The 55,910-nt window shown below is 54.1% G+C and carries 58 protein-coding genes, 2 pseudogenes and 1 other annotated feature (2 of these 61 running past the window's edge); of the genes and pseudogenes, 26 read left to right on the top strand and 34 right to left on the bottom strand.

What is annotated here, in order from left to right:
• The 4 genes in view from QCD60_RS19375 to QCD60_RS19360 are tightly spaced (at most 58 nt apart) and all read right to left on the bottom strand, a layout consistent with a single transcriptional unit that may run on beyond the window.
• A protein-coding gene (locus QCD60_RS19375; protein WP_279781185.1) for a LysE family translocator crosses the window boundary here: on the bottom strand, positions 1–162 show its 5' portion. 465 nt of this gene lie to the left of the window's left edge; 162 of the gene's 627 nt are visible here — the first part of the coding sequence; its start codon is at positions 160–162; the stop codon falls past the left edge of the window.
• A gap of 58 nt (positions 163–220) precedes the next feature.
• Complete coding sequence (locus QCD60_RS19370; RefSeq protein WP_279781187.1) at positions 221–1,114, bottom strand: dihydrodipicolinate synthase family protein; 894 nt, start codon at positions 1,112–1,114, stop codon at positions 221–223.
• 58 nt (positions 1,115–1,172) lie between these two features.
• Positions 1,173–1,799 (bottom strand): LysE/ArgO family amino acid transporter, encoded by a 627-nt coding sequence (locus QCD60_RS19365; RefSeq protein ID WP_279781189.1) that lies wholly within the window; start codon positions 1,797–1,799, stop codon positions 1,173–1,175.
• A gap of 1 nt (position 1,800) precedes the next feature.
• The gene (locus QCD60_RS19360) at positions 1,801–2,505 is read right to left on the bottom strand and encodes a B3/4 domain-containing protein (protein WP_279781191.1); all 705 of its coding nucleotides are present in this window, start codon (positions 2,503–2,505) and stop codon (positions 1,801–1,803) included.
• Between the two features lie 42 nt (positions 2,506–2,547).
• Between QCD60_RS19360 and QCD60_RS19355 the strand changes: the two genes are divergently transcribed.
• Positions 2,548–3,150, top strand: a complete 603-nt coding sequence (locus QCD60_RS19355; RefSeq protein ID WP_279781193.1) for a helix-turn-helix transcriptional regulator — start codon at positions 2,548–2,550, stop codon at positions 3,148–3,150.
• Positions 3,151–3,226: 76 nt separating this feature from the next.
• Here QCD60_RS19355 and QCD60_RS19350 read toward each other — a convergent pair.
• A pseudogene (locus QCD60_RS19350) lies at positions 3,227–4,442 on the bottom strand (IS3 family transposase).
• Positions 4,052–4,168, bottom strand: a sequence feature (AL1L pseudoknot). Its footprint overlaps the pseudogene before it by 117 nt.
• 384 nt (positions 4,443–4,826) lie before the next feature.
• Between QCD60_RS19350 and QCD60_RS19345 the strand changes: the two are divergent.
• The 5 genes from QCD60_RS19345 (at position 4,827) to QCD60_RS19325 (ending at position 7,795) form a co-directional block, all read left to right on the top strand.
• Positions 4,827–5,123, top strand: a complete 297-nt coding sequence (locus QCD60_RS19345; protein WP_279781195.1) for a hypothetical protein — start codon at positions 4,827–4,829, stop codon at positions 5,121–5,123.
• A 371-nt stretch (positions 5,124–5,494) separates the two neighbouring features.
• Positions 5,495–5,896 carry an LPD29 domain-containing protein gene (locus QCD60_RS19340; protein ID WP_279781197.1) on the top strand — a complete coding sequence of 134 codons (402 nt, stop codon included), beginning with the start codon at positions 5,495–5,497 and terminating at the stop codon, positions 5,894–5,896.
• A 101-nt stretch (positions 5,897–5,997) separates the two neighbouring features.
• On the top strand, positions 5,998–6,426 hold the full coding sequence (locus QCD60_RS19335; protein ID WP_279781199.1) for an antirestriction protein: 429 nt from the start codon (positions 5,998–6,000) through the stop codon (positions 6,424–6,426).
• Positions 6,427–6,508: 82 nt separating this feature from the next.
• Positions 6,509–7,447 carry an N-6 DNA methylase gene (locus QCD60_RS19330; RefSeq protein ID WP_279781201.1) on the top strand — a complete coding sequence of 313 codons (939 nt, stop codon included), beginning with the start codon at positions 6,509–6,511 and terminating at the stop codon, positions 7,445–7,447.
• A gap of 12 nt (positions 7,448–7,459) precedes the next feature.
• Positions 7,460–7,795 carry a hypothetical protein gene (locus QCD60_RS19325; RefSeq protein ID WP_279781203.1) on the top strand — a complete coding sequence of 112 codons (336 nt, stop codon included), beginning with the start codon at positions 7,460–7,462 and terminating at the stop codon, positions 7,793–7,795.
• A gap of 85 nt (positions 7,796–7,880) precedes the next feature.
• Here QCD60_RS19325 and QCD60_RS19320 read toward each other — a convergent pair whose 3' ends face one another.
• The 3 genes from QCD60_RS19320 to QCD60_RS19310 form a co-directional block, all read right to left on the bottom strand.
• Positions 7,881–8,276 carry a hypothetical protein gene (locus QCD60_RS19320; RefSeq protein WP_279781206.1) on the bottom strand — a complete coding sequence of 132 codons (396 nt, stop codon included), beginning with the start codon at positions 8,274–8,276 and terminating at the stop codon, positions 7,881–7,883.
• On the bottom strand, positions 8,273–8,971 hold the full coding sequence (locus tag QCD60_RS19315; RefSeq protein ID WP_279781207.1) for a polymorphic toxin type 44 domain-containing protein: 699 nt from the start codon (positions 8,969–8,971) through the stop codon (positions 8,273–8,275). The genes QCD60_RS19320 and QCD60_RS19315 overlap by 4 nt, the downstream gene beginning before the upstream one ends.
• 271 nt (positions 8,972–9,242) lie before the next feature.
• Entirely contained in the window at positions 9,243–10,706 is a 1,464-nt protein-coding gene (locus QCD60_RS19310) for a hypothetical protein (protein ID WP_279781209.1), read from the bottom strand.
• Between the two features lie 53 nt (positions 10,707–10,759).
• On the opposite strand from QCD60_RS19310, the gene QCD60_RS19305 reads away from it, so the two are divergent.
• A complete protein-coding gene (locus tag QCD60_RS19305) occupies positions 10,760–11,692 on the top strand; it encodes an IS5 family transposase (RefSeq protein ID WP_279781211.1) in 933 nt (310 codons plus the stop codon).
• Here the strand turns inward: QCD60_RS19305 and QCD60_RS19300 are convergent.
• From QCD60_RS19300 to QCD60_RS19290, 3 genes are all read right to left on the bottom strand, one after another.
• Positions 11,652–12,374, bottom strand: a complete 723-nt coding sequence (locus tag QCD60_RS19300) for an ATP-binding protein (RefSeq protein WP_279781214.1) — start codon at positions 12,372–12,374, stop codon at positions 11,652–11,654. The genes QCD60_RS19305 and QCD60_RS19300 overlap by 41 nt on opposite strands.
• A gap of 64 nt (positions 12,375–12,438) precedes the next feature.
• Complete coding sequence (locus QCD60_RS19295; protein WP_279781216.1) at positions 12,439–13,767, bottom strand: hypothetical protein; 1,329 nt, start codon at positions 13,765–13,767, stop codon at positions 12,439–12,441.
• A 401-nt stretch (positions 13,768–14,168) separates the two neighbouring features.
• Positions 14,169–14,648, bottom strand: a complete 480-nt coding sequence (locus QCD60_RS19290) for a HEPN domain-containing protein (RefSeq protein WP_279787834.1) — start codon at positions 14,646–14,648, stop codon at positions 14,169–14,171.
• Positions 14,649–14,855: 207 nt separating this feature from the next.
• Between QCD60_RS19290 and mobH the strand changes: the two genes are divergently transcribed.
• From mobH to QCD60_RS19275, 3 genes and pseudogenes are all read left to right on the top strand, one after another.
• Entirely contained in the window at positions 14,856–16,664 is a 1,809-nt protein-coding gene (gene mobH / locus QCD60_RS19285) for a MobH family relaxase (protein ID WP_347950218.1), read from the top strand.
• 12 nt (positions 16,665–16,676) lie between these two features.
• Positions 16,677–17,024, top strand: a pseudogene (locus QCD60_RS19280) (DNA-binding domain-containing protein); the annotation flags it as partial.
• A gap of 65 nt (positions 17,025–17,089) precedes the next feature.
• Complete coding sequence (locus QCD60_RS19275) at positions 17,090–18,052, top strand: site-specific integrase (protein ID WP_279787832.1); 963 nt, start codon at positions 17,090–17,092, stop codon at positions 18,050–18,052.
• A 334-nt stretch (positions 18,053–18,386) separates the two neighbouring features.
• Here QCD60_RS19275 and QCD60_RS19270 read toward each other — a convergent pair whose 3' ends face one another.
• The 4 genes from QCD60_RS19270 to QCD60_RS19255 form a co-directional block, all read right to left on the bottom strand.
• Positions 18,387–19,307 carry a BCCT family transporter gene (locus QCD60_RS19270; RefSeq protein WP_279787831.1) on the bottom strand — a complete coding sequence of 307 codons (921 nt, stop codon included), beginning with the start codon at positions 19,305–19,307 and terminating at the stop codon, positions 18,387–18,389.
• A 429-nt stretch (positions 19,308–19,736) separates the two neighbouring features.
• Positions 19,737–20,996, bottom strand: a complete 1,260-nt coding sequence (locus QCD60_RS19265; RefSeq protein ID WP_279787830.1) for a Zn-dependent hydrolase — start codon at positions 20,994–20,996, stop codon at positions 19,737–19,739.
• Between the two features lie 232 nt (positions 20,997–21,228).
• Positions 21,229–22,722, bottom strand: coding sequence for a CoA-acylating methylmalonate-semialdehyde dehydrogenase (locus tag QCD60_RS19260; RefSeq protein WP_279787829.1), 1,494 nt, complete (start codon positions 22,720–22,722; stop codon positions 21,229–21,231).
• A gap of 127 nt (positions 22,723–22,849) precedes the next feature.
• Positions 22,850–24,184 carry an aspartate aminotransferase family protein gene (locus QCD60_RS19255; RefSeq protein ID WP_279787828.1) on the bottom strand — a complete coding sequence of 445 codons (1,335 nt, stop codon included), beginning with the start codon at positions 24,182–24,184 and terminating at the stop codon, positions 22,850–22,852.
• Positions 24,185–24,375: 191 nt separating this feature from the next.
• On the opposite strand from QCD60_RS19255, the gene QCD60_RS19250 reads away from it, so the two are divergent.
• Together QCD60_RS19250 and QCD60_RS19245 are read left to right on the top strand one after the other, a co-directional pair.
• On the top strand, positions 24,376–25,284 hold the full coding sequence (locus QCD60_RS19250; protein WP_279787827.1) for a LysR family transcriptional regulator: 909 nt from the start codon (positions 24,376–24,378) through the stop codon (positions 25,282–25,284).
• 72 nt (positions 25,285–25,356) lie between these two features.
• Positions 25,357–25,974 carry a DUF2185 domain-containing protein gene (locus QCD60_RS19245; protein ID WP_279787826.1) on the top strand — a complete coding sequence of 206 codons (618 nt, stop codon included), beginning with the start codon at positions 25,357–25,359 and terminating at the stop codon, positions 25,972–25,974.
• A 407-nt stretch (positions 25,975–26,381) separates the two neighbouring features.
• Here the strand turns inward: QCD60_RS19245 and QCD60_RS19240 are convergent, their stop codons facing one another.
• Both QCD60_RS19240 and QCD60_RS19235 read right to left on the bottom strand, forming a co-directional pair.
• Complete coding sequence (locus QCD60_RS19240) at positions 26,382–27,683, bottom strand: SLC13 family permease (RefSeq protein ID WP_104155300.1); 1,302 nt, start codon at positions 27,681–27,683, stop codon at positions 26,382–26,384.
• A 67-nt stretch (positions 27,684–27,750) separates the two neighbouring features.
• Positions 27,751–28,614 (bottom strand): amidohydrolase family protein, encoded by an 864-nt coding sequence (locus QCD60_RS19235; protein WP_279787825.1) that lies wholly within the window; start codon positions 28,612–28,614, stop codon positions 27,751–27,753.
• A gap of 174 nt (positions 28,615–28,788) precedes the next feature.
• On the opposite strand from QCD60_RS19235, the gene QCD60_RS19230 reads away from it, so the two are divergent.
• Together QCD60_RS19230 and QCD60_RS19225 are read left to right on the top strand one after the other, a co-directional pair.
• Entirely contained in the window at positions 28,789–29,526 is a 738-nt protein-coding gene (locus QCD60_RS19230; protein WP_279787824.1) for a GntR family transcriptional regulator, read from the top strand.
• A 302-nt stretch (positions 29,527–29,828) separates the two neighbouring features.
• The gene (locus QCD60_RS19225; protein WP_165838569.1) at positions 29,829–29,999 is read left to right on the top strand and encodes a hypothetical protein; all 171 of its coding nucleotides are present in this window, start codon (positions 29,829–29,831) and stop codon (positions 29,997–29,999) included.
• A 15-nt stretch (positions 30,000–30,014) separates the two neighbouring features.
• On the opposite strand, the gene QCD60_RS19220 is transcribed toward QCD60_RS19225, so the two are convergent.
• The gene (locus tag QCD60_RS19220) at positions 30,015–30,728 is read right to left on the bottom strand and encodes a helix-turn-helix transcriptional regulator (protein WP_279787823.1); all 714 of its coding nucleotides are present in this window, start codon (positions 30,726–30,728) and stop codon (positions 30,015–30,017) included.
• A gap of 174 nt (positions 30,729–30,902) precedes the next feature.
• On the opposite strand from QCD60_RS19220, the gene QCD60_RS19215 reads away from it, so the two are divergent.
• From QCD60_RS19215 to QCD60_RS19200, 4 genes are read left to right on the top strand one after another with little or no spacing between them, the layout of a single operon-like run.
• Entirely contained in the window at positions 30,903–31,232 is a 330-nt protein-coding gene (locus QCD60_RS19215; protein ID WP_279787822.1) for an antibiotic biosynthesis monooxygenase, read from the top strand.
• Entirely contained in the window at positions 31,229–31,465 is a 237-nt protein-coding gene (locus QCD60_RS19210; protein WP_279787821.1) for a hypothetical protein, read from the top strand. The genes QCD60_RS19215 and QCD60_RS19210 overlap by 4 nt, the downstream gene beginning before the upstream one ends.
• Positions 31,462–32,625 carry a cytochrome P450 gene (locus QCD60_RS19205; protein ID WP_279787820.1) on the top strand — a complete coding sequence of 388 codons (1,164 nt, stop codon included), beginning with the start codon at positions 31,462–31,464 and terminating at the stop codon, positions 32,623–32,625. Before QCD60_RS19210 ends, QCD60_RS19205 begins: the two co-directional genes overlap by 4 nt.
• Positions 32,609–33,571, top strand: coding sequence for a GyrI-like domain-containing protein (locus QCD60_RS19200; RefSeq protein WP_279787819.1), 963 nt, complete (start codon positions 32,609–32,611; stop codon positions 33,569–33,571). The genes QCD60_RS19205 and QCD60_RS19200 overlap by 17 nt, the downstream gene beginning before the upstream one ends.
• Positions 33,572–33,629: 58 nt before the next feature.
• On the opposite strand, the gene QCD60_RS19195 is transcribed toward QCD60_RS19200, so the two are convergent.
• Positions 33,630–34,112: a YbaK/EbsC family protein gene (locus QCD60_RS19195; protein WP_279787818.1), complete on the bottom strand. Its 483-nt coding sequence runs from the start codon at positions 34,110–34,112 to the stop codon at positions 33,630–33,632.
• Between the two features lie 331 nt (positions 34,113–34,443).
• Between QCD60_RS19195 and QCD60_RS19190 the strand changes: the two genes are divergently transcribed.
• On the top strand, positions 34,444–35,448 hold the full coding sequence (locus QCD60_RS19190; protein ID WP_279787817.1) for a spherulation-specific family 4 protein: 1,005 nt from the start codon (positions 34,444–34,446) through the stop codon (positions 35,446–35,448).
• A gap of 66 nt (positions 35,449–35,514) precedes the next feature.
• On the opposite strand, the gene QCD60_RS19185 is transcribed toward QCD60_RS19190, so the two are convergent.
• On the bottom strand, positions 35,515–36,390 hold the full coding sequence (locus tag QCD60_RS19185; RefSeq protein ID WP_279787816.1) for a DMT family transporter: 876 nt from the start codon (positions 36,388–36,390) through the stop codon (positions 35,515–35,517).
• Positions 36,391–36,424: 34 nt separating this feature from the next.
• On the bottom strand, positions 36,425–36,943 hold the full coding sequence (locus tag QCD60_RS19180; protein WP_279787815.1) for an isochorismatase family protein: 519 nt from the start codon (positions 36,941–36,943) through the stop codon (positions 36,425–36,427).
• Positions 36,944–37,388: 445 nt separating this feature from the next.
• On the opposite strand from QCD60_RS19180, the gene QCD60_RS19175 reads away from it, so the two are divergent.
• Positions 37,389–38,204 carry a DUF4197 domain-containing protein gene (locus QCD60_RS19175; RefSeq protein WP_279787814.1) on the top strand — a complete coding sequence of 272 codons (816 nt, stop codon included), beginning with the start codon at positions 37,389–37,391 and terminating at the stop codon, positions 38,202–38,204.
• A gap of 133 nt (positions 38,205–38,337) precedes the next feature.
• Here the strand turns inward: QCD60_RS19175 and QCD60_RS19170 are convergent, their stop codons facing one another.
• From QCD60_RS19170 to QCD60_RS19150, 5 genes are all read right to left on the bottom strand, one after another.
• Complete coding sequence (locus QCD60_RS19170) at positions 38,338–38,571, bottom strand: hypothetical protein (protein WP_104155314.1); 234 nt, start codon at positions 38,569–38,571, stop codon at positions 38,338–38,340.
• A gap of 130 nt (positions 38,572–38,701) precedes the next feature.
• Positions 38,702–39,559, bottom strand: coding sequence for an ABC transporter permease subunit (locus QCD60_RS19165; protein WP_279787813.1), 858 nt, complete (start codon positions 39,557–39,559; stop codon positions 38,702–38,704).
• Positions 39,556–40,440, bottom strand: coding sequence for an ABC transporter permease subunit (locus tag QCD60_RS19160; protein ID WP_279787812.1), 885 nt, complete (start codon positions 40,438–40,440; stop codon positions 39,556–39,558). The genes QCD60_RS19165 and QCD60_RS19160 overlap by 4 nt, the downstream gene beginning before the upstream one ends.
• Before the next feature lie 297 nt (positions 40,441–40,737).
• On the bottom strand, positions 40,738–41,880 hold the full coding sequence (locus QCD60_RS19155) for an extracellular solute-binding protein (RefSeq protein WP_279787811.1): 1,143 nt from the start codon (positions 41,878–41,880) through the stop codon (positions 40,738–40,740).
• Positions 41,881–41,970: 90 nt separating this feature from the next.
• Positions 41,971–43,167: an ABC transporter ATP-binding protein gene (locus QCD60_RS19150; protein WP_279787810.1), complete on the bottom strand. Its 1,197-nt coding sequence runs from the start codon at positions 43,165–43,167 to the stop codon at positions 41,971–41,973.
• A gap of 260 nt (positions 43,168–43,427) precedes the next feature.
• Between QCD60_RS19150 and QCD60_RS19145 the strand changes: the two genes are divergently transcribed.
• Positions 43,428–43,718, top strand: coding sequence for a metal-sensing transcriptional repressor (locus QCD60_RS19145; RefSeq protein ID WP_279787809.1), 291 nt, complete (start codon positions 43,428–43,430; stop codon positions 43,716–43,718).
• Positions 43,719–43,727: 9 nt separating this feature from the next.
• On the top strand, positions 43,728–44,708 hold the full coding sequence (locus QCD60_RS19140) for a nickel/cobalt efflux transporter (protein ID WP_279787808.1): 981 nt from the start codon (positions 43,728–43,730) through the stop codon (positions 44,706–44,708).
• Positions 44,709–44,942: 234 nt separating this feature from the next.
• On the opposite strand, the gene QCD60_RS19135 is transcribed toward QCD60_RS19140, so the two are convergent.
• Together QCD60_RS19135 and QCD60_RS19130 are read right to left on the bottom strand one after the other, a co-directional pair.
• On the bottom strand, positions 44,943–45,632 hold the full coding sequence (locus QCD60_RS19135) for an LrgB family protein (protein WP_279787807.1): 690 nt from the start codon (positions 45,630–45,632) through the stop codon (positions 44,943–44,945).
• A complete protein-coding gene (locus QCD60_RS19130; RefSeq protein WP_279787806.1) occupies positions 45,625–46,035 on the bottom strand; it encodes a CidA/LrgA family protein in 411 nt (136 codons plus the stop codon). The genes QCD60_RS19135 and QCD60_RS19130 overlap by 8 nt, the downstream gene beginning before the upstream one ends.
• A 129-nt stretch (positions 46,036–46,164) precedes the next feature.
• On the opposite strand from QCD60_RS19130, the gene QCD60_RS19125 reads away from it, so the two are divergent.
• Positions 46,165–47,049 carry a LysR substrate-binding domain-containing protein gene (locus QCD60_RS19125; RefSeq protein ID WP_279787805.1) on the top strand — a complete coding sequence of 295 codons (885 nt, stop codon included), beginning with the start codon at positions 46,165–46,167 and terminating at the stop codon, positions 47,047–47,049.
• Between the two features lie 110 nt (positions 47,050–47,159).
• Positions 47,160–48,290: a chromate efflux transporter gene (chrA, locus tag QCD60_RS19120; protein WP_279787804.1), complete on the top strand. Its 1,131-nt coding sequence runs from the start codon at positions 47,160–47,162 to the stop codon at positions 48,288–48,290.
• A gap of 74 nt (positions 48,291–48,364) precedes the next feature.
• On the opposite strand, the gene QCD60_RS19115 is transcribed toward chrA, so the two are convergent.
• From QCD60_RS19115 to QCD60_RS19100, 4 genes are all read right to left on the bottom strand, one after another.
• On the bottom strand, positions 48,365–49,054 hold the full coding sequence (locus QCD60_RS19115) for a glutathione S-transferase N-terminal domain-containing protein (RefSeq protein WP_279787803.1): 690 nt from the start codon (positions 49,052–49,054) through the stop codon (positions 48,365–48,367).
• Positions 49,055–49,106: 52 nt separating this feature from the next.
• Positions 49,107–49,787, bottom strand: coding sequence for a glutathione S-transferase (locus QCD60_RS19110; RefSeq protein ID WP_279787802.1), 681 nt, complete (start codon positions 49,785–49,787; stop codon positions 49,107–49,109).
• A 74-nt stretch (positions 49,788–49,861) separates the two neighbouring features.
• Positions 49,862–50,473: a TetR/AcrR family transcriptional regulator gene (locus QCD60_RS19105; RefSeq protein WP_279787801.1), complete on the bottom strand. Its 612-nt coding sequence runs from the start codon at positions 50,471–50,473 to the stop codon at positions 49,862–49,864.
• 258 nt (positions 50,474–50,731) lie between these two features.
• Positions 50,732–51,490, bottom strand: a complete 759-nt coding sequence (locus QCD60_RS19100) for a DeoR/GlpR family DNA-binding transcription regulator (RefSeq protein ID WP_279787800.1) — start codon at positions 51,488–51,490, stop codon at positions 50,732–50,734.
• A gap of 191 nt (positions 51,491–51,681) precedes the next feature.
• Between QCD60_RS19100 and QCD60_RS19095 the strand changes: the two genes are divergently transcribed.
• Positions 51,682–52,266, top strand: a complete 585-nt coding sequence (locus tag QCD60_RS19095; protein ID WP_279787799.1) for an NUDIX domain-containing protein — start codon at positions 51,682–51,684, stop codon at positions 52,264–52,266.
• A 340-nt stretch (positions 52,267–52,606) separates the two neighbouring features.
• Here QCD60_RS19095 and QCD60_RS19090 read toward each other — a convergent pair whose 3' ends face one another.
• Together QCD60_RS19090 and QCD60_RS19085 are read right to left on the bottom strand one after the other, a co-directional pair.
• Positions 52,607–53,275 (bottom strand): CoA transferase subunit B, encoded by a 669-nt coding sequence (locus tag QCD60_RS19090; RefSeq protein WP_104155329.1) that lies wholly within the window; start codon positions 53,273–53,275, stop codon positions 52,607–52,609.
• 113 nt (positions 53,276–53,388) lie between these two features.
• Positions 53,389–54,090: a CoA transferase subunit A gene (locus QCD60_RS19085; protein WP_279787798.1), complete on the bottom strand. Its 702-nt coding sequence runs from the start codon at positions 54,088–54,090 to the stop codon at positions 53,389–53,391.
• Positions 54,091–54,736: 646 nt separating this feature from the next.
• On the opposite strand from QCD60_RS19085, the gene QCD60_RS19080 reads away from it, so the two are divergent.
• Positions 54,737–55,910, top strand: partial view of a PAS domain S-box protein gene (locus tag QCD60_RS19080; RefSeq protein ID WP_279787797.1) — the 5' portion only. 1,835 nt of this gene lie beyond the right edge of the window; the window shows 1,174 of its 3,009 coding nt (coding positions 1–1,174); the start codon lies at positions 54,737–54,739; its stop codon lies beyond the right edge, outside the window.

The following is a 55,910-nucleotide window of genomic DNA, read 5'->3' as shown; positions in this document are numbered from 1 at the left end:
AGACCAAAACAGCGAACCAGTGAGCACGCCACAAGCTAGACCTAAGCCGTAAATTCGACCATGACTCATTGATGCACTAGCAATAGCTAATGTCGCAGGCCCAGGACTCGCTATCGCAGCTAATGCTGCCACTAAGATTAGAGGGTAATTAATAGCATCCATTGCAATCATCCTTAACTGTATCTTTGTGAGTTACAAACCAAAAAAAACCACCCTAACATCATGATAATTCTAAACTATTAAGCAATAGTGCTAATTCTTTCCTTTCCTTTCCTTCTAATGCCCTAAGTGGCAACGGCAAACAGGGAGGCTTAACTAAGTTTTGAATCTCAGCCGCAGCAGCTACAACACGAAGACTTCCTCCATTACGATGGAATAGTTCCCACATCGGAGCTAAGCGGTTTGACAGGCGCAACGTTTCTTGAGTATCTCCTTTCTGTGCTGCTGTTGTAAACGATTGAGCTACTTCAGGGTATAAGCCACCAATGACTGAATACCAAACGTCACATCCTGCGTTCAATCCGGTAGCAGCACAAGCATCACCACTAATACCTATGGATACATGATCGGGAATTAAAGCACGGAGGCGGTTTACTCGATCTAAAGCGGCTTGAGGTTCCATCGGCACACCTGGGATTTTTATTGACCTGACATTGGGTAACTGAGCGATACGCCCGTGCAGTTCATCACTGAAATTAAAATGTGTAGTGCCAGGATTATCATAGACGCACAGAGGAACGGATAGATTAGAAGTGACAACTTCATACAACTTATACACTTCATTTTCTTTCAACTGCTGGTATGACATTGGCGCTAATAACACTGCACTTGCTCCTGCCGCTTGAGCGTCTTCGGCATTTAGGAGTACATCTCTTAGGTTTAAAGCACTAATACCAACCATGACAGGTATGTTTTCTGCGTGTTGAACCGCAATCTGCGCGACTCTTTTTCGTTCTTCTCTTGTGAGGTACGCATAGTTACCAGTCGACCCCAATACCCCAATAGAATCCACCTCAGCATTAACCAAGCGCTGAATAAGACCTATAAAAGCTTTTTCATCAACAGAATCATCGTACATTGGTGTTAAGGGAAATGCAGATAGCCCAACAAACATGAAATTCACCTTCTAAAATAGAATTAACTTATTGAAAAAATGGCGTTATAACGACGTTCTATATGTATTGGCTTAGCAGAGGTGTTACCAGCTTTAATGCAATACCAAACATGATGCATGAAATCGCAGAATCTAACATTCGCCATGTTCTTGGCTTACTAAAGAGTGGGATCAACTTGTTAGCCAAATACACCAAGCCATAGAACCATATCCCTGATGCAACCAGCGCCCCGATAACAAACAATAGTTTTTCATCAGGTTCCATTTGAGCAGTCACACCACCAAGGATCACCACCGTATCCAGATAGACATGTGGATTTAAAAAAGTGATAGCCATCGCCATCAAAACGACTTTTAACCAACTCTGGGCAATGTCCGAATTCTCCAACTCTAGGTGACTTGAACCTTTCCACGCTGATTTTGCAGATTGGTAGCCATACCAGAAAAGAAATACTACGCCGCCAAGAGTCAAAAGGTCTTTCCATAATGGTGCTTTATAGAGAAGTGTCCCTATACCAAGTACACCAGTACTGATGAGAAGAATGTCACCAAGAAAACAGACAGTGGCAACGGACAGTGCGTATTGCTTTTTTAATCCGCACTTTAATAGAAACGCATTTTGGCTACCGATTGCGACAATCAAACTTCCAGAAACAACGGCACCCGTTAACAAAGTATTTATCACATCAAACCTCAATGGATTTTGAAGCAAACACCAACGATTGCTCTATCACTGACTCAGGCATGATCACTTGCAAGTGTTTGATCATTTCGTCCCCTGCTTCTCGCAAGCTTTCTAGTGGCATTTCTGGCAAGCTTTCTAGAATAAACCACATGTTACGTGTGTCGGGTTCAATTCGAGTTCTAACACCTTGTCTCCAGTTCCAACGACGACAAGTTACGCCGATATCATCGCGCCAAATAACTTCCCCAACGTCAGGGTTTTCAATTGAAGCCTCACCATTTTTAATGGTGTCAAAAGATTCAGTACCATCTGCAATAGTGAGTGTTGGTGTTCCTTGATAGCTATCCATGTCTTCACCACCAACAGGTATGGCGTATCGAATACTGATGGCATTATAAATGTCTACAATAGGGTCAATACTTGACATTGTTCCATCTTTTAATACTCGTTTTCTAAGCGCTGCGGCAGAGCAAGGCGTTCGATTAGGTTTCGAACCAAATTGACGAAAAACGTCTCCCCACGCATTGATGTGAGACTCAGCCCAACAAAAATCGCTTTCCAAGATAGATGCACAAGCTTCCTTTAAAACGTCCTTTGCATACGTAACGTCTTGAACTTCAGTTCCTTTAACTGTGATACTTAATGCTTTAAATTCAGGCGCAATATTAGAAATGCGACTGTCAATTGACGGTAGTAGTGTAACCATTAGATAATTCCTCTCATGACTCATTTGCTACAAGATACATTTATGACCGAAAAAGTCAATATAATGACCGATAGTGGTTCTAATGCCCAGACTGTCAACCAAGCCGTTGCTGCCAGAATCAAAGAGCACCGCAAACATCTCAAGCTTTCACTCGATGTATTGGCGAAAAAAGCAGGGATCAGTAAAGGGATGCTAGTTGAAATCGAAAAAGGCTCTGCTAATCCAAGTATTGCTATTCTGTGTAAATTATCCGCTGCGCTTGGTATTTCAGTAGCCGATATTGTCAATGTGGCTAGTAACCCAACCATCAATGTCATTTCTAAAGAAGATATTCCAACTCTGTGGGATGGAGAACATGGTGGTAGTGCTAAGTTATTGGTAGGAACGACTGGCCCCAACATGATAGAACTTTGGCGTTGGGTAATGAAACCATCCGAACATTTTGAATCCCCCGGTCATCCACCCGGTACATTTGAACTATTCCATGTTGAGTCTGGAATACTCACTTTGAATATTGATGGTCAAACAGTAGAACTGCTTGAAGGTCAATCTGCTATAGCTAAAACGGATGTTCCTCACTCCTATTCGAATCAAGCTGACTCTGATTTGGTGTTTACCATGAGCGTTACTGAGTTACATAGATAGTAAGGACATCCCATTCCAATCGATTTAGGACTCAATGTGAACCACCCCGAGTTTTGCGGAGGCTGGTTGGTTTGAGTCAAGCCGCAATGGCCTGACTCCCGAGGTTGCGGTAGTAGTTTGCCTCAGCTTCTGCCGGTGGAATATAGCCAAGTGGCTCAAGCAGCCGCTGGTGATTGAACCACGACACCCAATTGAGGGTCGCCAGTTCCACCTCTTCCAGGCTGCGCCAGCGGCGCCGGTGGATCACTTCGGCCTTGTACAGACCGTTGATCGTCTCTGCCAGCGCGTTGTCGTAGCTGTCGCCCTTGCTGCCCACCGATGGCGCGACCCCCATCTCAGCCAGCCGCTCGCTGTAACGCAGCGACACATACTGCGAGCCCCGGTCGCTGTGGTGGATCAGCGCGTTCCGCTCTGGCCGTCGGGCGTATAGCGCCTGCTCCAGCGCATCCAGCACGAAGTCGGTGCTCATGCTGCGGCTCACGCGCCAGCCGACAATGAAACGCGAGAATACATCCACCACGAAGGCCACATACACGAACCCTTGCCAGGTCGAAACATAGGTGAAATCCGAGACCCATAGCTGGTTGGGGCGCTGGGCTACGAACTGCCGATTAACCCGATCCAGCGGGCAGGGCCTGCTTTCATCTCCATGGGGGGTTCGCACCGCCTTGCCCCGGCGTACGCCATGCAGTCCTAAACGCTTCATCAATCGCTCCACCGTACAGCGGGCCACGGCAACGCCCTGGCGCTTGAGCGCACGCCACACCTTGTCAGCACCGTAGACCTGCAGGTTCTCTTCCCAGACCCGCCGAATGTCGTGGCTGAGCGCCTCATCGCGCTTGTCTCGGCGGCTGCGCAGGTCCGGCTGACGTTGTCGTGCAACATGGCGCCGGTAAGCGGACGGGGCAATCTGCAGAACCTTGCAGAGCGGCTCGACCCCGAACCGCGCCCGCTGTTGGTCGATGAACGATCTTATGACTTGAAGCGGCGGTCGAGCTCCGCCTGGGCAAAAAACGCGCTGGCCAGACGCAGGATCTCGTTGGTTTTGCGCAGCTCCCGCACCTCGCGCTCCAACGACCTGATCCGCTCCTGCTCGCGAGTGGTCAATCACGCTGACCCGTATCACGCTCATACTGGCGCACCCAGTTACACAACGTCTGTGGGTTACAGCCTATCTTGCTGGCGATCGATACGATCGCAGCCCACTGAGACTCATGCTCACCGCGCTGCTCAAACATCATCCGTACCGCACGCTCACGGACTTCAGGGGAAAACTTGCTGTTCTTTTTCATGGCTCCATCTTCTCAAAAGTTGGAGCCTCCGCGAAAGCCGGGGCGGTTCAGTAATGCGCTTTGAGTGATCAGGTAGATCACTTCAATTTTGATGACTCACACAATACGGTACTTCAAAGTAACTGATATTCGTAAGGCTTGACGCCCATCCCTCCCCTCCCTGATCATTACTCCTGTGTATCAGTCTGTTGACTGAACCCCAGCCACTGCCGATCAGGTGGCACTGATCGCTGATCAGCTCGGCAAACCATGCGCGATGTGCCTCAGCTCCTGGCGAAGACACGCACTCAGTTACTGAGACTGGCACCGACTTCACTATATTTTTCACACCCCTGCGGGAGACATCCCCACGGGTGGTCTCCCGTTTTCAACTGGAGACCTTTTATGCACTTACAATTAAATATCGCTCTGTATGCAGCGCTGGTATCTGCCAACATTCCTGAAGATAAAGCTCAGGCTGTTGTTGATGCCTTGGAGAATGCGATGTCCGATAGCTTGGCTACCAAAAGCGATCTCCAGTTACTAGAGCAACGCCTCAACCACCGTGTTGACAGCATTGAGCAAAAACTGGAACACAAGATCGACAAATTGGGCCTGCAGCTAACAGTTCGCCTTGGCGGCCTGATGGTTGTAGGGATAGGCATCGTTCTGACCGCAATGCGCTACATGCTGATGCCATAGTTTCTCACCCCAAAGCGGCTAGCCCCGCTGGGTGGTCACCTGTCTGACGATGATGACATCTCATATCAGGAGGCCTTGCTGTTCTTCATTTCGGTGACAGTAGCGCTCGCTACAGATCGCCCATTCACTCTTCTACCCATGCGGGACACACTTCCGCTGGGGCGATGTGTCTCCCGCTCTTGGAGCCCCATCATGTACTCAACCTGCATCACCCTGGCTCAACCCGGTGTCATGATTAACGTGGCCTGAGAGTCAGTCATCGATGCTCGACGTATAGCCCGCCTGAACTATCAGGCCACTTCACCTCACCCACTCGGGGATACTGTCCCCGGTGGGTGGTGTCTCCGTGCAACCCTTTTCGGAGATCAACCATGAACGCAACGGACATCCTGGCCGCTAACAAGCGGTTCAGTGACGAAGTTAAACGGCTCAGCCAGGCGGCTGAATACCGGCACCTGCAACGAACAGGCGCAGGCGATGTCTACAGCACCAAGCTCGCGTCACGGAATATCCGTGCTTCACTGAAACACCGTTTTCCTGGCCATACGTTCTCTGTTCGGATGAATGGTTTCACCGAGATCATTGTGCGATGGGAAGGAGGTCCTACTCGGGATGAAGTGCATGAGACTATCAACGCCTTTCGGGCGGGTAGCTATGACACTCACCAGGATATGTATATCGAACACCGCACGCCCTGGCATCAGGTCTTCGGCTCGGTGAAACATATACACCTGTCACACTCACGCCCAGCTCGTACTGAGCCCGGCGTTTAACTCACGCTTATAGCCTGACACCAGGCACGCTTCTCAACCAGCCCGCATGGGGATACCTCCCCAGCGGGCGGTATCTCCGTGCTTATTTTATGGAGATCACCATGTCGACACTGACCTCAGAAAACCGCATCACCCGCACCCTTATTCAGCCAGACGATGTTGGCAGTACGCTCTCTCAGTATCTGGGAGGCAAGCCTGCCCATGCCATCCTCTTTGAGATGAACACCTTTCGTCAGCTTGATAGCTACGCCGACGCCTACCACGGTGGACAATGGCAGTTCTTCGCGCTGTCGAATCGAGGGGTCTACATGGCCCCGATAGGAGAGGGTCAACTGACGCTTGAAGTCCCTAGTAATCACTTTACTGGAAGCATGAGCTTTGATGCCGCCGGCATCGTCGCCTCGCTGTTTACGCTCAACATGTTGGCATGGAAAACAAATAACGACGACGTTGGTGAGAGTTTCTACAGACTCAGAGACTTTGCCTGTGCGCATGCCGAAGCAAGCAGCATTCTAAGAGCCATCGACTGACCTCTCTCAACTTCACTGGAATCCTCTTCTCACTCAGGCCCTTCGGGGCCTTTTTCTTTTTCCTCACCACAGAGACTCAATCATGACCCCATCCGAAAAAGTGACGGCGACAGTCCAGTCGGCGAGTACCCGTGAGTTCATCTCCCTCTTCAACCAGACTGCGCGCTACCATCACCGCTATAAAGTGTTTTCTGACTTCGTAACGGTGTCAGGTATCGCACTACACAACGCTGCGGCGTTTGATCAGGCGCTGGAGCAGCAATACCTCGACATCGTAAAGCAGTATGAGAAAGACGATGTGATGCGCTTCACCCAACTGTTCGCTGTACTCACCATGGAACTGGAGAGCCATCCCCGTGACGTGCTGGGAGAACTCTACATGAGCCTGGACATCTCATCAGGTCACCTGGGACAGTTTTTCACCCCGTTTTCGATGTCGAGAATGCTTGCCCGGCTTAACATCGGTAATAATGATGCGTTCGCCAATAATCTGTATGGCTTTGTCACTGTCAGTGATCCTGCCTGCGGTGCAGGGGGCATGATCATCGCTGTCGCAGAAGAACTGCGGAACGGAGGGCATGCACCCCAGCAACAGATGTGGGCACAGGGAATCGACATTGACCCGATTGCTGCATGGATGTGCTACATCCAGCTGACCCTCCTGCATATTCCAGCAGAGGTTATCATCGGCAACACGTTGTCGATGGCATTCAGTCGGCGTATGTACACCCTCGCCCACTACCTCGGCGATTGGAGCGCCAAACTACGGCGTAGAACTCAGGCAGAGGCCATGCGGAAACTGCTACAAGACGGGGCAGATCAGGATCAGAAGGTGGGTCACGTCATCACTGAACCAGCCACATCGCCAGTCGGTGAGGTCAATGCAGCCGATGAGGTCAGTACGGAAACGGAAGCAGTACGCTATACAGACCGTATCGCACCTCTGACCCAGCTTTCTCTGATTGAAAGTCCACGGGCAACCTATACCGTCACTACCAAGCCAACACCTGTCGCAGCATAAGGACATGCACTCATGAACACTGACGCAGAGAACTCTCTGAGCCAATTGATTGAGCAACTGGCTACCCAGGCAGTACAGAACATGGGAGACATCTTCTATGACCCTCATCCTGCCTATGGCGAAGGCACGGATCCAGCGGGCACTGCAAAGGCATCTATCCTGGATGCATTGCAGAAACTAGCCACTCATCTCAACCCGGATAAACCCGGTTGGGTCGTGGTTCGCTTCTCTCCCGATGAGATCCAGGGAGTAGATGCAGATCGTCTGCAGCAACGGCTAGTCGCCGATGGCTACGAGCACATACAGGATCTGCAACACGTGTGGAGCACGGATACACTGACAGACTAAACCAACCTGCCCGTTTAACTTCACCCTAATGCAGTAAGGCCCCAGTGGGGCCTTACTCATCTAAGACAAACACAAACCAGCAGAATCAGTCAAAGGAGCACGGTAACTGACAGGACTTCTCAGAAATCACCTTACCCTCCTGATCAATCTGGATATGGGTACGGAAAGCAGTGCCTGGAGGGTAGTAGCGTTGGCCACTCCAGTTATTATTTTCAGTGGAAGTAGGATAGCGATTCACAAACAGCACAATCTCGTTTTCTGAAGCATCTCCAGGATAGATACGAGCGGTTTGGCTTTCTCCAGGCTGAATATTCGCAAGTGTTACTTTATCAACCCCTGACAGAATTTCTGCCGTGGACAACGGTGCTGTTCCATCTGGAGCAATAAACTCGATCTCTACAAAGCATACTGGCCCTGATGGCAAGTAGTACCACCAGAGTGCGATCAGCAGAGTAGCTAGCACGCCTAACCAATGTTTCATGTCCGGTACTTCACTGAGCTATTGATGAGGCTGGTGACTATCGTAGCAGCCGATGGGCCGCCCGGGCTCTTTCGATAAAGATCGATACCTAACTGAATTGAGGTGCGGTCTCTGGGATCATCGAAGTCTCTTAACCTCCCTGTATCAGGGCCTTTCCGACCTGGCATGTTCAGCCTAAATAAGTCACTTCCAATCTGCTCCAGGCCTGCTCCATCCAACAACTGGGATTTGGTAAAACCGGATGCCGTACCGATAAAGCCATAGTGAATGTTAGACCAGATATCGTAGTAGTAGCGGCGGTTATGCCATGCATGATACTGCTGTGACTGCGGATCACGCGGATGAAAGCACCGACTAATCACCGGCTTATGATCCCAGCTACTATCCTGAGCCACCTTCATGGTCCAGATCATCATGGCGGCCTCTCGGGCCGTCAGCCCTTTGGCCTTGTCTTTACCCCGGTCCAGTAACTCCCCTAAACCCCAGTTTTTCATTTCACGGGCATGATTGAGAAAGTAGTCAGCGGAATGGTTCAGGTGTTTCATTGCCCGCACGTCAGGAGAACGCAAGTTAGTGCTGATCTCTCTGGCCATGTATTCGGCGATGGGGGTGAGTTCGTCAAGGTAGGGCTGACCGGCGGGATTGCTGGTCACTGCTGAGCCTGTGGGTGTGGGGCAAACGCTGGGATTGCTCATAGCACGTTCCTTGCTGAGGTGAAGCGGTACCAACATTCCTCACCAGTACCTGAAAGCGCAAAATCCTACCACGGACAACAGGCTACGCCACCTGCCCTATCAGCCAGTCTCTGCTGTTCCCAAACCTAGCCTGCTTGACCCATCACCACGATAGAATCATTCCAGTCAGCAAGGCTCCAGAGGGGCCTTGCTCTTTTTGGCTAACACCACTACCGCATACATTTCATCGTAAGGCAGTATAAAAGATGATGTGATGTACATTGATCTAAACTTATGCCCCTAGGACTTGTCTAAAATCATCAACATCTACTTTGACAACGCTAAAACTACTAGCAACGCTACTGTCAAGATTTATCAACACATCACAAATTACCGCGAATAGACCACACTTGTCTGCACACTCCTCAATTTTAGACTTCGTTAGATAACTAGATGAGGAGTGTGCCCCCACATTTGAAAGTCTTACAGCATTCTTGAAATCTGCTAGAATCAAAAGATTATTCATGGTACTGAAGCTAATACCTGTAGCATCAGCAATTGTTTTCACAAGGGGCTGATTTTTCTTAAGTAAAATCAGAACATGGAAAACATCCATCAACAACGAACTATTACCAAACTCCTTTTTAGCCTCTTTATCTGAGGAGCCAAAAGCAATCTTAGCGAACCATTGCTTTTTTGATTTTAATAACTTATTAGCAGAGCACTCAAAAATAGTCCTAATAGAACACGCAACCAGTGGTAAATAATCACCTCGACTCCTTGTCAAATAGGCTTTATCAATCGCATAAATTAAATTAGAGACAACACCTTCCTTAATCTTATACTCGGAATTAGATTCTATTGTAAATATAGACTTATTTTTTGGTTCACCTGCAACATTTGAATTTTTTCTTTCAAACCTCAAAACAACTTCAGACAACACCAGGTCTGTATGCTCATCTCTATATCTGAAAGAGACTACTTTTTCACATACGTCCTCAATAGATGGCAAAATTCTATTATTCACTAAGGTGCTATCTACAGCAATTTCCACATTGTTTTTACCAACCTCCTCTCCACGACTATTTCTTACTTGATAAATATAATCCTCCAAATCAATTTGTTCAGAAGGAATGAAATAAGATGAAGGCAACTGCCGATTAATGAGTATAGCTGCGACCTTTATTTTATTCTCTTCAGCTTCTGGAACTTCGATTGCTTTACCAGTTGGGAGCTGGCCTCCATGTTTACTTTTAAGTTCTCTTTTTAACTCAGAGCCTTTAGTCTGGATTTCTTCATTCAGTGTTCTTAAATCCTTAACTATTTTTTTCGTCAGTGTATTTTCAACAAAATTAGTCCTGTCCGAATTAAACTCCAGCTCATTACTCTGACTTGTCAGATTAATCCTGCCAATCATCTGGGGCAAGGCCAATGTAGACTTGGACTTTCTAAGAAGTTCTGGGTCAAAGATAATGTTGTTATTGAATAAGTTTCTATTTATATAAACCAATGGATAGAGTGCACTATCATGAATTCTTCTATTCAATGGTGATACTTGTTTTGAGTTCCTTCCACTTTCAAAATGAAAAATAACCAGCTCTATATTTATCGCATAATCGGTTCTAATTTCAGACTCTAGAAGTCCTGGATAAGATCTCAACAATTCCTTGTTGTGATAGAATAGTATTTCATTTTCTTCAGAGTCGTACTTAACATAAAACAGTTGATCTTCCTCACTCTCTTTTAAATATGACACCAGCGGCTTTGTTGCACAAATCGGAACAGGCTCCCGTGTTGTAGAATGAAGGCATGAACAAGCCTACCTCCCCGAAGTACAAAACAACGAACTGGAAGTCCTACAACGCCGCGCTCAAAGCGCGTGGGGCATTGATGATCTGGCTGGACAGAAACATGACCTGGCACGGAACACCGCGCGGCCAGCGAGGGCGTACGCAGCGCTTCAGCGAGGCGGCCATTCAGTTCTGCCTGACGATCAAAAACCTGTTCGGCCTGGCCCTGCGTCAGGCGGTGGGCATGGTGCAAAGTCTACTCCGCCTGGCGGGACTGAACTGGCCTGCGCCGGACTACAGCACGGTATGCCGACGTCAGAAGTCGCTACAGGTGGTGATTCCTTACCGCCCCAGTACGTCGGGGCTGCATCTCCTGATTGATAGCACAGGGATCAAAATGCTGGGTGAAGGCGAGTGGAAAACGAAAAAACACGGTGCAGACTACCGCCGCCAGTGGCGTAAAGTGCATATAGGTATTGATGCGCAGACGCTGGAAATTCGGGCCATTGAGGTCACCGACAACACCGTGGGTGACGCCCCGATGCTGCCAAAGTTACTGAGTCAGATTCCGGCGGAGGAAAAGATCGCCTCCGTCAGCGGTGATGGTGCCTACGACACCCGAGACTGTCATGAGGCGATCGCTCAGCGAGAGGCGGAAGCGGTGATTCCCACGCGCAGGAATGGGAGGCCGTGGAAGGAGAGCCGAGCGGGAGCGAAGGCCCGTAACGCGATTTTGCGGGTGACGCGTTATCTGGGGCAAGGGCTCTGGAAAAGGTGGAGCGGTTACCATCGGCGTAGTCTGGTAGAAACCAAGATGCGGTGTTTCAAGCGACTGGGTGAGCGGATCATGGCGAAGGATTTCGACCGTCAGGTGGCCGAACTACAGGTGCGAGCCGCCATTCTGAACCGCTTCACGTCGCTTGGAACACCGGTGACGGTACGTATGGCATAAATTCGTCTGGGGAAAGGGGCTTTGTATGCTGAAGCCTATTTATGCAACAAAGCCACACCAGCCTTCCAGTTGAATATTTATTTTTTTGATTTTCAATATCAACTTTAATTTCAAACGATTCATCCTGGATAGTAGCAACCAGTTTTTCGATCATCCTATCATCTTTTAAATCCTCTAATAACTCTTCAATTATCCTATCACTCGAGTGAATTATTATTTCTGTTCCTTTTCTCTCACAAGAGTCAGTTATCACATTAATTTTTGTATCGCTTAAGTCCTCTTTATCTACTAAGGTAGACTTTTTTAATGAGAACCTACTACGAATATTATTTTTACAGGTAACCCATTCAACTCTATCTCCAAATTTAAATGCCGCTAAAAATCCCAGACCTTTAGACCCTTGGGTAACTCTTTCTATCCCATCTTGGCTAATCAAAGAACCATAAATCTTCGAACTTCTAGATATATGAAATAATTTTGCAATATCATCCTCCCCCATCCCATTTCCATGATCAGAAACAATTACAGTCTGCCTTAATGGATCAATTTTTATTGTGACATCCGGAGAGAAAGAGTCATAAGCATTTTTAATTAGTTCATTAAGTGCAAACAGCGTGGAAGGAATTTTCTGTGAGAGTTCCTCGATAATTTTCCCCCCAAATTTTAAATATACCTCTGACATACCCCATCCCTTTTATATAAAAAATCAAAATATAGATTTAAAAAACATTGAGAGTGTACAAGGACTATCTTTTTGTCATTATCAAGACCTTTTCCTCATTCATAGTCTGAGAGCTACTATTTCTACTTGCCATCCGTTTAAAGGGAATAGTTCTATCAATTTCCGTTATAAAACTGCACCGCCTATTTTCCAGCAACTCTCTCAAAATTTCATTTAGCGGTATTTTATTACCAGATATATGTCGATTACCTAAGGTCCAGACAAGGAATCCTCCTGACTTCATTCTTAAAAGAATGTTATCTAGGGAATCATCTAAATCTCTAATGAATGATGATAAACGTCCAACGCCGCTACTATTACTCTTCAGTAGAATATCCATGCTGGATGAAAAGTTCTTTGATAATCCTCGAAGCCGATCAATATTTAACAGTGCACCTCTCTTTGAGCCTCCAAGACTAGCCGCATCTATTGATGATGAATTTAGAAGGAGGTTATCTGGCACACTATTTCGCAAGTCCTTTGTATCAATCCACATTAATGGAAGATATGAAAACTGCCCGTATGGAACTGTAGTCTGGTTATCGCCATATGGAGGAGATGTTATTAGCAGGTCATGTCTTTCATAGTCGTGCTTATTAGGCTTCTTACGAATATCAGATATTTGCAAATCTACTGTGCTAGTTATGCGGGAACGAGGAAGAAGACCTCTTTCTTTCAATAACTCTCTTTGTTCTTTTTTCAAATTAAAATTTGATTCAATCTTTCTTACAAACAAATCACGACAACAACTTGTATCATTTAAATAACCAGGTGGTTTTATATGAAGCTTATAAGTTGAGGTTCTTGAATTACAACTATCTCTGACCGTGTCACTGAAAGCTACCCAAAAGAACCTCCTAGCCCACTTACTAGGCTCAGCAGTTATTGCTCTTCTGATCTTGCTTAACTCAATTTTTACTCTAGGGGTAAACCATTTATCAATTTTCGGAAAATCAACCTCAACAGCCTCTGACTTATCTAAAATCAACCGGCGGTTTAATAAATTTATTTTTTCCTCAAGTGAAGATAGATAGAAGGAGTCTGACTTAGTTTCGCAGGCTAATATTGCCAAAGGATTAATATCCACACCCTGAAAATCAAGACCTCTAATAATTGACTCTCCCATTGTAGTCCCAGAGCCTACGAATGGATCAAATACAGAGTTAATACCCTCTCGAACGCTCAGAAACAAATCAATTAGCTCCCCTTGCATTTCAGGAACCATCATTGCTGGATACTTTATGAAACCATGGCAATGGGTCCTCTTTGACCTACCAGAGAATGACCAATACTCTTTGTCTACATCATATAGAGAGTGAATCTTTTTTATAATCTTCTCATCTACCGACAACATCTAACCTTCCCTACCTCAACCTAAACTGCTCTGTCAATGTTATCAGTTGCTCTGCAAGTCTACCAGGATAAGTAGCCTATCTAGGGCTCACTGCGTGGCGGAAGGGCAAGAAGAGCCCATTCTGTGCTTAGGTCAGCTTTCCTAGAAAATGCAGCTCTACAATTGGGCATGTTTGCCGTTAAAGGTATGAAGCGTCACAACTTTTAACTCGAAAAGTCAAACCTATAGCGCTACAGCGATCTCCTCCTGACCTACTCTAATAGCGCCGGTTTCGCATCCTATTATTAATCTGCGCTATGCGACTAATATTCACGAGAAAGGCCGCATTAGGTATGCCCCAATCTTCAGCACAAAAGCTCTGTATTGGAGTGTGACTTGGCCGCTGATACCTTGCAACATGTTCAAAGTAACCCATTCCTTCCCATGAGCACTTGCTCCAGACAGGAGTCAGTCGTTTCAACCAGCATTTTCACAAACCGAATAGCCCTCTCCAGATCCTCACGTCGTACCAGGTGGGCAGCTGTTGCCCCTGGAACATTTACTTTGGAACGATGTACAGCTTGCCCTCGTTTATTGATCCAGTTGTCCAATGCTTTTCTGTTGGTAGCCGCATCGGCATTCAGACCAACCCAACTGTCGGTAACATCAACCCCCAGATAGTCCACAAACAGTTGCCTCGTCTTGCTTGCATCCGGGTTGTGAAAACGTTTCAGCTCTCCTTCCAGCCTCTTCCGAATAAACTCGCCACAATGGCTACCCGCAATCAGCCGTAGCTGAGAATTGATCGCCTCACCAATGCGGTTCTCGACATAGGTTTCCCACGCCGTCAACGCCATCACCAAACCTGCTTTACGAATAACGTCATAAGATAGCAATGCCATCCCAGACATTCACTGCGCTATATCAGCCAGCTTCATCACTCTGGCCACCTCTGAGATTTAACCCTTGTTCCCAAACGGAAAAATGGCGAAAAAGGACTGGAAGGGAAAGTAAGGGAATGGATTGACGGGAATGGCCGGAAGGGAATGGCATCAAGGGAAGGGGGTTAAAGGTAACGGGCTTACCCGGAAAAGGCCCTTTTCAACTGGATGGAAAAGGCCAAACGGCCAAAAGGCGCAAGAGGTGCACGTCTGATGTTACGCGGTTTGTTGAAACGCTCAGGATCTCTGATTGGCCTAAGCTCAAAAGGGACCACTGCCCCAGTCATTTCAAAGACCCCCTCCGGTCCCGCATCCACAGCACCTACTGAGCTCAATCCCAGCGACTACCTGACGGACAGCGGCCTGATACGCCCCCTGTCGGCAAAGCAGCTCCTGGCTTCCCCTGCCAGACAGCAACTGCTGCAGCTGATCTGGCAAATGACCAGTCTGCCCGAAGCCCATTTCAAATCGCTCTACATGGAACCTATCGAGCGCTACGCTGAGCTGGTCCAGCTACTTCCTGCGTCGGAAAGCCATCACCACGCTCACCTCGGCGGTATGCTGGATCACGGCCTGGAGATCATTGCCTACGCCCTCAAGCTACGTCGATCCTACCTATTGCCCCAAGGGGCGCCTCCCGAAGAGCAAAGTGCACAAGCCGAGGCCTGGACAGCGGGTGCAGCCTACGGTGCGCTTTGTCACGACATCGGCAAGATCGCCGTCGATATTGAGGTCACTCTAGCCTCTGGCAAGCCTTGGCATCCCTGGCATGGATCAATCCGGGAACCGTACCGCGTGCGCTATATCAAGGGACGCGACTACCATGTGCATGCGCCTGCGGGCGCCCTGCTCGTCTCCCAGATCCTGACACCTTACGTGTTGGACTGGCTCAGTCATTTCCCGGCGTTATTCGGTGCCCTGCTGTCAGTCCTTGCTGGCCACCATGATCGTGCCGGCATTCTGGGCGAGATCGTTATCAAAGCGGATCAGGCCAGCGTTGCCGCGAACCTGGGCGGCAATCCTGGTAAAGCGATTACGGCTCCCAAGAGCTCTCTGCAGTCCAAATTGCTTGGCGGTCTACGCTTCCTGCTGCAGCAAGGGGGTATCCGCGTTAACCAGCCAGGTGCTGCCGCCTATCTGACCGATGACACCCTCTGGCTGGTCAGTAAAGCGGTTGTCGATCAATTGAAGGCCCATCTGCTCCAGCAGGGCATTGAAGGCATACCCTCCTCCAACAGTCGCCTGTTCGATGAAATGCAGGCTCATGGACTGGTCCAGCCCACGTCAGATGGACGCAGTATCTGGAAATGCCAGATCACTGTTGAAGGCAAAGACCCCTGGACGCAAAGCCTGACGCTGCTCAAAGTCGCCCCTTCACTGATCTGGGAGAACACAAGTGATCGCCCCGCATCCCTCAAAGGCACTGTTGTACCTGAACATACTGAACATACAGACGTTGGCACAGGTGCTCCAGATAACATCACTGCTCCAGCTACGTCCTACCGGGTAACGTCTGCTCCAGATGCCACTACAGCACCGCCTGCTGCGACAGCCTTCACACTCGATGACCTGCTCCAGTCCACTACATCATCAGTGCTGCCCGGAGAGACGACACAGAAGACTGCGACAGCGACCCAACAGATAGAAACTGCGGCAGTTACGACGCAACAGGGAATGACTGAGGCAGTACCCTCAGCATCCCAAACCCATTCTGCCGATGCCACCGACGTCATGTTGTCCTTGTTCGATCAACTCATGCCGGCAGCGGCTCAGGTGACAACACCGGCTCCAGCCCCCTTGGTCCCACGAACGCCAGAGGCTCCCGTAGCCCCACTGGAACCTGTTGTAGCCACGCCCGAGGTACAACGGGCAGACAATCCAAAAACTTTTACAGGCAGCAGGAACTTGGCGTCAGAAACAAACACTAACGCGCCAGAGAAAATTAAAGATACAATATCTACACATTTCGTTACATGACTTAGACAAGGAGTCGCGGATCGCTCCATGATTACCAATGACTCGCGTGCACTGGTCCATGGAGTCGATAACACGGTGCTACTGGTAACCCCGACCATCTTTACCAAATACCTGGCAGAGCACCCGAACGTAGACATGGAGTGGAGAGAGTTGCAGGTGAGCTTTCAGCAACTGGGTATCCACCGCAAAGCCGCCAGCAATGGAGAAAATATCTGGACCTGCTACGTCAACGGGCCGAGAAAGACAGGGAAGTCACTGAAGGGCTACCTATTACTCAATCCGACAGACGTGGCGCCAAACATCAGAAACAACCCGTTTCTCACACTTGCCCCTGAGCGAGTGGCTGAGGGAGAGGTCTGAGTAGTACCAGGTAGACACCTGGATGAAGAAAGTAAAAGACGTTGTACAGAGGGAAGTAGTTCAGCATGGAACAGCAAGCACAGGGCTCAACCAAGCCCATTACCTGGGAAGAGTTGTTGGAGCTCTATAGCCTTGGCAGACGGGTTAAAAGTGTCACTAAAGGAAACTACCTGAATGCAATCAAGTGCTTCAGAAAATACGCTCCAGACATTTTGCCCCACCAAGTTACTCACATCATGTTATTACACTGGAGAGCATCAGTACTGGATGCCGATCCTGTAGTGCTAAAGCCGATCAGCTGGAACAGCTATTCGTATGCACTACGCTACATGTTTGACTATGGCAAAAAGCTCAAGGTTCTGCAGTTTGAGACTAACCCGTTCAAAGATCTCAAAGTGCGCGTCCCCGAAGAGCGCCTTCGGATACTCGCCAACGCCGATATTGAAGCTTGTCGAGCTTACTTAAATGATCTTGAAGAACAAGAACGCCATAGCAACCATGTGGCCTTCAGCCCCGTCTGGTTTCACCGCTGCCTGTTGGAGACTTTTTACCATACGGGTATGCGACTGCATCAGTTGCTGCACATAACACTCAGCGATATTGACCTGAACAATCGTCTTATCCACTTTCGCTCAGAGATCAGCAAAAACGACCGGGCTTACACCATTCCTATTGCCAAAGATCTGCTTCCCTACATTCGTTTGGTTGTACACCATGCCCAGTGGGCAGGTATTGATGAGTCTGAGCAGCTGTACAATCTGAATCGTTATAGAAAAAAATACACCGATCCTGAGCAGTACATGGTCAAAGGTCAGGTGCATTCATTTTTCTATCGACTGTCCAAACTGATCACACATAAGGCTACCTCTCATGCCTTTAGACACACCATTGGCACCACCCTGATGCGGCAACCGGAAAGAAACCTGTTTCTGACGAAAGAGCTGCTGGGTCATAAAGATCTACGATCAACACTGAGGTATCTGACCCCGGATGTTGAGCAGATGAGAGAATTTTTAGACAATCGATGATTTATATATTGACACAGGCATGTCAGTCTGTAATTGTATAAAGAAACAAGGTGAGGAGGAAACGATAACTGGCAAGAGCACTTTCACAGAGAGCAGCCAGTTATCGTTTGAAGACGCAGTGAAGCGTCAGAGAACCGTAAGGAACCGGTGGAAGTCGAAACGACTGGAGAGAGTCGGAGCGACCGATAAGGTCAGAACAACAACAGAGTCGGTATGACAATGAGAGTCAGAACCACATCAGCGCCGGAACAACAATAGCGTCGTAACGGCATGTGTCGGAGCGGCAGTCGTGTCGGTGTGACTGTCGGAGCGACTGGAAGGAATCTATGGCTTTTTAGGCATAGAGATTGAACGTCTTGTCGACGATATCCGACAGATAGCTGCCGGTATTCTGCACAAAGGTTTTCAACAGCAGCGCCGTGGGGCCAAGAATTAGAATAAACAGCAGCAACAGCACTGCCAGACCGAGGTTCAGCTCCGACAGACGGCGGATGCCGGTATCCAGCCCGGACACTACCGACAGCGTCGCCAGCGCAGTGATGCATACAATCAGAGCAATCTGCACGGGGGTGCTTTCCGGCAAACCAAACACATGGTGCAGCCCGGAATTGACCTGCAGGACACCGTATCCGAGTGACGTCGCCACCCCCAGCACGGTACCCAGAATGGCAAAGATATCTACCGCATGACCAATCGGTCCGTAAATCCGGTCGCCGATAATGGGATACAGTGCCGAGCGCAGGGTCAGCGGCAGGCGGTGACGGAAGCTGAAATAGGCCAGAATCAGTGCCACAACGGCGTAGATGGCCCAGGCATGCAGGCCCCAGTGGAAGAACGTCAGGCGCATCGCCTCCTGCGCCGCTTCTACCGTACCGCCTTCGCCCACAGGCGGAGCAAGGAAATGCATCACTGGCTCAGCCACTCCGAAGAACATCAGGCCGATACCCATCCCGGCGGAAAACAGCATGGCAAACCAGGAGGTATAGCTGTAATCCGGCTCGGAATGGTCCGGTCCCAGCTTGATGTCACCATGGCGTGACAGACCAAGATAGGTCACAAAAATCAGGAAGATCGCCACAGCCAGCACATAAAACCAGCCAGCGTTATCAATAATGGATGCCTGAACGCCCTTGAACAGCGACTGAGCTGTATCAGGGAACGCGGCAGCGTAGGCCACCAACACTAAGATCAGGAACGCCGAGCCAAAGAACACCGGCGGATTGATTTTGCTGTTGGCGGGAAGCCTCAAGCTCATAAATCACCTTTCCTTGCAGATAAAACATCACCACCACCCTGCGCAGCTCTGAGGAAAGCCGGGTGGTGTCAGAACAAAAAATTCCGGGCGAGAGCACGGTGGCAGATCAACCAGCCAGTCTCTTCCGTCCGGAATTAATTAGAAAACTATACTTAGTGATCTAACTATAAAATTCAAGTATTAATTCCTGCTATAAGGGAAAATGCGTCGGTTCACGACAACCAGAGTGCGTATCCAGAACAAAAATCAGGTATCCCTATCAGCAGAATCGGCATTTTTGACGTAGCGGAGTACGTGCCCTTGAGATCAAAGGGGCAGCATGAAGGGGAAAAGGCAGGCAGAACAGGCAGGAAAACTCGAAATGCAACGAAGGGCCAGACAGGCCCTTCGATAAAAAACAACTACGACTTCAAAACACATTGGAAAGTGTCATACCACCTTGGCACGATCCAGCATGGCATGGAACAACACCGTGCCACCGGCCGCCAGATCCTCCATCTTGGCATTCTCGATTTCGTTATGACTGATACCATTTTCGCACGGTACAAAGATCATCCCGGCGGGCGCGACTTCCGCCAGGAAAATAGCGTCATGGCCAGCACCACTGACGATTTCCATGTAGGGCATCTTGATGGCTTCAGCACCGATACGAACGGCTTCGATGCAGTCTTTACTGAAGTTACACACCGGGAAATCAGCGGTGGGCGTCAGCTCGACGGTCAGGCCATCCCCTTCCAGCTTGGACAGCACGCCCTTCAGTGCCGACACCATCGCATTCAGATCCGCATCATCCAGATGACGGAAGTCGATGGTCATTTCCACTGCACCGGGGATGACATTGCGTGAGCCGGGGTGAACCCGCAGGCAACCCACAGTACCGCGGCCATGAGGGGCAAACTGGTTGGCAATGCGGTTGACCGCCTGAGTAACCTCCGCCGCCCCAAGCAACGCATCTTTACGCAGATTCATGGGGGTGGGGCCAGCATGAGCTTCAACGCCGGTAAGGGTCAGATCGAACCATTTTTGCCCCAGCGCACCAATCACCACACCGATGGTTTTCTCTTCTGCTTCCAGAATAGGGCCCTGTTCAATGTGCGCTTCAAAGTAACTGCCTACGCGGGGCTGACCAACCGGTGCCGGGCCGTTGTAGCCAATTTTCTGCAACTCATCACCGACGCTCAGGCCGTCGATATCCACCTTGGCCAGGGTTTCCTCCAGCGTGAACTTACCCATGTACACACCCGAGCCCATCATGCAGGGGGCATAGCGTGAGCCTTCTTCGTTGGTCCACACCACCACTTCCACCGGCGCTTCCGTCTGGATGTTGTAATCGTTAAGGGTGCGAATCACCTCCAGCCCGGCCATGACCCCGAAACACCCGTCGAACTTACCGCCGGTGGGCTGAGTATCAATATGGCTGCCGGTCATGATGGGAGGCAGCTCAGCATTTTTACCGGGACGGCGAGCAAAGATATTGCCGACCTGATCGACGGTGATGGAACAGCCCGCTTCGGTACACCATTTGACGAACAGGTCACGGGCCTGCTTGTCCAGCTCGGTCAGGGCCAGTCGTTTCACCCCGCCCTTGACGGTCGCACCAATCTGGGCCAGATCCATCAGTGACTGCCACAGACGGTCGCCATTGACGGTGATACTGCTGATGGAGTCGGTATTTACCTGCTGATTCATGACAAATTCCCTCTGATTCCCCGGTTTTGATGGGGTCATTGCAAGCTGCGAGCCAGGGTGTTGTTGCTAGCCCCGGCCGCTCACGGATTAGTTCAAGCGGGCATGTTGTAGTAATCGCATTCAGCTCTCTGGCTGCTCATCGGGTCAATCACATCGAAAACAAAAGCAACGGCCGCTTTTGCGGCCAGCAAACGCAAAAGGCCTTTCCATATGGAAAGGCCTTTTTTCAGTTTCAGCTTGGGAAGGAGAACTGCATTCCGTCACGCACACCGCTGGAAGGCCAGCGTTGAGTCACTGTCTTACGACGGGTGTAGAAGCGGATGGAGTCGGGGCCATAGGCTGACAGATCACCAAACAGCGAGCGCTTCCAGCCACCGAAGCTGTGGTAAGCCACGGGCACAGGCAGCGGCACGTTGACGCCGACCATGCCAACATTGATGTTGTCGGTGAAGTAGCGTGCCGCTTCGCCGTCACGGGTAAACAGGCAGGTGCCGTTGCCGTATTCGTGCTCGTCGATCAGGTTCATGGCTTCCTGCATGGACTTGACGCGCACCACACACAGTACCGGGCCAAAAATCTCTTCCTGATAGATGGTCATGTCGGTAGTGACGTTGTCGAACAGGCAACCACCGATAAAGAAGCCGGTTTCATGGCCGGGCACCTTGATATCACGGCCATCCACTACCAGTGTGGCTCCCTGCTCTACGCCAGAAGCCACATAGCCACGCACTTTTTCCAGCTGCTGGGCGGTGATGATCGGCCCCATGGCATTGCTGACGTCCGTACCGGGGCCAACACGCATGGTAGACAAATGGGATTTGAGCTTGCCAACCACGGCATCAGCTACTTCGTCACCCACACACACCGCGACAGAGATAGCCATGCAGCGCTCGCCACATGAACCGTAGGCCGCGCCCATCAGTGCATTAACCGCGTTGTCGATATCAGCATCAGGCATCACGATAGCGTGATTCTTGGCACCACCCAGTGCCTGTACGCGCTTGCCGTTCGCAGTGCCGGTCGCGTAGATGTATTCCGCAATCGGGGTTGAGCCCACAAAGCTGACCGCCTGCACACGCTTGTCGGTCAGCAGGGTATCGACCGCCAGCTTGTCACCGTTGACGACGTTGAAGACGCCTTTAGGCAGACCGGCCTGCTCCAGCAGCCTGGCGATAAACAGTGGCGCGCTGGGGCAACGCTCTGAAGGCTTCAAGACAAAGGTGTTACCGCAGGCAATGGCCATGGGGTACATCCACATAGGCACCATTGCGGGGAAGTTGAACGGAGTGATACCCGCCACCACACCCAGCGGCTGGAACTCGCTCCAGGAATCAATGGCCGGGCCCGCATTCTTGCTGTGTTCACCTTTCAGCAGTTCAGGAATACCACAGGCGTACTCCACCACTTCGATGCCGCGCTGCAATTCGCCTCTGGCGTCATCCAGCACCTTGCCATGCTCGGCCGTGATCAGCGCACAGATTTCATCAGCGTGCTCTTCCAGCAGCATCTTGAAGCGGAACATCACCTGAGCACGTTTCAGCGGCGGAGTGTTGCGCCAGGCCGGGAACGCCGCCTTGGCTGCAGCGATGGCTTCTTCAACGGTTTCTTTGGAGGCCAGCGCCAGCTGAGATGACACCTCGCCCAGCGCGGGGTTGTAAACGGCCTGAGTGCGGCCTTCGTCCTGAACAAACGCGCCGTTGATGTAGTGTCCGTGAATCTTGGTCATGGTATTCCTCGTTCGGCAGCTTGCCACTGCCGTCAGCATTTCTTTATTCGAATTCGGTTTAGCCGGTCCGGGAGGCCTCACCACCCGGTGGCTAATGCACTACTGCGTACTGAGCAGTAAAGCGGCCTCAGGCCTGTTCGGCGAACGTTTCGCCCATGGCGTTGATCAGGCGGTCAATTTCTTCACGTTCGACGATAAAGGGCAGACCCAGCTGAATGGTGTCGCCGCCGTAACGTACGTAGAAGCCCTTGTCCCACAGCCGCATGGCAATCTGATAAGGACGCAGCGCAGGCTCACCGGGCGCGGCTTCGATAGTCAGACCGGCTGCCAGACCGTAGTTGCGAATGTCGGCAACGTACTTGCTGCCTTTCAGGCTGTGAATGGCGTTCTCGAAGATAGGCGCCATTTCTTTGGCACGGGCAATCAGGTTGTCATTGTCCAGCAGATCCAGCGCGGCCAGACCGGCAGCACAGGCAACAGGGTGAGCGGAATAGGTATAACCGTGTGGCAGTTCCAGCATGTATTCGGGGCCACCGTTGTCCATGAAGGTCTGGTAGATATCGCCTTTCACCACCACACCGCCCATGGGCACGGCACCGTTGGTCACCTGCTTGGCGAAGGTGATCATGTCTGGCTTGACGCCGAAGGCTTCAGAACCGGTCTTGGCTCCCATACGGCCGAACGCAGTGATGACTTCATCAAAAATCAGCAGGATGTTGTGCTTGTCACAGATTTCACGCAGACGCTGCAGATAGCCCACAGGAGGAGGCAGCACGCCCGTAGAACCGGCCAGCGGCTCGACGATCACCGCCGCAATGTTGGAAGCGTCATGCAGGCTGACCAGCTCTTCCAGCTGATTGGCCAGATGCGCACCGTGCTCGGGCATACCCTTGCTGAACAGGTTCTCAGGGATGGCAGTGTGGGTCAGATGATCAGCATCCAGCCCCTGGCCGAACAGTGCACGGTTGGCACCGATACCACCGACGCTGATACCGCCGTAGTTCACCCCGTGGTAGCCACGCACGCGGCCAATCAGCTTGGTCTTGGTGGCCATACCTTTCTTGCGCCAGTAGGCGCGGGCCATTTTCAGCGCGGTATCGACAGACTCCGACCCCGAACCGGTGAAGAACACCTGCTTCATGTTGTCAGGCATGAAGTCGAGGATGCGCCTGGCCAGCTGGAATGATTTGGGGTGACCGAACTGGAACGCCGGTGAATAGTCCAGCTCCAGCATCTGCTTGCTGACCGCCTCAGCGATTTCAGGGCGGCAATGGCCAGCGCCACAGGTCCACAGGCCTGACAGACCATCAAAAATCTGACGACCTTTGGCGTCGGTGAAATAGGCACCTTTGGCGCCAACGATGATGCGAGGATCTTTCTTGAACTGACGGTTGCCGGTGTAAGGCATCCAGTGAGCTTCCAGTTCTTCCTGAGTAGGCAAGCGGTTGTAATCGGTCATCATCTTCACCTGTGCGAACTATGGCGCGTAGTAAATGCAGGGTTGTGAGTCAGCCATCTCATTGGCCTTATGAGAATCGAGTCTGCACCGGCCGATTGATTAATTAAATTCAAATGATTTAAATCTCGGTTAACCATTCACTTACCTAAAAAGTAAATGTGCACCATGACAGCACATCTGCCAGAGACCGCCCGATGAAAAGCCATAAAGCCATAGGCCAGATCAGCGATATCGACATCCGTCTGCTGAAGATTTTCAAAGCCGTGGTCGACAACGGCGGCTTTGCCGCAGCAGAAGTGCAGCTCAATATCAGCCGCCCTGCCATCTCCATTGCCATCAGCGATCTGGAAAAACGCCTTGATCTTCGCCTGTGTCAGCGCGGTCGCAGCGGCTTTACCCTGACGGAAGAAGGGCAGGAGATTTATAACGCTTCGCAGCAGCTGCTGGTGTCGCTGGAAACCTTCAAAACTCAGGTCAACGCCATTCACCATCAGCTCAAAGGTGAACTGAATATCGGCATCACCGATAACCTCGTCACCCTGCCCCATATGCGCATTACTCATGCGCTGGCGGCACTGAAAAAAGCCGGGCCAGAGATTCGCATCAATATCCGCATGATTCCGCCCAACGATATCGAGCTGGGCGTACTCGACAGCCGTCTGCATATCGGCGTAATCCCCGAGCTGCGGCCACTGCAGGGTCTGAACTATTACCCGCTGTACGAAGAGACGTCACAGCTGTATTGCAGTGCCGGACACCCGCTCTATAACCGCACCGATGAAGAGCTGCTGCCGGAAGACATCTATCACTACGACGCCGTCGTCCCGGCCTTCGCCCAGATCGCCGAGATCAAGAGCAAGCATCAGCGGCTTAACAGTCAGGCCACCGCAACCGACCGCGAAGGTATCGCCTTTCTGATTCTCACCGGCCACTTTATTGGTTATCTGCCCACCCACTTTGCCCAGCGCTGGGTGCGCGATGGTCTGATGCGGCCTTTGTTGCCACGTCAGCTATACTTTGGCACCCAGTATTCGGCTATTACCCGCAAGGCGGCACGACCGAATCTGATCCTCGAGAAGTATCTGGAGGCGCTGGGGGTGTAGCACTGTGCAATGCAAATACGATCAGTGCATCTGATAACACATCTGACAAAGACGACTTTCGGTATTGAGACTATGCAAAACAAAACATGGCACTTAGTAAATGCACAAGCGGTTGCAGATGAGTTTCCCTATACCTTTTACAAACCCTCCCCCGAGGCTATTACGCTGTTAAAAGCAGGCAATCTGGCCAAGCTTATTTTCGAGGAGACTAATAGCAGCACTGATAAGTCATACGCTGAACGTATGTGGGTAAAAATAGAAAATATCAGTAATGGTTTATTTTCTGGTTTCTTAGACAATGTTCCAATCCATATAAAAGACCTGAAATTAGGTGACAAAATAGAATTCAGTGCCTGCCACATTATCAATACTGACATAGACGACCCTGTGCCCTCTGTCGTCGATAAATACACTCTGCACTGCATCGTTACGGACAATATTCTTTCCGAAGGCCGTCAGGTTGGCTATTTATATCGCGAGGCAACAGATGGTAGTGATGACAGTGGCTGGCGCTTTACCGCGGGTGATGAAACAGAGGACTATATGCGCAACCCTGATAATGGACATTACGTTTCAATAGGTACCGTACTCAACAAAGATGACAGTATTTTGCCACTGCTGGAACGTGAGGCAGGCGTTACTTTTGAGCGGGATAAGAAAGGTCAGTTTGTTGAGATAAAAGAAAGATAAACACCAAAAGGCTTTTTCTCTAAAACCATTCTCTAAATTCATGACATGTCTATCTTATTTCCTTGTAAAAGCGTAGGGATATAAAACACGGTACTTGCACACAGTTCAGAATACGAAAAAACTAACCTAACACTTTTACAAGGAGTCTTTCATCAGCAATCTCTTCCGCAAAAGCATTTAATACCAGTGGCAACTGCAGGACAAAAAGTAACGCTTTAACTTTCATTTCAACATCCGTTTGATATGAGAAAAATGCGGGATCAATTTATCACCCGATCACTGACTGGCAAGTGCCACAAAAATATTGATAACTCATTACAAAGAAAAAACCCAACCAATCATCCTTGACTGGTCGGGTTGTCTGCATCTTCGTTATGCAAAGCGGGAGAGAACGCCTGTGCGCTCACTCAAAGTACAAAGGTCATGACCACGTTGTAGACCAGTGCGGCAGCAAAGCCCAGCGGTGCTGCGCGGAACAGCAGCTGCGGGAACAGCCTGGCGCGGCTTTCTTCATCGGTGCAGGCGCCCAGTGTCAGGCTGCCGCCGGAAGAGAACGGGGAAATGGAAGTCGCCTGCGCACCGACAACGATGGCAATAAAGATCACCATGGGGTCGATCCCCAGTGTGGTGGCAATCGACGGCACGATGGGGAACAGCGCCGGTGTGACCACGCCCAGCGTACTGGCAAACAGCGACATCAGCGCGCCCACCACACCAAAGGCAAGCGGCACCAGTGCAGCAGGAATGGTGGTACCAATCCAGGAAGCCAGCGCATCGATGGTGCCCGCCTTGATCGCCACGCTGATCAGCATGCCCACGCCACAGATCATGATGATGGTCGCCCAGGGCAAGGACGCAATGGCCTTGCGCTCATCACCCAGCTTCAGCATCAGTGCAATCACCGAGAAAATGCTGGCGATCAGGCCGATATCCACCTTGGAGTTGATAAAGGTAATGGTGTGATTGTCCGGCGCCAGAATATGGGCAATGGGGAATACCAGCACCAGCGCCATCATCAGCAGCGTCAGCCACAGGGTGATTTTCTGCTCTTTGTTGAAGGCCTTAGGCAAGCCGATATTGAAGGCTTCTTTGGACATGGTATGACGATGGCCACCGAGGAATACCATGCCGGAGATGACGATCAGCGGAATCACCAGCGTACTGACGAAGATGCCCAGTGCATCAACAAAGGCCGCATCTTCCGCAATACCGGCGTTCATCATCAGACCGCGGAAAATAATGCCGCTCTGACTGGCAACAAAGTTAGCACCGGCCAGGGCGCCGTAGTTCACCGACATGGCACCGATGATCATGCTCATGCCTGTGCGCTGGCACAACAGCAGGGTAATCGGCGCCATAAAGGCCAGCACGGTGTAATAGCCTGCGCCCAGCCCGGCAATCAGGGTGGCGGTGAAGAAGACGGCATAGGGCAGCAAATGAGGGAAGTTGCGGCAGCGGTACATCAGGTGCTCTGCCAGCCGCTCCAGCGTGCCGTTGATGGTGGCAAAGCTATAGAACAGTGACACCGAGAAGATAATAAAGAAGATCTTCAGCGGCCACATCTTGATGATTTCGTCGGGCTTGAGCCCCATCACGAAACAGCCGATCAGGTAAGAAAAGGCAATGGCATAAAGGCCGATATTAATGCGGGTGCGATACCCCAGCACTATGGCCAGCACAATCGCCGCCACGACGATGAGACTCATCATTTCTGTTTGTCCTTCTTTTTATACAAACCAGTCATTGTTGCTTGCAGAAGCGTGCTCTCACTGGCCGTCAGGCCAGTTTGAACAATGCGGTTGGGTTGTCTACCAACACTTTTTTCCGTTCTTCACCGTCCGTGATCACCTGTTCCATGATCGAAAACTGCTGGTCGTAACCGGTCTGATCTTCGAACTGGGTATGGGGCCAGTCACTGCCCCACAGGAAACGCTGCGAGCCGCCACAGGCGTCGCGCAGCAGGTCCAGCATGGTGATGGCTTGCGCCACGTCGGCATGGTTGCGATAGCTTGCCGACAACTTGATCCAGATCTGCTGAGAGGCCAGCAAATCCAGAAATGCCTGGTGTTGCGAGTTATCGCGATGGATACCCGCCTGAGGACGGCCAAAGTGGTCAATCACCACCTGTACGCCGCTGGCCAGAATGGCCGGTAGAAACTGATGAATGTCGTCAATATGACGATGAATCTCGATATGCCAGCCGCGCGAGGCCAGACGTTTGAAGAACAACTGCCAGTCCGCAGCCGAGTAATCTTCTGTCTCTTTACCGATCAGGTTCAGCCGCGCACCAACCACACCTGCGGCGCTGAGGGTATCCAGCTCAGCCTCGGCCATTGTCCGCTCAATCACGGCCACACCGCGCAAACGCTTCGGGTGCTGAGCCATGGCCGCCAGCATGTAACTGTTGTCAGTACCGAGGAAGCTGGGCTGTACCAGTACGCCGTGAGACAGGCCATGACGGTCAAGATGACTAAGGAAGTCGTCGATCAGCGCGTCATAGTCGGGGGAATAGCGGCGGCCTTCGGTCAGCGGCAGGTTGCGGCTGAAGACATGGGCATGGGAGTCCACCCCCGTTACCGGCAGCGGCGTGGAAGCGGCTGACGGGTGAACAGACGATGCAGTGTGAGCAGGGCAAGTCATGGTCAAGCTGTACCTGTTTTTATGAGCTTCGACGGCCAGACTGGGGCGGCCGAATTCATATATTCATATATATGACTAGATGACCATATCTTTCCTAAATTAAGCTGTCAACAACCGTGGACGCTGCAGGGCAAGCTGATTAGAGTAACGAGATTTACCGATCTGGATGTCTGTATGAGTTTTTCTAAACTGGGCCAGGACGACCGCTTGCCGCTTTATCAGCGTTTGCGGGACGAGATGATGAATAAAATTGCGACTCGTGAATGGCTGCCAGATGAACCCATTCCGACTGAAGCCGAGCTGACAAAACTCTACGGTGTGGCCGTGGGAACGATCCGCAAGGCAGTCGACACGCTGGTCAGTGATGGTCTGCTGCAACGCAGCCAGGGCCGTGGCACCTTTGTGCGTCGCCCGAACTTCGATGCCTCCTTTTTTCGCTTCTTCCGCCAGGTCGACAGCGCCGGTGATCAGCAAATGCCGGAAGGCCGGGTCATTGCCCGTGAACTGGTCACCCCCGATGACACTGTCGCGCGTGCCCTGTCGCTGGCCAGCGGTGAGCGCACCCTGCGCCTTGAGCGCCTGCGCCTGATCGGTGGCAGAACGGTGTTCTGGGAGGAAATCTGGCTGGCCGAAGCACGTTTCGCCAGACTGATGGAGATTGAGCTGAGTGCCTTTGGCAACCTGCTCTACCCCTTCTATGAAGAGTTATGCGGCCAGCAGATCGCCTCCGCGCAGGAAACCCTGAGCATTGCCACAGCCGACGGGCCAACCGCTGCTCATCTGGGGATTGAGGAAGGCAAGCCGGTAGCGGTGATCGAGCGGGTAGCGCTGGGATATGACCGCCAGCCCATTGAATATCGTCTGTCCCGCGGCGCAGCGGATACGTTCCGCTACCAGATCGAGATTTCCTGAAGCTCCTTTCACCTACCGCTCTCGGGTATGGCCTTCGTGCAGATATGCAGAGGCCATGCAGACTACGCCGCCCGGCGTGTCTGTTCTTATCCCTGTCCAATAACAGCCATATCTGGATGCCAGAGCGTATTCACGTTCTCAAAGGCGCTCCGTAAGTAAAAAATCCTTGCACAAACCTGACTAACCTCTTGCCGTTCTTACAGACAGCGGCTAAAACACACAGCTAAGTGCAAAACTGTGCACGAATTATGCTGTATGTCTTGGTGACCTTCGTATTCAGGCAGACAAGCGAGGTGATCCCAATGGAGAAAATCTTGTCGGGTAATTGGATCAGCCTGTTTTTTGCTCTTACCGGGCGTTTACTAACAGGCGGGCGTTTTCGTAAGAACGCCGATATGGAATGCAATATCGGTATCGTGGCGTACACGACACTGTTCGTTCTGGTCAGTCTGGGTTATCTGCTTAGCAGGTGACGCTGGCTGAACTGATCAACCTGCCCTGGCCTGCAATCCTATTCCGTGCGAGGCAAAGTGTTGCCAGCCTTTGGGCGTAATGCGCAGTTGACGGCTGCCGTCGCTGCGCCTCAGCACATCCTTGTCCAGATACGCCTCCAGCAGCGCCCTGGCCAGCGGTCCGGCCAGATGGTAACGTCGTTCGCTCCAGTCCAGACAGGGCCTTGCCTCAGGTTGCCGGTAACCGGATAACGCTTCATCCATGACCATTCCCAGCGTCATGCAATACTTTCGCCCCGCCTCGGTCAGTAACAGACTGCCGCGCTCCTCCTGCAGAAACCCCGCCTGAAAGAATCCGTCATAGATGGCCACTCCCAGCTCACCGGCAATGTGGTCATAGCAGGTTCTGGCCTGCCGCAGAGCCAGAGGCACGGTCGAACGTACCGCTTTCACCCTGGGCGTCATGGTCAGCCGTGACAGCGCTTCTATGGCTTCTGCCACTTCCCCATTAGCCAGCCGGTAATAACGGTGCCGCCCCTGTTTGAGCAGCTCGAGCAAACCATTCTCCGTCAGCATGCCAAGGTGGCCACTGGCCGTCTGCGGCGTCAGGCTGGCGACCCGTGCCAGCTCACCGGCGGTATAGGCGCGGCCATCCATCAGAGTCATCAGCATGATGGCGCGGCTGGGTTCGGCAAACAGGGTTGCCATGCGGGCAATCTGAAAGGTGTCCTGATTGAGGGCATCGACCATAAGCGGCGTCCTTCTGAGCAAGCGCACAGGTTCTGGCAGGGGAAAACTGCCCGCTATTGTTCCACAGCAGGGCGGCGAATGCTTCGGTACGCACCGAAACATCACCTGACCTGACAGCCCTAGCATAAGCACCTGTTCACGTTGTCAGCCTGCTTTTTGCCGGAGGAATACCCCATGCTCGCCGTTCTGTTTGAAGTAACCGTCACCACTCCCCATCGCCAGCGCTATCTGGATCTGGCCGCCCTGCTGCGGCCTCAGCTGGACACTATCCCCGGCTTTATCAGTATCGAGCGCTTTCAGAGCCTGACCGACAGCAACCGGGTACTGAGCCTGTCGTGGTGGGAAAGCGATCACGCCATCAGTCAGTGGCGCCAGTTTGAAGCACACCGTATGGCGCAGAGCGAAGGCAAGGCCCAGCTGTTCGATGGCTATCGCATCCATATCTGCGAGGTGATGCGTCAGCATGAATTTCAACGTTCCGCCAGCAGTGAGCCTGCATCATGACGGTGATCGCCCTGCTGCTGCGCAGCTGGCAATGGCTGGACAGCAGAGCAACGCGGGCACTGTTGCACCATCAGCTGGCGCACTTGTCACCCCATCTGCTGCGGGATCTGGGCCTGCAGCAAGACAATAGCTCGGCCCTTCAGCCGCACTGCCACCGGGTCGATCAGCTGGCAGCGCCCAGTCATTACCGCCTCACCACCTTTTCTCAGCGAATAACGGACTACGACCGATGACTACCCTGCTACTGCATTCGCAGCTGGCTGATGCCATCCAGCACTACGCGGACCTCAGCCAGGGCAAACCGCTGCAGCCACTGGCCGACGGCAGCTGGCTGGTCTGCTCCCATGCGGCCTGCCAATCCCTGCTGCACAACCCGGCAGCATCAGTGCCGGAGCTGTCTGAGCTGGCGTATCAACAGCAGGCTCCCGAGCGCGTGCAGACAACGCTGGCAGCCCTCGCCCGCGTCAACAACCCGCCCATGCATAACACCCTGCGCAGACTGGCGGAGCCCCTGTTTGCTGCCCTGCTCACGGCACAGGGTCAGCCCGCAGCGCTTATGCCACGTCTGGCGCAGTGGCTGGAATCTCGTATCGACACGCAGTCGCGCTGGGACTGGATAGCGCTGGCCAGTGAGCTGATGCCACGCTGGTTGCTGGCCTGTATGGACGTCGGTGAGGAGGACACCGCCCACATCCTCGCCCTGTTACCTGATCTGCAATGCATCATGCGGCCACACAATACGGCGGCTGACTGGCCACGGATTGACACGGCCATCAACGAGATCAGCCAGCGTCTGCGTCATTCGTCATGGCTGCAGTGCACCCTTGCCACAGCACCTCCGGCGCAGCACAGCGCGCTGATAACCGCACTGCTCGGCATGCTGATCCAGAGCCGCGACGCCGGTCGTGGTGTACTCAGCGATACCCTGCTGGCATGGCTGCGAGGGCAGATCTGCACCTTCACGCCCACCGCCATTCATGAGGTACTGCGCTTCTACAGCCCCATTCAGCACACCCGCCGTCAGCTGCACGAGGGCATCAATCTGTGCGGCCAGTCTCTGCCCGCGGGCGCACAACTGATTCTGCTGCTGGCACAGGCCAACCGCGACAGCAGCGTATTTACCCATCCGCACTGTTTTGACAGCGCACGCAGTAATGCCAGTGCCCATCTCACCTTTGGTGAAGGGGCTCACCAGTGCCTTGCCCGCCACGCGGCGGTCGCCTTCTGCCAGCAGGTATTCGTCTGGCTGCAACAGCGTTACGGCAGGCTGGGCTGGCAACCCCACCCCCTGACCTATGAACCACTGGCCAACGCACGTTTGCTGCAACAGCTGTGGGTGAATGTGCCTGACCTGTCGACTACTATGACGGCAGAGCATGAGCTACCCGTCTGAGGCAATGACAATGCACAACCGCTACAAGGAAAGAATGGCCGTCGCCCTGGGCTTTATCGAGGCCAACCTTGATAAGCCCCTGTCCCTGCAAGCGGTTGCCAGTGCCTGTCACTTCTCCGCCTTCCACTTCCATCGCCTGTTCTCGGCATGGATGGGTGAAACACTCAATGACTATATCGCTCGCCGTCGTCTGGAACGGGCCATCAACCTTCTGGCCTATCGCCGCGAGCAGAGCATTACCGACATCGTTCATGAGCTGGGCTTTTCCTCCAGCGCCAACTTTGCCAGAGCGGTCAAAGCCTTCAGCGGCTTCAGCCCGTCAGCTATTCGGGAGCCCGACGAAGAACACAAAAGCAAGATTGGAAAACTGCTTAGCAAGTATGGAAAAGCCTTCAGCCCCGCCGATTTATATCCTGCCTGCACCCGCTCAGCACTGACGGGTGAACTCATCACAAGGGATATAACGATGCACAGTAACAAGGTAGAAATCCGCCAGCTGGCCGCACAGCAGGTATGCACACTCAGGACACCGGGCGGTTACGAACAGCAGAGCATTTTTGACACCTGGGACCGGCTGATCGCCTGGGCAAGTGCTCAGGGTATCGCACCAGCTCAGCAGGCACGCTATGCCTTATGCTACGACAACCCGGCGGTCACACCGGTCGACAAGTGCCGCTATGAAGCGGCCGTGGTAATTAACCCCGCTATGGAGGTCAACGCGCCTTTCAGTATCAGCACCCTGCCCGCGGGCAAATACGCTGTATTGCGGATAAAGGGCAGCGACGAGCAGCTGAACAACGCCCGGCTGGCACTTTATACTGAATGGTTCCCCGCCAGCGGCTTTGAGCCGGATCACTTCCCGCTACTGGAGCGTTATCACAACGACGTGCGGGAGGATGGTTTTATCGATGTGGAAATTCATATCAAGCTGAAAAACCTGAGCTGACGGTCATCCTGACCACCGGTAAAAAAACCAAACGCCTGCTACTCGCAGGCGTTTTGCTTTACTCGGCAATATCCATCCACTGCCCTTCGGTCAGCAGGGCCAGATCAGCGGGTTTCAGTTCAAACAGCGAGTTCGGCGTACCTGCTGCCGCCCAGATCACCTCATGCTGCTGCAAGTCCGGGTCGAGGAAAGTTGTGACTTTCTGGATATGGGCAATGGGCGGCACACCGCCAATGGCATAGCCTATTTCGGCACGGACAAAATCAGCATCGGCCTTGCCCAGTTTGATCCCCGCGGCCTGCTCGATTTTGCGGGTATTGACGCGGTTGGCACCGGAGGCCACCACCAGCACCGGGGTATTGTCGGCCTTATTCCTGAAAATGATGGATTTGGCAATCTGGGCAACGGAGCACCCTACCGAATCGGCCGCTTCCTGAGCGGTGCGGGTTGAGCTGGCCAGCTCCCTGACGGTGAAGTCATAGCCTTTTCCGTTCAGGAACTCCTGAACACGCTGAGAACTGGCACGCAATGGCTCAGACATTTTGCTCTCCTTAAACAAGTACGCTCAAAACACACGCTCGCGTTGCGGTATTCATAGCCGAATTTACCCAACGCTGACGTTTATCCAATCAAAACAACGCTAATTTGCTGCTACACCCAGCGCAGAACAGCACACGAACTGTTCAACAATGGCTCATCTAAGCAGCCAGACTGGAACCCGGCAAGGCAACAATCTATATAAAAGCAATCACCTATCGATTTGCGCCGTGCCCCAACCTGACGATGCGTGCCCTTTGCACGCGGCAGACTGAGATTGAAAGCAAAAAGCGGGCACATACCAGACCCCTTCTGGCAAAAGGAAGATAACAAGAATGTATCGGTTTTCAGCAGCGAGCTTATGTCGTGCCGTCCTGCTAACCCTGACCTGGCTAATCAGCAGCACCGCCCATGCCGATCTGCAGAGCAAACTGCGTGATCTGCTATTTGACCCACCCACACCGGCGCCGCAGAAAGTGCAGACCATGAACCGTCTGGAACAACAGCTGGCCGTCCCGGCGTATTTTGTCCCCGACCCGGAAAGCTGCCCCAAGGCGCCGCAGCCCACCCCCTATCGCTGCCCGTGGAAACGTGTGCTGGAGCGCAGCGCCACGGCATTTGTGGTGATCAAACCGGGCGATGGCCCCGGCAGCCGCGAACAGGCTGGCCCCGATACGCTGAAACATCTGAACTACGCAAGGCAGATCGCCTATGCCCATCAGGCGGGCAAGAAGGTGCTGGCCTACATTCCCACCCACTACGCCACCATGGGCGGTCAGCACGGGCTGGATGCCGCCAAGGAGCGGGTTCGGCACTATATGGAGTGGTACAACGACAAGGCCAATGGTGTATGGATCGACGGCTTTTTTCTGGATCAGGTGAGTGACTTTGAAAGCACCCTGCCGGTGTATTACCGCCCGCTCACCGACTACATCCGCCAGCAACCGGGGCGTCGCCCGCTGATCGTGCTCAATCCTGCAGCACACGTCAGCCAGAGCTATCTGCGCATTGCCGATATCATCGTCACCTTTGACAACAGTTATGAGGAATACCTGAACTATACCGGGCGCACACCGCTGGAAACACTGGGCTGGGAGGCCAAGGAACAGAACGCTCAGCGTATCTGGCATATCATTCGCGACGTCAAATGCAACAACTACGCTTCTGAGCCGAAAAGCGTCTGCCTGCCACTGCAGAAGGTGATGCAGCTGACCAAAAACCGCAATGCAGGCTATGTCTATATCACCGAAGACAGTTACGCCGCCCCCTTCGATGCAGTACCGGCGCGCGAGTTCTGGCGTGATGAAAGCTGGTATGCCGAGCAGCCGGTCATCCCGTGACCGGTACCGGGCCATCGCCGTCCAAGGGGCAGGGCAGAGGCAACCTGACCTCGGCCCTGCAGCTGATCATCCGCGCGGCGCCCGGGCTCTGGCGGTAATCACCAGCAGGATGCCACTGAGGGTCAGCACCGTCGCGATCACCAGCCGCACGGTAATGTGCTCATCCATAAATACCACCCCGCCCGCGGCAGCGATCACTGGCACCAGCAGTTGCAGCACGGCCGCCTGCGGTGCAGACAAAGAACGTAAAGCGGTATACCAGACGGCATAACCGAGGCCCGAGGCCAGAGCGCCCGACAACACCGCCAGCACGATGCCCCGGCCTTCCGCATGGCCGTGCAGCAGGCCGATGATCAGCATCACCAGTGCCAGCGGTGCCGCCCGGAACATGTTGAAGGCGGTATCGTGGGTGGGATGCAGCGAGCCACGCCCGGCCAGGGTATAGAACCCCCAGGCAATACCCGACAGCGTCATCAGTACCAGCCCCAGCAGCGATGGCGTAGCCAGCCCCGGCAGCACCAGATAGACAAAGCCGGTAAAGGCAATCAGCAAACCGGCCAGCTCCAGCCCCTGCATACGATGCCCACCTGCCAGTGCCATCAGCAGCATGGTCAGCTGCACGGCGGCAAACAGGATCAGCGCTCCCGTGCCGGTGGTCAGGCTGGTATAGGCATAGGAAAAGGCAGCGGCATAGATAAACAGCATCAGACCGGCACGCCAGCTGCCCCGCCCCTGCCCTTGCGGGGGTGCTGCTTTGACGCGCAGCAGCAGCCACAGCATGGCTGCCCCCGACAGCAGACGGACAGCCGTAAAGCTGGCCGCATCGATACTCTGCTGCCCCAGTGCCATACGGCAAAGGACCGAATTGGCCGCAAAGGCTGTCAGGGATACCAGCGTCAGCCCTGTTATTGTGATGGCGGAACGGAGTGCAGGTGTGGTCATGGCGATTCTCGATACCAGCGCAGATAACTGGGTGTCAGAAGACAATCTCTGCCGCAGGTAACACAGCAATACTGCCCTGCCCCGCGCGGTGGAAATTCAGAATACGGTTATGGTGGCGGACGATCTGTTCCCCCGTCAGCTGCTCACTGTCAGGCGTGGTGTGGCCGTCGCTGACCAGTATCACTTCATACCCCAGTGCTGCCGCCGCACGGCAACTGGTATCAACGCAGTAGTCTGTCTGCATGCCGGTCATCACCAGACGATGGATACCCGCCTGCTGTAGCCGCGCGTGCAATGCCGTTTCCATAAAAGCGTCACGGAAATGTTTGTCCTGCATCCAGTCGGATGGCTGCTGATTAAGCTCCGGCAGAATGCCGGCATCCGGCTCCACCCGTTCGTCCCAGACAAAGCACACCGGCGCCCCGGCGTCACGGGCCTGATGAATCAGGCGGTTGATGGTGGCAATCACCGGCTGCGGCTGCCAGGGGTGCTCATCCATCAGACTGACTTGCATATCGATGATCACTAACGCGGTATTTCCAGAGGGGTTCATAGCCTTCACTCAGCAGCAGAAAAGTTCACTTAGCAGGCTGTTGAAAAACGTCATCGAGGCAGCCGAGACAAGGAAATACCCCGAGGGCACAAGAAACAGGCGAAAAAGCGGAGTTTAGTGAACTAAATGAGCATTTTGAGCCTGTTTTTGACGCGGTATTCGGCAACGCAGATAGATTTTCAACGACCTGTTAGGGCAACATAGACCAGCCCGGACCCGCTGTCAGCCCTGATGTCTTCTGCCCTTGTTTACTCCACACTCTTATTTGCTCCACACTCTGCCCACTCTGAAACACCTTGCCCCGGCTCGTGCTTGGTCGGGCGCAATCTCCCTCATCTATACTCACTACCGACGTTTACAACCTGTTCTTGACGGGCTTGTGCTCATGCCGGCAGACCGGCTGACACACCGCAGCTCGTTCTAATAACTACTTCAGGGACTGACCATGACCACTCCCCACAACAATGCCCTTCCCGCCACGATCCGACGCCCGGCACTAAGTGCCAGCCTGCTGTGCCTGACGCTGACCGCAGGTGGCTATGCCCATGCCGACCTCAACAGCCTGTTGAATCAGGGCCAGCAGATTTTGCAACAACAGCAGAAGCAACAAAGCACCACCACCAGCACTTCATCAGCTTCGGCCTCGAACAGCAGCCTGAGCCAGCAGACGGTAATCAGTGGGCTTAAAGAAGCACTGTCGGTCGGTACTGAGCGTGCGGTCAGCAGTCTGGCTAAAACCGACGGCTATATGAAAAATACCAGGGCACATATCCCTCTGCCGGGGATGCTCGGCAGTGCTGCCGGACTGATGCGTCAGGCCGGGCTCGGCACTCAGGTGGATGCCTTTGAACTGAGCATGAACCGCGCTGCCGAGCAGGCCGTCACGCAGGCAACACCCATCTTTGTCAATGCCATCAAGAGCATGACCATTCAGGATGCACAGCGGATTTATCAGGGTAGCGACACGGCCGCCACCGAGTATTTCCGTGGCAAGACGCAGGCACAGCTGGCACAGCTGTTCCGCCCCAGCATCGAGAAATCCATGGCCAGCAATGGTGTGACAGCCGCCTATCAGGGCCTCAGCAGTTCAGCCAAAAGTGCCGTACCGATGCTGGGAGGGATGAATCTGGATCTGACTGACTATGTCACCAACGCCGCACTGAGCGGCCTGTTTACCATGGTCGGAGAGGAAGAGAAGCAGATCCGTAAAGACCCGGTGGCGCAGAGCACCAGCCTGTTAAAAACCCTGTTCGGCAAATAAGACAGGCCGCTGGCGTAAAGGAATGTGTCTGAACTGAACGTAAAAATGCCGGTGAGGGGAAGCACCGGCATTTTTATCAGCGTCGGCCCGCGGTGGGCATTTATCCGCACCTGAAAAGGTGCTTGAAACGTGCTTACAGCGGGTACTTGCCCATGCGATAACCCTGCATCTTCATGCAGTTATCGATCAGCGCGTCTTTCTCATCCTTGTCCTGAAACTTTTCCATGCCCACTTTGTACTGACAGCCCGCCTCAGCCGTGATGGCATCCTCGTAGGTTGCGCCGTCTTTTTTCCAGAAATTGATAACCTGAGGCTGAGTAGCACAACCTGCCACTGCCAGAACAGAAACGAAAACCAGCTTTTTCATGTTTGATGGACTGCCACGCGAACGCGTACCAAAGGGAAAGGAACAAGGTCTGCAATCACCTGACTGCAGGCGGCTGGCATTAAGCCATGCCGCCTGAGGGCTGACAAGACGAGTACTGAACGTTTTTTTGTTACGCGCCGATCTTGCCCAGCGTTTCCACCTTCAGCACCCGATGGATCATCAGCATAAAGCCGATGGAAGGCACCAGCAGGATCAGGGCAGTGATGGATGCAATCTGATAGTTGCCTTCCATGCTGGCACTGTAGAGCAGCACCGGCAGGGTCTTGATTTCCGGAATACCGACAAAGAAGACGCCGGTGAACTCATCCATCGATTCCAGAAAAACAAAGATGGCACTGGCCATCAGCCCGGCGGCCGCCTGCGGCAGGGTCGCGTGGAAGAACGCCTGCAACGGTGACGCGCCGAGATTGCGTGCGGCCTCTTCCTGCTGCTTATCAACGCTGGCAAAAGCGGCGGCGCAGATCCACACACTCAGTACCAGACCGTGCACGGTGTGCACCAGCATGACCCCGAACAGGGTGCCATTCAGCCCCAGCCGGTAGAAAATCTGCGCCACGTTCATATACACCCCGAGACTGGGGAACGCCTGAGGCAGCAGAAAGACAAACATGATCAGCGCCCGCAAGGGCAGGCGTCGCCGCGCCAGGGCATAACCGGCGGGGATCGACAGCGCCAGACTCATCACCACCGCACCACAGGCAATCAGCAGAGACAGCCACAGTGACTGCCACGCATCACCCTGCGGACGAAAGACCCGCTGCCAGAAGCTGAAGCCGTATTGCAGCGGCAGCTTGTGGGGGAAGTACCACTTTTCGGCCACAGCCCACAGCAGGAGGTTGAGCAGCGGCCCGAAGATCGCCAGTGCCAGTATTGCCAGCAGCAACCATTGCCCTAAGCGGCTGCTACACCGCCACCACGCAGACCAGACGCCCGTGACAGGCACGCCTTGCATGACACCAGCACTCATGGCTGCTGCTCCCTGATCATGGTGCGCAGATACAGCCATGAAGCGAACCCGGCCAGCGCATAGGACATCACACCCAGCGCGTTGGCGACACCGTAGTCACCGCTGGAATTGATACGGTAGGCCATATCGACGGTCAGCATGGTCGGTGTCTGGGCATTGATCATGATCGGTACTGACAGTACCGACAGCATGCCGACCACCGACAGTACCAGCCCGACAGTCAGGGTGCGCCTGCTTTGCGGCAGCACGATATCGAACAGGATGCGCAGCCGGCTGGCGCCGAGGTTTTGTGCCGCCTCACTGCTGGAGCGGTCGATCCCGGCCATGGCACCTGCCAGCAATAACGTGACGAAAGGCACCTGCTTCCAGACAAAGGTAATGACGATGCCACTCCAGTCCAGATAGCTGCGGGCACTGAGCGGATCAAGCAGGCCCGCTTCCATCAGGGCATTGTTCATCAGGCCGTTCTTGGCCAGAAAGGTGCGCATGATCTGCGCCGCGACGATAAACGGAATAAACAGCGGCCAGCGATACAGCCATGCCAGTACCGCCCGGATTCGCGGGTTGCTGCCCAGCGTCAGATAACCGGCAATGGTCACCGCCAGCACCGCAATCAGCAGGGTCGACAGGCTGATAATGGCCACACTGAACAGCACATCCTTACTGTACAGCTGCCAGGCCTTGCTGAAATTGGCCAGCGTCAGACCGGCCTCAGTGTGAAATGCCGACCACACCGACAGCGCGAAGGGATAGGCAAACAGCGCCAGCACCATGGCCAGCCCCGGGGCCAGCAGCAACAGCGAGTAGCCGTAACCGCGCGTCCTGCTGTGGTCGGTGCCGGTAAGCGCGGAGCTTCTGGAGGTGTGAGATAAAGCAGGCATGGATAATCCTTGAGTCCAATGCAGAGACAGCAGTGCTGCCCTAACAGGTCGTTGAAAATCTATCTGCGTTGCCGAATACCGCGTCAAAAACAGGCTCACCGCCAAAGGCTGAACGTGCTTTAGCACGGCCCCGAAGGGGCGAGCAAAGCGAGTCAAATGCTCATTGAGTTCACTTAACGCCGCTTTTTCGCCGGTTTCTTGTGCCCTCGGGGTATTTCCTTGTCTCGGCGGCTTCGGTAACGTTTTTCAACTGCCTGCTAGGCAGGCTGCGCTGCCTGGTGACATCAGAACGACGGGTTAGTTAGCAACCTGCGACTCGTACCCTTCCTTGATCGCATCAAAGTACGGTGCGATGGGGAAAGGACGGGCATTGCTGCTCAGATCCGCAGGCGTGATATCGGTGAACAGTTTCTGCCAGTCAGCCTTGTCCAGTGCGCTCTGCACGTTCTGCGCATCGATACCGGGATACCAGTTGAACTTCTTCACGATACCCTCGGCCTGCACTTTCGGGCTGGTCGCCAGTTCGATAAAGGCTTTAGCCAGGTCTGCATGCTCCGCCTTGGCGGGCACCACGTAGTACATGGGCTGGCCGGGCATGCCGGGCGCAATCAGCTTGAGTTTCAGATCAGGGTTCAGACGACCATCGGCCTGCCAGGTGTAGAACATATCTACCCATACCGGCCCCATGGCAATTTCACCGCGGTTAAGCATGTCCAGCGTACCGGCGTTGCCCGGCGTGAAGGTGACCTTCTGGTTGAAGTTTTTCAGATCGGCAAAGGCCTGATTCCACTTCGCCGCTTCACCCTGCTCGTAGGGGCCGTGCATCAGCTTCTGCGCATCGCCACCGTAGGCATAGACCCAGCCGGTCACAAACGCGACACCCGACATACCGTTCTTGATGCCGTTGTAGCCGAATGCCTGAGGATGGGTATCCACCCACTGTTTCAGTTCGTCATAGCTGGCCGGTACCTGCTTGACCAGATCAGGGTTGTAGGCGATGGCCGTCTGCGACTGGAACATCGGCATGACATAGCCGTCTACGTTGGTGCCCAGCGCGTTGGCAACGGCATCACCACTGACCAGCGAGCCGGTCTTGATGTCTTTACGGTAGCTGGTCAGCAGGCCTTCCCTGACCATGTCACCCCCTTTGCTCTGGTGTACCACGGCCACGTCGATATCCCACTTTTCATTACCGGCCCTGGCCTGGGCTTCGAGTTTTTCGTAGATTTTCTGCGAGCCGGCATCGCCGGGGCCAGTACCCACCACATTCACTTTTACACCGGGGTGTTGCTGCTCAAACATCGGGCCAAGGTAGTCGGTGACATACTGCACCATGTTGTCAGAGCCCGCGGTAGCAACATTCAGTACCGTGTCGGCCTGAACATTCAGGCTGGCGACTGCCAGCGCCAGGGGGGCCAGCATCAGAACCTGGGACTTCATAGTGACTGCTCCTCTCATTGAATGGGTGTTGCATAAAGGGTCGGGGTAATGGCTGCAGGCAGCCGGATAAACCTGTGGCCTGTCATGACGTCAGGCACGCTCGGTGTGCAGTGAAGAAGGACGCGGACTGGCCAGCGACACCTGTCTGGCGGAGGCAGCATATGCAGGCACCGTGGTGCTCTGACTGGCGCTGCTGGTCTGTGGAAACAGATGCACATCAGGCATCGCCAGCCACAGTGTCACGGGGGAAGACAACGGTAGGCGCCGCTCATCGTCCACCAGCACCTCCTGCCCCAGACAGTCGAGACTGTAGCGATAGCGGCCACCCAGATAACTGGCCTGACTCAGCACGCAGGGCAAGGTCAGCCCTGCAGCCTGCGGTGGCTCATCGGCGAGCAGCAGACGGGCCCGCGCTGCGCGGAACAACAACTGTACCGGCCCCTGTTCGGGCAGTGCTGCCGCCTGTGGCAGAACCTGCTCTGCCGACCAGTTGAGGCAAACAGGATTAGCCTCCTCACCCAGCAGTGCCTGATGCGAACCCAGACGCTGCCAGTGCAGCACCAGCGCATTATCAGCGCCCATAAAACGGGCGACGGTCTGATTGGCGGGCTGGGCAAAGATGGCCTCGGGCGTGGCATATTGCGCCACACGCCCCTGATGCAGCACGGCGACCCGGTCAGCCATCGCCATGGCTTCTTCCTGATCATGAGTGACCAGTACGGCCGTCACTCCCAGTCGCTGCTGCAGGGCGCGCAGCTCGTGCCGCAAATTAAGACGAATATGGGTATCGAGATTGGACAGCGGCTCATCCAGCAGCAGCACCGGAGGTTCGATGGCCAGTGCCCGGCCCAGCGCCACGCGCTGACGCTGGCCACCGGAAAGCTGATCGATCCGACGTTCCGCCAGCCCCTGTAAACCCAGCAGTTCCAGCAGCTCAGTGACGCGCTGGGTAATAGCTTCACGTTTATAGCCACGCAGTTTCAGGCCATAGCCTATGTTGGCGGCGACGCTCATATGCGGCCACAGCGCATAGGACTGAAACACCATGGCCGTACCCCGCTGTTCCGGTGGAAGCAGGCTGATGTTTCGCTCTCCCAGCCACAGCTGACCACGCTGCAGCGGCTGAAACCCGGCGAGAGTTCGTAACAGCGTGGTCTTGCCACATCCACTGGGGCCGAGTAGCGCCACGAACTCACCTGCCCCAATCTCAAGATCCACGCCCTGCAGTACCGGGGTGTGCTGAAAGCTGACTTCAACCTGTTCAATACTGACTGCCTGTCCTGCCATGACGCTTCCTAACGGGAATGTGAGCGGGCAAATAACGACCCGAATTCAGGTACCGAGATTAGAAGCGCATTCTGTGAAGGCTGGATGGCAGTTTCATGACGAAAGCATTTTATATTTCGAACGAGCGCAAAAACCGGGCAAATGAAAACACCCGATCCAGCGACCTCTCACAGGCATTGCCTCAGGCGACTTCCCGCAGTTAGCATAGCCACTTTTCATCCCCCCCCGGGGGATACATGATTGACTCGCCGGAAGACTCCATGACACATGCAACGGAATCGCATCCTCCCCTGCAGGAATCACACCCCGATATTTTTAAACGGCTGAAGAGAGCAGAGGGACATCTGCGCAGCATCATCAGCATGATGCAGGAACAGCGCAGCTGTGCTGATGTGGTACAGCAGTTACACGCAGTAGAGAAAGCGGTCTGTCAGGCCAAGCGCACACTGATCAAAGACCACGTTGACCACCTGCTGGAACATCTGGTGGACGGTCACGGCGATCAGCAGGAAATCCTGGCTGAGTTCCACCAGATTACCCGTCACCTGTAGGAGCAGATCATGGATAACTTTGCCGCGCTGTTGCAACAAGGCAGCAGCCATGCCTGGCTGTATCTCCCCAGCGCAGTGGTACTGGGCGCTTTGCACGGCATGGAGCCCGGCCACTCGAAGACCATGATGGCGGCGTTTATCGTGGCGGTAAAAGGCACCGTCAGGCAGGCCATACTGCTGGGTCTGGCCGCGACATTCTCCCATACCCTGATCGTCTGGCTGGTCGCACTGGCGGGGCTTTATCTTGGTCAGAAGGTCGATGGCGGAGAACTGGAGCCTTACTTTCAGCTGGCTTCTGGCTGCATCGTATTGCTGACCGCAGGCTGGATGCTGCTGCGCACCTGGCAGGATAATCACCATCACCATCACCATCACCATCACCATCACGATCACGATCACGATCACGATCACGATCACGATCACGATCACGATCACGATCACGATCACGATCACGATCACGATCACGATCATCACCATAGTCACAGCCACCCCACGCATGTCCATACAGGCTTGGGCTTGCTGCAGGCCCAGACCGCCGCGCCGCTGAAGCTGGCCACACAGGCGCCGCAGTGGCAGCAGTTCAGCGCTATGACTGACAACGATGAACCACTGGATGCCCATGCCCGGGCACACGCCGAGGATATCCGCCGTCGCTTTGCCAACCGCAGTGTCACGACAGGTCAGATCGTACTGTTCGGCCTGACCGGCGGTCTTATCCCCTGCCCGGCGGCCATCACCGTATTGCTGCTTTGCCTGCAGGTGAAGGCCATCAGTCTTGGCGCACTACTGGTACTGGGCTTCAGTATTGGTCTGGCGTTGACGCTGGTGCTGGTCGGAGTGGGTGCTGCACTCAGTGCCCGTCATCTGTCACGTCGCTGGCCCGGGCTCAACAAACTGGCCCAGCGTGCACCCTATATTTCCAGCGTACTGATCGCTCTGGTGGGTCTGTATATGGGCTGGCATGGCATGATCGGTCTGGGGCTGGTGTAAACCGGAACGAGGAAGATCCGCAGATAAAAAAATCCCGGCTGAGGACAAGCCTGCAGCCGGGTTAAACAGGAAGAGGAAAGAGTAACGCTACTATTCCAGGGCTGTCAGACCCTGAGAAATAAAACGCAGCCGTCGGATTGCTCCGACGCGCCGCAAAACTTGTGTCCGTTGATCAGTAATCAACAGTGCTCACTTTGCCCATCCAAACCTGCCGAACGCTATTCACGATCCTGATTAGCCCAGTACGTGAGCAAACAACGGCGCACCAATCACCATGGCAATGCCGGTAAAGATCATCGTCAGGCTGGCGATCACGCCTTCTTCATTGCCCAGCTCACGCGCCTTGGCCGTGCCGGCACCATGAGCCGAAGCGCCCAGCGCCACACCTTTGGCCAGTGACGTACGAATACGTACTGCCCTGAAGACCAGCTCACAGACCACCATGCCGGTAATGCCGGTAATCAGCACCAGCATGGCGGTAATGTCCGGCACCCCGCCGAAGGTGCTGGCTGCTTCCATGGCAAACGGTGTCGAAACCGAACGCACCAGCATACTGTTAGCCAGTTCCGCAGGCAGCGGAAACAAGCGCACCAGCAGCCAGGAAGACAGCAGCCCCAGTACCAGCCCGGTCAGTACGCCAATCACCAGCGTGACCGGATAACGGCGAATAATCGCGCGCTGCTGGTAGATCGGCACAGCAAAAGCAATGGTCGCCGGACCCAGCATCATCACCAGCAAATGGGTGTAGTGAAAATAATCATCCAGTGGGATACGCAATCCCATCACCAGCGCAATCACCGCCAGGGGTGCTACCAGTATCGGTGCCCGCCATACGACCCGCTTACGCTGATAGGCCAGTTTGGTCAGGTAGTAGAAGGCGACCGTAGCAGCCAGACTGAACAGCGCCAGCAGCGAGTCAGACATGGCCGCCTGACTCCAGCAGACGCCGCTCATTAAGCCGCTGCTCCAGCGTAAATACCCTGTCCACCACCCAGGCCGTCCCCGTCAGCACCATGACAGTACCCAGTACCACCGAGACCAGAATCATCAGGCCATCTTCACGGATCAGCATCTGATACTTGAGGATCGATACCACCGGCGGAATGAAAAACAGCAGCAGCTCACCCAGCAACCAGGTGGAACCGGCCTGTACCGCACGCACGGGCAACACCCGGGTAGCAAGCAGGAACACCAGTATTCCCAGGCCAATCACACTGCCGGGAATACTCCAGCCAGCGTGGTTGACCCACAGGTTACAGAGCCACAACAGGCCGCAGAACAACGCCAGCTGCAGTATTACTTTGCAAAAGGAGGTGGTCTTGGCCATGGAGGTATCTTCAACTTAGTCCGATTAGCTTTGTGCTGCGACTGCACAACATGGACTAAAGTTTAATGGCCGCTTTTAAATAAATATAATGAATGTTAAATATGAATTTCATAACTAAAGGTCATCAAATTGGACTTCCGACAACTGCGCTATCTGGTCGAGATTGTTGCCTCCGGCGGCTTTGGTAAAGCTGCCGAGCAGGTACACCTGACTCAGCCGGCATTGAGCAAGGCCATTCGCGGCCTGGAAGAAGAGCTGGACGTTTCGTTACTGGAGCGTGGCAAACGCGGTGGCACCATTCGTCTTACCGCCGCAGGTGAGGTCGTGCATCGCCATGCGGTGCAGCTGCTCGAAGGCAGGCAGCGGATGGTCAATGAGCTGCACGCCATGCGCAATCTGCAGGGTGGCGAGCTGCGCATTGGCCTGTCACCGCTGGGCAGCGCCGAGATGTTTGCCCCCGTTATCGCCCTGTTTCGCAGCCGTTATCCGCAGATCGATATTCATCTGATGGAGCGTGGCGGCGCCGAGCTGGAGGATGCATTGCGTAACGGTGAAATCGAACTGGCCACCAGCCTGATTCCCAGCAAGGACGACATCGAGTGGCTGCAGATTCGTGATGATCCGATGATGGTTGCGCTACCCATCAGCGACCCGCTTTGCGCCCAGCACACCCTGCAGCTGCGCGATCTGGCCAGTACGCCGCTGGTCACCTTTGAAACCACCTTTATGCTCAACAAGCTGATCCACGATGCCTGTCTCGCCAGCGGCTTTACTCCGCATGAGGTGACGCAGGTCAGTCAGGCTGATTTCGGGCTGGCACTGGTCGCCGCGGGTGCAGGGGCCATGCTGCTGCCGAAACTGATTGCCGAGCGCCATGCCCTGCCGGGAGTGGTCATCAAGCCACTGGACAGTTCCACCCTGCGCTGGCAACTGTCATTGATCTGGCGTAAACGCGCGCCCCTGTCGTTCGCTGCCCAGACCATGCTGGAGATGATTCGCCAGCGATTTGGCTAAGAACAGCGGTATTGGGTTACGGGCATCACTGGCATCGTGCTGTCACGGGCAGGTGCTACTTTTCGGACTGACCACCACACGGGGAGAACGGTACAGTGCGGGTGATATTCATGCTGTTTTTGCAGCTGGGCTGTCTCAGTTTTGGCGGCCCGGCGGCGCATATCGGCTACTTCCGAAGGGCCTTTGTCGCGCAGCGGCAGTGGCTGGATGATGAGGCCTTTTCTTCCCTGCTGGCACTCTGCCAGTTTCTGCCCGGCCCGGCGTCAAGCCAGCTGGGTTTTGCCATTGGCTATCAGCGCGCCGGGCTCAAAGGTGCCATTGCTGCTTTTGCGGGTTTTACCCTGCCGTCTTTTGTACTGATGTGGCTGGTGGCGGTTGCCGGTCAGCACTGGGCTGACACCGGCTGGGTACAGGGGATGTTGCATGGTCTCAAGCTGCTGGCCGTGATTGTGGTGGCCGATGCCGTCTGGGGCATGCTGCGCCAGTTCTGCCCCACCGCTCTGCCGCTGGCTCTGGCCCTGTCAGCCGCGGCGATCCAGTGGTGGGCACCGGGTATCGGTAGCCAGTTGCTCACCCTCATCGCGGCAGCGCTGCTCGGCAGAATGCTGCCGCCGCCCGCCACACCGCACTCTGCCAGCACGGAGAAGCAAGGGGTACGCCTTAGTCGCCTGCCACTGCTGCTGTTTCTGGCATTACTCGTGCTGCTGCCGTGGCTGGCCAGTGCTTCACCCTGGCTGATGCTGACCAGCCAGTTCTATCAGGCCGGTAGCTGGGTGTTCGGTGGTGGGCATGTGGTGCTGCCGCTGTTGCAGCAGCTGGTGGGACATACCCTCAGCAATGACCAGTTCCTCACCGGTTATGCGGCAGCTCAGGCCATGCCCGGTCCGCTGTTTACGCTGGCGAGTTTTCTCGGTGCCAGCCTGATACCTGCCCACAGTCTTCTTGCTGCCCTGCTGGCCACTCTGGCGATTTTTCTGCCCGGTTTTCTGTTGTTACTGGCCGTGTTGCCCGGCTGGCAACAACTGCGTCAGCGTCCCGCATTGCAGCAGGCGCTGGCTGGGGTCAACGCCGCCGTATCTGGTCTGCTGCTGGCAGCGCTGTATCAGCCGGTCTTCAGCAGTGCCGTACAGCAATCCGGTGATCTGGCATGGATCGTGTTGGGATGGTTCGCTCTCAGGCAGCTCAAGCTGCCGTTACTGGCAGTGATAGCCGCAATGATGCTGGTGGGTATGGCGTTCTGACAGGTAAGAACAGCAGTAAAGTCTGCATCGGCATACTACTGATGCAGACTTTATCGTCGGTTACACGTACTGAGTTACACAGACTGCCCAAACAGCAGCTTGCGCGCTTCCGGCGTCAGCAATGCTGAGGTGTCCGTATTGATGCTTTCTACCAGCTGGTAGGCACGCTGCACCGCCGGACGCGCTTCCATCCGCGCCAGCCATTTAGCCATGTGCGGGAAGTCCTCAATGTTCTGCTTTTGCCCTTCCCACAACCTGGCCCAGGGGAAAATGGCCATATCCGCAATCGAGTAATCACCTGCCACGTAATCCCGCTGTGCCAGCTGTTTGTTCAGCACGCCATAAAGACGTGCGGTTTCCTTCACATAACGCTCGATAGCATAGGGAATCGGCTCTGGCGCATAGCGGTTGAAGTGGTGATTCTGCCCTGCCATCGGCCCCACCCCGCCCATCTGCCAGTACAGCCATTGCAGCACTTCATAGCGCTGACGGCCGGATGACGGCAGATACTGGCCCGACTTGTCCGCCAGATATTCCAGAATTGCTCCAGACTCAAACAACGACAGCGGTTCCCCGCCATCAGCCGGCGCCTGATCCACGATGGCAGGAATACGGTTGTTGGGAGCAATCTGCAGGAACTCCGGTTTGAACTGATCGCCCTTGCCGATATGCACGGGGAAAATCCGGTAGTCCAGCCCGGTTTCTTCCAGAAAGATAGTGACCTTGTGACCGTTGGGCGTTGTCCAGTAATACAGATCAATCATGATTGGCTCCTGTGGTTAGCCTGATGTCAGATTTCATGGGAAGACGACGGGCTCAGGCGGTACGCACGACCGCGCCCTGCTGTGCTTCATAACTATTCAGCAGGCGGTTGAACCAGTCATTGACGGGCGCATTGTCCTGCCAGGGTGCGATGCCAAGGGTGTAGGCCCACATGAAGTGGCCAAACACCAGATAATCCGCCCCTGCCGGCGTATCGCCATCAAAGTAGGGCTGCTCTTTAAGTACTGCGGCCAGCACCGGCCAGGCACTGTCGAGCAGGGCTTTGCCTTGCTCGGGGTTATCCACGTTCTCCAGTGTGTTGCTGAAGAATGCCTCGCGGGTACTGCGGAAGTACTCATGATCCTTGTCATGTATAGCGTTCAGCACACGCAGCAGCAGCATTTTCAGCAAGCCGCCACGCAGCACGCTGGTGCAGAGTGCGTCAATGGCTCTGGCACGGGCGGCCGCTACGCCCTCCCCCAACAACGGCTTGTCGGGATAGGTTCGGTCAAGGTAGGCAAAGATGGCCATACTGTCGTAGACCACGGTATCGCCATCACGGATCACCGGCACCTTGCCCTGTCCGGAAAAGGCAATCTGTTCCTTGTCAGTGAAGCACACAGGCTGACTGCTGAACGCCAGCCCCTTGTGCAACAGGGCCATGCGTACCCGCCAGCAAAAAGGGGAAAACAGGTGGGCCGGGTTGGCACCGCACAGCTCGTAAAGTTCGATCATTGTTGTTCTCTCATTTTGCGCAGCAGCCTGCGGCTCCTGCTGTTTTGGTATGGGTTATCAACGCCCGTCTGACATCACTCCGTCAGTGGCAGACTAACGATCACCTGCTCAATCACGGCCGCCAGCGCTGCCGCAGATACGCCCGCCTTGACCTGGGTACGCAGCCCCACCATCAGGGTATGCAGGGTCATCGCGGTATTCTCTGCCCACGCCCTCTGCGCAGGATCATCGCTCCGCCCCTGCCGCAAGCCTTCAGCAACCACCGCACGAATGGCCACCATGCCGTTGTCGATGATGGCCGCCAGTTGCGGGTCCCGCTGCGAGAACTCGGTGGCAACATTGACCAGCATGCAGCCACGCGGCACCCTGGCCGGTTGCCCGCTGTCATCACCACGGCACTCACGCAATGCCGTACCCAGCCATTCGCGCAGAAACGCCTGTACTGTTGCCGACGCCTGCAGCTGCTGACGCAGATTGCTGACGCTGTGCTCGGCATAACGCTGCACGCAGGCATGAAACAGCTGCTGCTTGTTACCAAAGCTCTGATACAGGCTGCTCTTGGACAGGCCAGTCGCTTCCAGCAAATCCTGCAGGCTGGTGCCGTCGTAACCCTGTTGCCAGAAGGTACGAGTGGCAGCCTGCAATACGTCGTCTTCTGCAAATGTTCGTGGACGGCCACTGGCCATGCTGTTGTCCTCTGCCTGATCGGGTCTTTTTTAATTAAGGACCAATCAGTCCTAAATTGATTTGCCGTTTATAAGGGCAAGTTATTCAGCGCACAAGGAAGAAAGCTGAAAAAAGAGGGAATCAAAAAAAGGAGCCGCTGGCGGGCAATGGCGTTCTGGTACCGGCTCAGCGCCAATGACAAAGAAAAACGTGCAATTTCGTGCAAACGAGATAATACAAGGCAGCACCAGCAAGCAATTGCTGGTGCATCAAGGAGGCTAGTCGCAGAGGCTGACAGCAATCCCCAGATCAGCCAGTGGCTGATACTGCGCTGGGGCGGTCGAGCGGGTAATCAGTAACTGCGACACGGCGGTGGCACTGGCAATCACGTAAGGGGACACCTTGCCGACCTTATCTGCCGTGACCATCAGTACCGTTTCCGCTGCCTGCTCAATCAGTGCCCGCTTGATCTGAGCTTCCTCCAGATCCCCGGTGCTCAGTCCATAGTCAGCATGGATGCCTGTTACACCGAGAAAATAGCTGTCGGCCCGAATACTACGGATAGCGGCCAGCGCAGCGGCACCGACGGTCACCCCGGAATGTTTGAATAACTGCCCGCCAATCAGCACCACCTGCATCGTCGGGTGGTTAACCAGTTCTGCCGCGATAATCGGGCTGTGGGTAACAAGGGTAGCCCGCAAGTCTGCGGGCAACGCGCGCACCATTTGCAGTGTGGTGGTGCCACCATCCACAAAGACCACCTGATCAGGCTCTATCAGTGCAGCGGCAGCCCTGCCCAGCACCGCCTTCTCATCCGTGGATAACTGCTGCCGACCGGTCAGATTCACCACCGCAGGCGAGGCAGGCAGCGCCCCACCGTGCACACGCTGCAGCACTCCGGCTTTGGCCAGCTCACGCAGATCGCGACGGATGGTATCTTCCGATACCCCGAGCTCCTGACTGAGTACCTTAGCGACAACGTTACCCTGCTGTTGCAGGGTGTTGAGGATGTGCTGCTTACGTTGTTTGGTCAGCATGAAGGGCGATCCATCTCCGGGAAGGTTCGTTATTGTGACGGAATCCACAGTGCACAACCACACAGCATCCACACACATCTGCACGATATTGCACACTTTAAATTGACTCCACACAAAACTGCACGATAATGCACGAATATTCCTGAAATTTTACCCAGTCCACCTCACCCCTGTGGTGAAGGAGTCTCGTTATGGCCATCGCCGACCGCATCCGCATCAACGAAGAACGCCTGCTTTCCGACAACTGGTACATCCTGAAAACCACCTCTTTCGACTTTCAGCGCAGCAATGGCGAGTGGCAGACCCTGCAGCGGGAAACCTATGATCGCGGCAACGGCGCGACCTTGCTGCTGTATAACCGCCAGCAGCGCACGGTGATCCTTACCCGTCAGTTCCGCTATCCCGCCTTCGTCAATGGCTACGCAGAGCTGCTGGTTGAAACGCCCGCCGGGCTGCTGGACAACGTCGCTCCCGAGCAACGTATCAGGCTGGAAGTGGAAGAAGAGACCGGCTTTCGTATTCAGCAGCTGGAAAAGGTGTTCGAGGCCTTTATGAGCCCGGGTTCGGTGACCGAGAAGCTGTACTTTTTTGTGGCCGAGTACCGGCCAGAAGACCGTGTCAGTGAAGGCGGCGGTATCCACAGTGAAGGGGAAGATATTGGTGTGTTCGAGCTGGGCATCGGGGAGGCACTGGCACAGATTTCCGACGGACGTATCTGCGACGGCAAGACCATCATGCTGCTGCAGTATGCAGCCCTGCATCTGTTTGCAGACTGAGTGAGCACCGCCTTCGCCTTGCACTGCAACAAAAAAAGAAGGCGCTGGTCCGGGAGAACCAGCGCCTAACAGAGCACAGCGATACCGACTATCAATGGATGCCGAAGCATCCTATCGCTGCGGACCAGTCATCCTGGTCATGCGCTACGCTAGGGACAACACAACTACTTAAGACGTGTTCATGATCTTGCGAGCGATCAGAACAAAGCGCTTTTCAACGCCGTCTGGCTGGCGCGCAGCTGATCATGAGCACGGTCTTACAAGCACGCCCGCCACCACTCCTCGGCAACAGGCCACATCGTCATCACGACGAGGGAACATAAGGACTGACAGAGGCCGATTACGCCTCCTCATCAAACTGCATCTCAGGCACATGATCCGGCACGATCAGTTTGCCTTCGGTCTTGCTGACAATTTCTTCAACACTCACCCCCGGAGCGCGCTCCTTGAGGATGAAAGCGCCGTTATCAATTTCCAGATAGGCCAGATCAGTCAGCACGCGCTTGATACAGCCTGCGCCGGTCAACGGCAGCGAGCAGCGGGTCAGCAGTTTGGATTCGCCGTTCTTGGAGGCGTGGGTCATGGTGACGATGATATTGTCAGCACCGGCCACCAGATCCATGGCACCGCCCATGCCTTTGATCAGCTTGCCGGGGATCATCCAGGAAGCAATGTTACCGGCCACATCCACCTCGAAAGCCCCCAGTACGGTCAGGTCAACATGACCGCCACGGATCATGGCGAAGGATTCCGCCGAGCTGAAAATCGACGCACCGGGAATGGTGGTGACGGTCTGCTTACCGGCGTTGATCATATCGGCATCGATTTCATCTTCGGTGGGGAAAGGCCCCATACCGAGCAAACCGTTTTCAGACTGCAGCATGACCTGCATGCCTTTGGGTACATAGTTGGCAACCAGCGTGGGAATACCGATCCCCAGGTTGACGTAGAAACCATCCTGCAGCTCACGGGCTACACGCATTGCAATTTGTTCGCGAGAAAGTGCCATCGTCTTGCCTCTTTCACATTCCACACTTGTTCGGTTTCATCCCGCTCTCGCTGGCCGACACCCGGCAGGCAGGCGAGGATGCTGGTTCAGATTTGTACGCTGCGTAGTCAGTGTCAGCCCTTACGGACCGTGCGCTGCTCGATGCGTTTTTCAAAACTGCCCTTGATCACCCGGTTCACATAGATACCCGGAGTGTGGATATGGGTGGGGTCCAGCTCACCCGGTTCAACAATCTCTTCCACCTCAACCACAGTGATCTTGCCTGCAGTGGCCGCCAGCGGGTTGAAGTTCTGTGCCGTGTGGCGATACACCACGTTGCCATAGCGGTCGGCTTTCCAGCCTTTGACGATGGCAAAGTCACCGACGATGGACTCTTCCATGATGTAGTGACGGCCATTGAATTCACGCACTTCCTTGCCTTCACCTACCGGTGTGCCATACCCCGTGGCGGTGTAAAACGCCGGGATACCTGCACCACCGGCACGAATCTTTTCTGCCAGCGTGCCCTGAGGGGTCAGCTCCACTTCCAGCTCGCCACTCAGTAGCTGCTTTTCAAACAGGGCGTTTTCACCCACATACGAAGACACCATCTTTTTGATCTGCCGGTCCTCCAGCAGGATGCCGAGGCCAAAGCCATCGACGCCACAGTTGTTGGACACCACGGTCAGCCCTTTGACGCCCATCTTCCTGATCTGTGCGATCAGGTTTTCCGGGATACCACACAGGCCGAAACCACCTGCAATAACGGTCATACCGTCCTGCAGCCCTGCCAATGCCTCTTCGTATGAACTTACGACCTTGTCGAAACCTGCCATAGCCTTTTCCTTGAAGGGTGAGAGCTGCCGCTAACAGGCTGTTGAAAAACGTTATCGAGGCAGCCGAGACAAGAAAAAAACAGGCGAAAAAGCGGAGTTTAGTGAACTAAATGAGCATTTTGAGCCTGTTTTTGACGCGGTATTCGGCAACGCAGATAGATTTTCAACGACCTGCTAAGGGAACCAGCCCGAGTAGTCAGGTAACAAGCAGCGGAACCCGCTATGCATCCAGTTGGATTTTGTGCACCAGCTCAGCAACGCAGCATGTTTGTTATCAGATTATTCTCACTGCTAGTTATACGCCCACTGCCAGGATTTCAAGCATCAATTTTCCGCATTTGCGGTATGAATTGAGCAACGCTGGCAGGCAGCCTGCCCGGTGGAGCCTGAGTGAAGACCGGGCGTCGAATGGAGGTAATACTGGACCAGCCCGATATATTTATCCAATTTGAATTTTCAATTTATTATTTTGCTTTTCAAATAAAAAACCCGTCAGACTACGCCCTCACTGTCCCTCAGACCTTACTTTGTGCAAGAAAAATGCAAACTGCCATTTGTGCCAATAATGACGTAAAACACACATCGCGATGATCTACATCAGCGGGAAGACTCTATACTGCTTACACCTGACCAATGGCATGCCCCCATGACAACCGACACCTCAAGCCGTTTCGAACAGGAACGCTTAAAGACCCTGCACCTGCTCACACTGCTTGATACCCAGCCTGATCCCGGCTTTGATCGCATCACCGCCCTGGCCAGCACCATTTTCGACGTGCCCATGGTGGCGGTATCGCTGGTCGACCACGAACGTCAGTGGTTCAAGTCCGCCATCGGCCTGCCGGTATGCCAGACAGCACGGGAGATCGCATTTTGTGACAAAGTCATCAGGAACGGGGAACTGCTGATCGTCGAAGATGCCCATGCTGACCCGATATTTGCCAGTAATGAGCTGGTGACCGGGGCACCTTACATCCGCTTTTATGCCGGCGTACCCCTGCGACCTCTGAACAGTGTGGATATCGGCACCCTGTGCATCATCGATACCTCCCCACGTCAGCTGAGCGACAGAGACAAAACAATTCTGCAGGGGCTCGCAGCGCAGGTGGAGGAGCTGATCCGCCACCACTATTTACGCATCAGGCAGGAGCGGGAAAGTCTGGAAAACACCCAGGCACTGGCCCGCTACAGCGCCATCGTCAGTGAGGCCGCCGCCGGCATCATCCGTATCAACAGTCAGGGGCTGATTCAGGATGCCAACCCTTTTATTCTCAAACTGCTTGGCTATCAGCGCGACGAGCTGCTCAACCGCAACGTCAACTGCCTGATGCCCGCCCCCTGGGCAGAGGATCATGACCGCTACATCAGCACCTATCTGGAGGGACGCCCGCCCACCATCATTGGTACCGGACGCGAAGTCATGGCCACCCATAAATCCGGCCAGCTGATTCCCATCCATCTGGCCGTCAGTCAGGTCAAACTCACCAATGGCCAGCCGCCTGAGTTCATCGGCATTCTGTCTGACCTGTCGGCACTGCGTGATGCCCAGCAGCGCGAACGGGCTGAACGAGAGCTGCTGAAAGCCATTATTGATGCCAGCTCCGTGCCTATCTATGTCAAGGACACCGAAGACCACTTCATCATCGCCAATCAGGCCAGCATCAATGTGATGGGGCTGAAGGAGCTGGAAGACGGAGACTATGTCCCTACCATCACTATCGACGCTGAGGACGCCGGGGCCATCCATACAGCAGACCTGCGTGTGCTGCAAAGCGGCAGGCCGGAAAAGCTCACGGTGCGTCAGTTAGAGGGGCAGAGTC

Origin of the sequence: Pokkaliibacter sp. MBI-7, from assembly GCF_029846635.1 — a bacterium.
Classification (GTDB): Bacteria; Pseudomonadota; Gammaproteobacteria; order Pseudomonadales; family Balneatricaceae; genus Pokkaliibacter.
This window is presented reverse-complemented; position numbering and strand designations above follow the sequence as displayed.

Coding starts and splice junctions, on each gene's coding strand:
- QCD60_RS19235 (WP_279787825.1), bottom strand. CDS start 28,614: ATGACTTGCCCTGCTCACACTGCATCGTCTGTTCACCCGTCAGCCGCT.
- QCD60_RS19320 (WP_279781206.1), bottom strand. CDS start 8,276: ATGAAACATTGGTTAGGCGTGCTAGCTACTCTGCTGATCGCACTCTGG.
- chrA (WP_279787804.1), top strand. CDS start 47,160: ATGCTGTTTTTGCAGCTGGGCTGTCTCAGTTTTGGCGGCCCGGCGGCG.
- QCD60_RS19355 (WP_279781193.1), top strand. CDS start 2,548: ATGACCGAAAAAGTCAATATAATGACCGATAGTGGTTCTAATGCCCAG.
- QCD60_RS19260 (WP_279787829.1), bottom strand. CDS start 22,722: ATGACCAAGATTCACGGACACTACATCAACGGCGCGTTTGTTCAGGAC.
- QCD60_RS19330 (WP_279781201.1), top strand. CDS start 6,509: ATGACCCCATCCGAAAAAGTGACGGCGACAGTCCAGTCGGCGAGTACC.
- QCD60_RS19225 (WP_165838569.1), top strand. CDS start 29,829: ATGGAGAAAATCTTGTCGGGTAATTGGATCAGCCTGTTTTTTGCTCTT.
- QCD60_RS19360 (WP_279781191.1), bottom strand. CDS start 2,505: ATGGTTACACTACTACCGTCAATTGACAGTCGCATTTCTAATATTGCG.
- QCD60_RS19220 (WP_279787823.1), bottom strand. CDS start 30,728: ATGGTCGATGCCCTCAATCAGGACACCTTTCAGATTGCCCGCATGGCA.
- QCD60_RS19130 (WP_279787806.1), bottom strand. CDS start 46,035: ATGGCCAAGACCACCTCCTTTTGCAAAGTAATACTGCAGCTGGCGTTG.
- QCD60_RS19205 (WP_279787820.1), top strand. CDS start 31,462: ATGACTACCCTGCTACTGCATTCGCAGCTGGCTGATGCCATCCAGCAC.
- QCD60_RS19135 (WP_279787807.1), bottom strand. CDS start 45,632: ATGTCTGACTCGCTGCTGGCGCTGTTCAGTCTGGCTGCTACGGTCGCC.
- QCD60_RS19370 (WP_279781187.1), bottom strand. CDS start 1,114: ATGTTTGTTGGGCTATCTGCATTTCCCTTAACACCAATGTACGATGAT.
- QCD60_RS19255 (WP_279787828.1), bottom strand. CDS start 24,184: ATGATGACCGATTACAACCGCTTGCCTACTCAGGAAGAACTGGAAGCT.
- QCD60_RS19265 (WP_279787830.1), bottom strand. CDS start 20,996: ATGAATCAGCAGGTAAATACCGACTCCATCAGCAGTATCACCGTCAAT.
- QCD60_RS19325 (WP_279781203.1), top strand. CDS start 7,460: ATGAACACTGACGCAGAGAACTCTCTGAGCCAATTGATTGAGCAACTG.
- QCD60_RS19180 (WP_279787815.1), bottom strand. CDS start 36,943: ATGAACCCCTCTGGAAATACCGCGTTAGTGATCATCGATATGCAAGTC.
- QCD60_RS19270 (WP_279787831.1), bottom strand. CDS start 19,307: ATGAGCTTGAGGCTTCCCGCCAACAGCAAAATCAATCCGCCGGTGTTC.
- QCD60_RS19140 (WP_279787808.1), top strand. CDS start 43,728: ATGGATAACTTTGCCGCGCTGTTGCAACAAGGCAGCAGCCATGCCTGG.
- QCD60_RS19105 (WP_279787801.1), bottom strand. CDS start 50,473: ATGGCCAGTGGCCGTCCACGAACATTTGCAGAAGACGACGTATTGCAG.
- QCD60_RS19300 (WP_279781214.1), bottom strand. CDS start 12,374: ATGTCAGAGGTATATTTAAAATTTGGGGGGAAAATTATCGAGGAACTC.
- QCD60_RS19085 (WP_279787798.1), bottom strand. CDS start 54,090: ATGGCAGGTTTCGACAAGGTCGTAAGTTCATACGAAGAGGCATTGGCA.
- QCD60_RS19165 (WP_279787813.1), bottom strand. CDS start 39,559: ATGAGTGCTGGTGTCATGCAAGGCGTGCCTGTCACGGGCGTCTGGTCT.
- QCD60_RS19240 (WP_104155300.1), bottom strand. CDS start 27,683: ATGATGAGTCTCATCGTCGTGGCGGCGATTGTGCTGGCCATAGTGCTG.
- QCD60_RS19230 (WP_279787824.1), top strand. CDS start 28,789: ATGAGTTTTTCTAAACTGGGCCAGGACGACCGCTTGCCGCTTTATCAG.
- QCD60_RS19110 (WP_279787802.1), bottom strand. CDS start 49,787: ATGATCGAACTTTACGAGCTGTGCGGTGCCAACCCGGCCCACCTGTTT.
- QCD60_RS19215 (WP_279787822.1), top strand. CDS start 30,903: ATGCTCGCCGTTCTGTTTGAAGTAACCGTCACCACTCCCCATCGCCAG.
- QCD60_RS19295 (WP_279781216.1), bottom strand. CDS start 13,767: ATGTTGTCGGTAGATGAGAAGATTATAAAAAAGATTCACTCTCTATAT.
- QCD60_RS19250 (WP_279787827.1), top strand. CDS start 24,376: ATGAAAAGCCATAAAGCCATAGGCCAGATCAGCGATATCGACATCCGT.
- QCD60_RS19305 (WP_279781211.1), top strand. CDS start 10,760: ATGAACAAGCCTACCTCCCCGAAGTACAAAACAACGAACTGGAAGTCC.
- QCD60_RS19190 (WP_279787817.1), top strand. CDS start 34,444: ATGTATCGGTTTTCAGCAGCGAGCTTATGTCGTGCCGTCCTGCTAACC.
- QCD60_RS19115 (WP_279787803.1), bottom strand. CDS start 49,054: ATGATTGATCTGTATTACTGGACAACGCCCAACGGTCACAAGGTCACT.
- QCD60_RS19150 (WP_279787810.1), bottom strand. CDS start 43,167: ATGGCAGGACAGGCAGTCAGTATTGAACAGGTTGAAGTCAGCTTTCAG.
- QCD60_RS19210 (WP_279787821.1), top strand. CDS start 31,229: ATGACGGTGATCGCCCTGCTGCTGCGCAGCTGGCAATGGCTGGACAGC.
- QCD60_RS19340 (WP_279781197.1), top strand. CDS start 5,495: ATGAACGCAACGGACATCCTGGCCGCTAACAAGCGGTTCAGTGACGAA.
- QCD60_RS19200 (WP_279787819.1), top strand. CDS start 32,609: ATGAGCTACCCGTCTGAGGCAATGACAATGCACAACCGCTACAAGGAA.
- mobH (WP_347950218.1), top strand. CDS start 14,856: ATGGAAAAGGCCAAACGGCCAAAAGGCGCAAGAGGTGCACGTCTGATG.
- QCD60_RS19195 (WP_279787818.1), bottom strand. CDS start 34,112: ATGTCTGAGCCATTGCGTGCCAGTTCTCAGCGTGTTCAGGAGTTCCTG.
- QCD60_RS19090 (WP_104155329.1), bottom strand. CDS start 53,275: ATGGCACTTTCTCGCGAACAAATTGCAATGCGTGTAGCCCGTGAGCTG.
- QCD60_RS19155 (WP_279787811.1), bottom strand. CDS start 41,880: ATGAAGTCCCAGGTTCTGATGCTGGCCCCCCTGGCGCTGGCAGTCGCC.
- QCD60_RS19290 (WP_279787834.1), bottom strand. CDS start 14,648: ATGGCATTGCTATCTTATGACGTTATTCGTAAAGCAGGTTTGGTGATG.
- QCD60_RS19170 (WP_104155314.1), bottom strand. CDS start 38,571: ATGAAAAAGCTGGTTTTCGTTTCTGTTCTGGCAGTGGCAGGTTGTGCT.
- QCD60_RS19145 (WP_279787809.1), top strand. CDS start 43,428: ATGACACATGCAACGGAATCGCATCCTCCCCTGCAGGAATCACACCCC.
- QCD60_RS19275 (WP_279787832.1), top strand. CDS start 17,090: ATGGAACAGCAAGCACAGGGCTCAACCAAGCCCATTACCTGGGAAGAG.
- QCD60_RS19185 (WP_279787816.1), bottom strand. CDS start 36,390: ATGACCACACCTGCACTCCGTTCCGCCATCACAATAACAGGGCTGACG.
- QCD60_RS19100 (WP_279787800.1), bottom strand. CDS start 51,490: ATGCTGACCAAACAACGTAAGCAGCACATCCTCAACACCCTGCAACAG.
- QCD60_RS19175 (WP_279787814.1), top strand. CDS start 37,389: ATGACCACTCCCCACAACAATGCCCTTCCCGCCACGATCCGACGCCCG.
- QCD60_RS19335 (WP_279781199.1), top strand. CDS start 5,998: ATGTCGACACTGACCTCAGAAAACCGCATCACCCGCACCCTTATTCAG.
- QCD60_RS19095 (WP_279787799.1), top strand. CDS start 51,682: ATGGCCATCGCCGACCGCATCCGCATCAACGAAGAACGCCTGCTTTCC.
- QCD60_RS19345 (WP_279781195.1), top strand. CDS start 4,827: ATGCACTTACAATTAAATATCGCTCTGTATGCAGCGCTGGTATCTGCC.
- QCD60_RS19160 (WP_279787812.1), bottom strand. CDS start 40,440: ATGCCTGCTTTATCTCACACCTCCAGAAGCTCCGCGCTTACCGGCACC.
- QCD60_RS19245 (WP_279787826.1), top strand. CDS start 25,357: ATGCAAAACAAAACATGGCACTTAGTAAATGCACAAGCGGTTGCAGAT.
- QCD60_RS19315 (WP_279781207.1), bottom strand. CDS start 8,971: ATGAGCAATCCCAGCGTTTGCCCCACACCCACAGGCTCAGCAGTGACC.